57 protein-coding genes (2 of these 57 running past the window's edge) are annotated in these 54346 nt (G+C 64.6%); 21 read left to right on the forward strand and 36 right to left on the reverse strand.

The window, feature by feature from the left end:
* On the forward strand, positions 1-197 hold the end of the coding sequence (locus tag ACZ899_RS18990; RefSeq protein WP_234562778.1) for an ABC-type transport auxiliary lipoprotein family protein. It extends 418 nt beyond the left edge of the window; 197 of the gene's 615 nt are visible here — the last part of the coding sequence; its start codon lies off the left edge, out of view; the stop codon is at positions 195-197.
* Here ACZ899_RS18990 and ACZ899_RS18995 read toward each other — a convergent pair.
* From ACZ899_RS18995 to ACZ899_RS19020, 6 genes are all read right to left on the reverse strand, one after another.
* The gene (locus ACZ899_RS18995; RefSeq protein WP_203649090.1) at positions 179-1408 is read right to left on the reverse strand and encodes a nucleoside recognition domain-containing protein; all 1230 of its coding nucleotides are present in this window, start codon (positions 1406-1408) and stop codon (positions 179-181) included. The two genes, ACZ899_RS18990 and ACZ899_RS18995, sit on opposite strands and share 19 nt — an antisense overlap.
* A 265-nt stretch (positions 1409-1673) precedes the next feature.
* Positions 1674-3008, reverse strand: coding sequence for a glutamate/aspartate:proton symporter GltP (gltP, locus tag ACZ899_RS19000; RefSeq protein ID WP_050703212.1), 1335 nt, complete (start codon positions 3006-3008; stop codon positions 1674-1676).
* A gap of 738 nt (positions 3009-3746) precedes the next feature.
* On the reverse strand, positions 3747-4217 hold the full coding sequence (locus ACZ899_RS19005; protein ID WP_234562777.1) for an inhibitor of vertebrate lysozyme family protein: 471 nt from the start codon (positions 4215-4217) through the stop codon (positions 3747-3749).
* Positions 4218-4222: 5 nt separating this feature from the next.
* Positions 4223-4384 (reverse strand): DUF1328 domain-containing protein, encoded by a 162-nt coding sequence (locus ACZ899_RS19010; RefSeq protein ID WP_008092060.1) that lies wholly within the window; start codon positions 4382-4384, stop codon positions 4223-4225.
* Positions 4385-4423: 39 nt separating this feature from the next.
* Positions 4424-4708 (reverse strand): hypothetical protein, encoded by a 285-nt coding sequence (locus ACZ899_RS19015; RefSeq protein WP_234562776.1) that lies wholly within the window; start codon positions 4706-4708, stop codon positions 4424-4426.
* 174 nt (positions 4709-4882) lie between these two features.
* Positions 4883-5704, reverse strand: a complete 822-nt coding sequence (locus ACZ899_RS19020) for a BON domain-containing protein (protein ID WP_234562775.1) — start codon at positions 5702-5704, stop codon at positions 4883-4885.
* A 210-nt stretch (positions 5705-5914) separates the two neighbouring features.
* On the opposite strand from ACZ899_RS19020, the gene algB reads away from it, so the two are divergent.
* Together algB and ACZ899_RS19030 are read left to right on the forward strand one after the other, a co-directional pair.
* Positions 5915-7261 (forward strand): sigma-54-dependent transcriptional regulator, encoded by a 1347-nt coding sequence (algB, locus tag ACZ899_RS19025; RefSeq protein ID WP_203649096.1) that lies wholly within the window; start codon positions 5915-5917, stop codon positions 7259-7261.
* The gene (locus ACZ899_RS19030) at positions 7258-9036 is read left to right on the forward strand and encodes a KinB sensor domain-containing domain (RefSeq protein WP_234562774.1); all 1779 of its coding nucleotides are present in this window, start codon (positions 7258-7260) and stop codon (positions 9034-9036) included. Before algB ends, ACZ899_RS19030 begins: the two co-directional genes overlap by 4 nt.
* 228 nt (positions 9037-9264) lie before the next feature.
* Here ACZ899_RS19030 and ACZ899_RS19035 read toward each other — a convergent pair whose 3' ends face one another.
* The 7 genes from ACZ899_RS19035 to ACZ899_RS19065 all read right to left on the reverse strand — a co-directional run bounded on the left by ACZ899_RS19035 (position 9265) and on the right by ACZ899_RS19065 (position 16797).
* Entirely contained in the window at positions 9265-10884 is a 1620-nt protein-coding gene (locus ACZ899_RS19035) for an EAL domain-containing protein (RefSeq protein WP_232855477.1), read from the reverse strand.
* Between the two features lie 245 nt (positions 10885-11129).
* Positions 11130-11906 (reverse strand): N-acetylmuramoyl-L-alanine amidase, encoded by a 777-nt coding sequence (locus ACZ899_RS19040; protein ID WP_050703206.1) that lies wholly within the window; start codon positions 11904-11906, stop codon positions 11130-11132.
* An 80-nt stretch (positions 11907-11986) separates the two neighbouring features.
* Positions 11987-14011, reverse strand: coding sequence for a GGDEF domain-containing protein (locus tag ACZ899_RS19045; protein ID WP_234562773.1), 2025 nt, complete (start codon positions 14009-14011; stop codon positions 11987-11989).
* Positions 14012-14107: 96 nt separating this feature from the next.
* On the reverse strand, positions 14108-14959 hold the full coding sequence (locus tag ACZ899_RS19050; RefSeq protein WP_234562772.1) for an endonuclease/exonuclease/phosphatase family protein: 852 nt from the start codon (positions 14957-14959) through the stop codon (positions 14108-14110).
* Between the two features lie 12 nt (positions 14960-14971).
* Entirely contained in the window at positions 14972-15607 is a 636-nt protein-coding gene (gene dsbA / locus ACZ899_RS19055) for a thiol:disulfide interchange protein DsbA (protein WP_023629400.1), read from the reverse strand.
* A gap of 238 nt (positions 15608-15845) precedes the next feature.
* Positions 15846-16463: a c-type cytochrome gene (locus ACZ899_RS19060; protein WP_186712198.1), complete on the reverse strand. Its 618-nt coding sequence runs from the start codon at positions 16461-16463 to the stop codon at positions 15846-15848.
* A gap of 31 nt (positions 16464-16494) precedes the next feature.
* Positions 16495-16797 carry a c-type cytochrome gene (locus ACZ899_RS19065; RefSeq protein WP_050703202.1) on the reverse strand — a complete coding sequence of 101 codons (303 nt, stop codon included), beginning with the start codon at positions 16795-16797 and terminating at the stop codon, positions 16495-16497.
* 208 nt (positions 16798-17005) lie between these two features.
* Here ACZ899_RS19065 and yihA point away from each other — a divergent pair, with 208 nt between their 5' ends.
* Positions 17006-17638, forward strand: coding sequence for a ribosome biogenesis GTP-binding protein YihA/YsxC (gene yihA, locus ACZ899_RS19070; RefSeq protein ID WP_234562771.1), 633 nt, complete (start codon positions 17006-17008; stop codon positions 17636-17638).
* Between the two features lie 401 nt (positions 17639-18039).
* Here the strand turns inward: yihA and polA are convergent, their stop codons facing one another.
* Positions 18040-20787, reverse strand: coding sequence for a DNA polymerase I (gene polA, locus ACZ899_RS19075; RefSeq protein ID WP_234562770.1), 2748 nt, complete (start codon positions 20785-20787; stop codon positions 18040-18042).
* 74 nt (positions 20788-20861) lie between these two features.
* Between polA and ACZ899_RS19080 the strand changes: the two genes are divergently transcribed.
* Positions 20862-21149, forward strand: a complete 288-nt coding sequence (locus ACZ899_RS19080; protein WP_050703199.1) for a DUF2782 domain-containing protein — start codon at positions 20862-20864, stop codon at positions 21147-21149.
* Between the two features lie 71 nt (positions 21150-21220).
* Positions 21221-22171: a homoserine kinase gene (locus ACZ899_RS19085; RefSeq protein WP_203649121.1), complete on the forward strand. Its 951-nt coding sequence runs from the start codon at positions 21221-21223 to the stop codon at positions 22169-22171.
* A gap of 105 nt (positions 22172-22276) precedes the next feature.
* On the opposite strand, the gene ACZ899_RS19090 is transcribed toward ACZ899_RS19085, so the two are convergent.
* Positions 22277-23233 (reverse strand): zinc ABC transporter substrate-binding protein, encoded by a 957-nt coding sequence (locus tag ACZ899_RS19090; protein WP_234563083.1) that lies wholly within the window; start codon positions 23231-23233, stop codon positions 22277-22279.
* Positions 23234-23251: 18 nt separating this feature from the next.
* Here ACZ899_RS19090 and zur point away from each other — a divergent pair, with 18 nt between their 5' ends.
* The 4 genes from zur (at position 23252) to ACZ899_RS19110 (ending at position 26119) form a co-directional block, all read left to right on the forward strand.
* Positions 23252-23737 (forward strand): zinc uptake transcriptional repressor Zur, encoded by a 486-nt coding sequence (gene zur / locus ACZ899_RS19095; protein ID WP_050703196.1) that lies wholly within the window; start codon positions 23252-23254, stop codon positions 23735-23737.
* Positions 23734-24507, forward strand: coding sequence for a zinc ABC transporter ATP-binding protein ZnuC (znuC, locus tag ACZ899_RS19100; protein WP_050703195.1), 774 nt, complete (start codon positions 23734-23736; stop codon positions 24505-24507). The genes zur and znuC overlap by 4 nt, the downstream gene beginning before the upstream one ends.
* Positions 24500-25282: a zinc ABC transporter permease subunit ZnuB gene (gene znuB, locus ACZ899_RS19105; protein WP_203649142.1), complete on the forward strand. Its 783-nt coding sequence runs from the start codon at positions 24500-24502 to the stop codon at positions 25280-25282. The genes znuC and znuB overlap by 8 nt, the downstream gene beginning before the upstream one ends.
* A 129-nt stretch (positions 25283-25411) precedes the next feature.
* Positions 25412-26119 carry a PA5502 family lipoprotein gene (locus ACZ899_RS19110; protein ID WP_203649144.1) on the forward strand — a complete coding sequence of 236 codons (708 nt, stop codon included), beginning with the start codon at positions 25412-25414 and terminating at the stop codon, positions 26117-26119.
* A 189-nt stretch (positions 26120-26308) separates the two neighbouring features.
* On the opposite strand, the gene katE is transcribed toward ACZ899_RS19110, so the two are convergent.
* Positions 26309-28453 carry a catalase HPII gene (gene katE, locus ACZ899_RS19115; protein WP_234563082.1) on the reverse strand — a complete coding sequence of 715 codons (2145 nt, stop codon included), beginning with the start codon at positions 28451-28453 and terminating at the stop codon, positions 26309-26311.
* A gap of 211 nt (positions 28454-28664) precedes the next feature.
* On the opposite strand from katE, the gene ACZ899_RS19120 reads away from it, so the two are divergent.
* The 3 genes from ACZ899_RS19120 (at position 28665) to ACZ899_RS19130 (ending at position 31178) form a co-directional block, all read left to right on the forward strand.
* On the forward strand, positions 28665-29672 hold the full coding sequence (locus tag ACZ899_RS19120) for a methionine ABC transporter ATP-binding protein (RefSeq protein WP_203649148.1): 1008 nt from the start codon (positions 28665-28667) through the stop codon (positions 29670-29672).
* Positions 29672-30343 (forward strand): methionine ABC transporter permease, encoded by a 672-nt coding sequence (locus tag ACZ899_RS19125; RefSeq protein WP_050703190.1) that lies wholly within the window; start codon positions 29672-29674, stop codon positions 30341-30343. The genes ACZ899_RS19120 and ACZ899_RS19125 overlap by 1 nt, the downstream gene beginning before the upstream one ends.
* A 64-nt stretch (positions 30344-30407) precedes the next feature.
* On the forward strand, positions 30408-31178 hold the full coding sequence (locus ACZ899_RS19130) for a MetQ/NlpA family ABC transporter substrate-binding protein (RefSeq protein WP_232855468.1): 771 nt from the start codon (positions 30408-30410) through the stop codon (positions 31176-31178).
* Positions 31179-31385: 207 nt separating this feature from the next.
* Here ACZ899_RS19130 and ACZ899_RS19135 read toward each other — a convergent pair whose 3' ends face one another.
* Genes ACZ899_RS19135 through ACZ899_RS19155 form a run of 5 tightly spaced genes read right to left on the reverse strand, consistent with a single transcriptional unit; the run spans position 31386 to position 35269 of the window.
* A complete protein-coding gene (locus tag ACZ899_RS19135; protein WP_028688687.1) occupies positions 31386-32018 on the reverse strand; it encodes an SCO family protein in 633 nt (210 codons plus the stop codon).
* A complete protein-coding gene (gene cyoE, locus ACZ899_RS19140) occupies positions 32015-32914 on the reverse strand; it encodes a heme o synthase (RefSeq protein WP_110736043.1) in 900 nt (299 codons plus the stop codon). The genes ACZ899_RS19135 and cyoE overlap by 4 nt, the downstream gene beginning before the upstream one ends.
* The gene (locus ACZ899_RS19145; RefSeq protein WP_234560770.1) at positions 32899-33972 is read right to left on the reverse strand and encodes a COX15/CtaA family protein; all 1074 of its coding nucleotides are present in this window, start codon (positions 33970-33972) and stop codon (positions 32899-32901) included. The genes cyoE and ACZ899_RS19145 overlap by 16 nt, the downstream gene beginning before the upstream one ends.
* 9 nt (positions 33973-33981) lie before the next feature.
* Positions 33982-34560 (reverse strand): hypothetical protein, encoded by a 579-nt coding sequence (locus tag ACZ899_RS19150; protein WP_232855464.1) that lies wholly within the window; start codon positions 34558-34560, stop codon positions 33982-33984.
* Positions 34526-35269: an SURF1 family protein gene (locus ACZ899_RS19155; protein WP_234560771.1), complete on the reverse strand. Its 744-nt coding sequence runs from the start codon at positions 35267-35269 to the stop codon at positions 34526-34528. Before ACZ899_RS19155 ends, ACZ899_RS19150 begins: the two co-directional genes overlap by 35 nt.
* A gap of 63 nt (positions 35270-35332) precedes the next feature.
* Here ACZ899_RS19155 and ACZ899_RS19160 point away from each other — a divergent pair, with 63 nt between their 5' ends.
* Positions 35333-35536: a twin transmembrane helix small protein gene (locus ACZ899_RS19160; protein WP_110736050.1), complete on the forward strand. Its 204-nt coding sequence runs from the start codon at positions 35333-35335 to the stop codon at positions 35534-35536.
* A gap of 149 nt (positions 35537-35685) precedes the next feature.
* Here ACZ899_RS19160 and ACZ899_RS19165 read toward each other — a convergent pair whose 3' ends face one another.
* Genes ACZ899_RS19165 through coxB form a run of 4 tightly spaced genes read right to left on the reverse strand, consistent with a single transcriptional unit; the run spans position 35686 to position 39918 of the window.
* Entirely contained in the window at positions 35686-36573 is an 888-nt protein-coding gene (locus ACZ899_RS19165; protein WP_203649157.1) for a cytochrome c oxidase subunit 3, read from the reverse strand.
* A 16-nt stretch (positions 36574-36589) separates the two neighbouring features.
* Positions 36590-37147, reverse strand: a complete 558-nt coding sequence (locus ACZ899_RS19170; protein WP_203649159.1) for a cytochrome c oxidase assembly protein — start codon at positions 37145-37147, stop codon at positions 36590-36592.
* 10 nt (positions 37148-37157) lie between these two features.
* A complete protein-coding gene (gene ctaD, locus ACZ899_RS19175; RefSeq protein WP_203649161.1) occupies positions 37158-38747 on the reverse strand; it encodes a cytochrome c oxidase subunit I in 1590 nt (529 codons plus the stop codon).
* 43 nt (positions 38748-38790) lie between these two features.
* Complete coding sequence (coxB, locus tag ACZ899_RS19180; protein WP_203649163.1) at positions 38791-39918, reverse strand: cytochrome c oxidase subunit II; 1128 nt, start codon at positions 39916-39918, stop codon at positions 38791-38793.
* Between the two features lie 381 nt (positions 39919-40299).
* Here coxB and ACZ899_RS19185 point away from each other — a divergent pair, with 381 nt between their 5' ends.
* Positions 40300-40941, forward strand: a complete 642-nt coding sequence (locus ACZ899_RS19185) for a hypothetical protein (RefSeq protein ID WP_234560772.1) — start codon at positions 40300-40302, stop codon at positions 40939-40941.
* 136 nt (positions 40942-41077) lie between these two features.
* On the opposite strand, the gene ACZ899_RS19190 is transcribed toward ACZ899_RS19185, so the two are convergent.
* The 5 genes from ACZ899_RS19190 to prlC all read right to left on the reverse strand — a co-directional run bounded on the left by ACZ899_RS19190 (position 41078) and on the right by prlC (position 47317).
* Complete coding sequence (locus ACZ899_RS19190) at positions 41078-42613, reverse strand: SulP family inorganic anion transporter (RefSeq protein ID WP_267967089.1); 1536 nt, start codon at positions 42611-42613, stop codon at positions 41078-41080.
* 188 nt (positions 42614-42801) lie between these two features.
* On the reverse strand, positions 42802-43521 hold the full coding sequence (locus ACZ899_RS19195) for a carbonic anhydrase (protein WP_203649169.1): 720 nt from the start codon (positions 43519-43521) through the stop codon (positions 42802-42804).
* Between the two features lie 299 nt (positions 43522-43820).
* Positions 43821-44876: a PA0069 family radical SAM protein gene (locus ACZ899_RS19200; RefSeq protein ID WP_267967090.1), complete on the reverse strand. Its 1056-nt coding sequence runs from the start codon at positions 44874-44876 to the stop codon at positions 43821-43823.
* A 111-nt stretch (positions 44877-44987) separates the two neighbouring features.
* Positions 44988-45269, reverse strand: a complete 282-nt coding sequence (locus ACZ899_RS19205) for a YheV family putative zinc ribbon protein (RefSeq protein ID WP_050703177.1) — start codon at positions 45267-45269, stop codon at positions 44988-44990.
* On the reverse strand, positions 45266-47317 hold the full coding sequence (gene prlC / locus ACZ899_RS19210) for an oligopeptidase A (protein WP_234560773.1): 2052 nt from the start codon (positions 47315-47317) through the stop codon (positions 45266-45268). The genes ACZ899_RS19205 and prlC overlap by 4 nt, the downstream gene beginning before the upstream one ends.
* Positions 47318-47419: 102 nt before the next feature.
* Here prlC and ACZ899_RS19215 point away from each other — a divergent pair, with 102 nt between their 5' ends.
* Positions 47420-47968: a gamma carbonic anhydrase family protein gene (locus tag ACZ899_RS19215; protein ID WP_234560774.1), complete on the forward strand. Its 549-nt coding sequence runs from the start codon at positions 47420-47422 to the stop codon at positions 47966-47968.
* A gap of 103 nt (positions 47969-48071) precedes the next feature.
* Positions 48072-48719: an HAD family hydrolase gene (locus ACZ899_RS19220; protein WP_234560775.1), complete on the forward strand. Its 648-nt coding sequence runs from the start codon at positions 48072-48074 to the stop codon at positions 48717-48719.
* A gap of 57 nt (positions 48720-48776) precedes the next feature.
* Here the strand turns inward: ACZ899_RS19220 and ACZ899_RS19225 are convergent, their stop codons facing one another.
* Positions 48777-49868 (reverse strand): aminopeptidase, encoded by a 1092-nt coding sequence (locus tag ACZ899_RS19225; RefSeq protein ID WP_203649177.1) that lies wholly within the window; start codon positions 49866-49868, stop codon positions 48777-48779.
* An 88-nt stretch (positions 49869-49956) separates the two neighbouring features.
* Between ACZ899_RS19225 and ACZ899_RS19230 the strand changes: the two genes are divergently transcribed.
* Positions 49957-50376 carry a PA0061/PA0062 family lipoprotein gene (locus ACZ899_RS19230; protein ID WP_203649179.1) on the forward strand — a complete coding sequence of 140 codons (420 nt, stop codon included), beginning with the start codon at positions 49957-49959 and terminating at the stop codon, positions 50374-50376.
* 55 nt (positions 50377-50431) lie between these two features.
* On the forward strand, positions 50432-50845 hold the full coding sequence (locus ACZ899_RS19235; RefSeq protein ID WP_203649181.1) for a PA0061/PA0062 family lipoprotein: 414 nt from the start codon (positions 50432-50434) through the stop codon (positions 50843-50845).
* Between the two features lie 137 nt (positions 50846-50982).
* Here the strand turns inward: ACZ899_RS19235 and ACZ899_RS19240 are convergent, their stop codons facing one another.
* Complete coding sequence (locus tag ACZ899_RS19240; protein WP_203649183.1) at positions 50983-51216, reverse strand: DUF1161 domain-containing protein; 234 nt, start codon at positions 51214-51216, stop codon at positions 50983-50985.
* Between the two features lie 75 nt (positions 51217-51291).
* Positions 51292-51717 (reverse strand): OsmC family protein, encoded by a 426-nt coding sequence (locus ACZ899_RS19245; RefSeq protein ID WP_203649185.1) that lies wholly within the window; start codon positions 51715-51717, stop codon positions 51292-51294.
* 152 nt (positions 51718-51869) lie between these two features.
* Here ACZ899_RS19245 and ACZ899_RS19250 point away from each other — a divergent pair, with 152 nt between their 5' ends.
* Positions 51870-52874 (forward strand): LLM class flavin-dependent oxidoreductase, encoded by a 1005-nt coding sequence (locus tag ACZ899_RS19250; RefSeq protein ID WP_203649187.1) that lies wholly within the window; start codon positions 51870-51872, stop codon positions 52872-52874.
* Between the two features lie 99 nt (positions 52875-52973).
* Here ACZ899_RS19250 and ACZ899_RS19255 read toward each other — a convergent pair whose 3' ends face one another.
* Positions 52974-53195: a DUF1161 domain-containing protein gene (locus ACZ899_RS19255; protein WP_110736077.1), complete on the reverse strand. Its 222-nt coding sequence runs from the start codon at positions 53193-53195 to the stop codon at positions 52974-52976.
* A gap of 102 nt (positions 53196-53297) precedes the next feature.
* Positions 53298-53513 carry a dodecin gene (locus tag ACZ899_RS19260; RefSeq protein ID WP_011531496.1) on the reverse strand — a complete coding sequence of 72 codons (216 nt, stop codon included), beginning with the start codon at positions 53511-53513 and terminating at the stop codon, positions 53298-53300.
* 150 nt (positions 53514-53663) lie between these two features.
* Here ACZ899_RS19260 and ACZ899_RS19265 point away from each other — a divergent pair, with 150 nt between their 5' ends.
* Positions 53664-53987 carry an ElaB/YgaM/YqjD family protein gene (locus tag ACZ899_RS19265; RefSeq protein WP_203649189.1) on the forward strand — a complete coding sequence of 108 codons (324 nt, stop codon included), beginning with the start codon at positions 53664-53666 and terminating at the stop codon, positions 53985-53987.
* Here ACZ899_RS19265 and ACZ899_RS19270 read toward each other — a convergent pair.
* A protein-coding gene (locus tag ACZ899_RS19270) for a LysR family transcriptional regulator (RefSeq protein WP_234560776.1) crosses the window boundary here: on the reverse strand, positions 53984-54346 show its 3' end. The gene runs 534 nt beyond the window's last position; only the last 363 of its 897 coding nucleotides appear in the window; the start codon falls outside the window, past its right edge — the gene reads right to left on this strand; the stop codon is at positions 53984-53986. The two genes, ACZ899_RS19265 and ACZ899_RS19270, sit on opposite strands and share 4 nt — an antisense overlap.

The following is a 54346-nucleotide window of genomic DNA, read 5'->3' on the forward strand; positions in this document are numbered from 1 at the left end:
TGGTGATCCGCTACGACGCGCGGCTGGTGCAGGGCCGCAGCCAGCGCATCCTCGCGAGTAAACGCTTCGAGGTGCGCCAGGCGCTGGGTGAACAGCAGGTGCCAGCGGTGGTCGCCGGCTTCGGCGCGGCCAGCGACCAACTGGCGCGCCAGGTGATCGACTGGACCGTCAGCCAGGCTCAGGCGAAGAACCAGTAGCAGACGAAGATCGCCGCGATCACCCCGGCCAGCTCGGCCAGCAGGGCGCAGCCGACGGCGTGGCGCACGCGCTGGATGCCGACCGCGCCGAAGTACACCGCCAGCACGTAGAAGGTGGTCTCGGTGCTGCCCTGGACGGTCGCCGCCACCAGCGCCGGGAAGCTGTCCACGCCCTGGGTCTGCATGGTTTCGATCAGCATGGCCCGCGCCGCGCTGCCGGAGAACGGCTTGACCAGCGCGGTGGGCAGGCCCTCGACGAAGCGGGTGTCCAGGCCCATCCAGGTCACCGCGTGACGGATGCCGTCCAGGGCCAGCTCCAGGGCGCCCGAGGCACGCAGCACGCCGACCGCCACCAGCATCGCCACCAGGTAGGGCAACAGGCTCTTGGCCACGTCGAAGCCCTCCTTGGCGCCCTCGACAAAGGCCTCGTACACCTGAACCCGCCTTAATGCGCCGATCACCAGGAACAGCATGATCACACCGAACAACGTCAGGTTGCCGAGGATCGACGACAGGCTGGCCAACGCGGCTGCCGACAGCGTGCCGAGGAAGGCCATGAAACCACCCAGCAACAGGGCGCCGGGGATCAGGTAGGCGAGCACCACCGGGTCCCACAGGCGCAGGCGCTGCATCACCGCCACCGACAGCAGGCCGACCAGGGTCGAGCAGCTGGTGGCCAGCAGGATCGGCAGGAACACCATGGTCGGATCGGGCGCGCCTTGCTGGGCGCGGTACATGAAGATGGTCACCGGCAGCAGGGTCAGCGACGAGGCGTTGAGCACCAGGAACAGGATCTGCGCATTGCTTGCCGTGGTGCTGCTGGGGTTGAGCTCCTGCAGCGAGCGCATGGCCTTCAGGCCGATGGGCGTGGCGGCGTTGTCCAGGCCCAGGCCGTTGGCGGCGAAGTTCATGGTGATCAGGCCCAGGGCAGGGTGGCCGGGCGGCACTTCCGGCATCAACCGGGCGAACAGCGGGCCGAGGACCTTGGCCAGCCATTCGACGATGCCGGCCTTCTCGGCGATCTTGAGGAAGCCCAGCCACAGGGTCAGGGTGCCGAACAGCAGGACCATGACCTCCACCGACAGCTTGGCCATGGCAAAGATGCTCTCGACCATCGCGGCGAAGATGCCAGCGTTGCCGCCCACCAGCCATTGGGCCAGGGCGGAGATGGCCGCCACCAGGAAAAAACCGAGCCAGAGGCCGTTGAGCATCCGTGTGTTCCCCCGTGAAAAATGCCCGAATGATAGCGCATGCCGGTGCTTGGCTGGAGGCCGTGTACCTGTAGGAGCGGCCTTGCGTCGCGATGGGGCGCGTAGCGGCCCCAGGATCTCAGCGCCAAGGCAGAAATAGCTGGGGCCGCTCTGCGGCCCTTTCCGACCGGTCCGACGCCTCGGCAAGGCCGCTCCTACAGGGGGAGTGATCGCCTATAAAACAAAAAGCCCCGACAAGTCGGGGCTCTTCGCTCAGCTCAGCGGCTTACTGGTTGACGGTCTTGCCCGCCACCACAGCCTCTTTCTTGCCTTTTTCCAGCACCAGCGACTGGTAGTACGCCGCGCCTTTCTCGGCGTCGTACATGCCCTGCCACTTGGCGATGACCACCGCAGCCAGGGCGTTGCCCACCACGTTCAGCGCGGTACGGGCCATGTCCATGATGCGGTCGACACCGGCGATGAAGGCCAGGCCTTCCAGCGGAATACCCACGCTGCCCAGGGTGGCCAGCAGTACCACGAAGGACACGCCCGGCACGCCGGCGATACCCTTGGAGGTGACCATCAGGGTCAGCACCAGCAGCAGCTGCTGGCTCCAGGACAGGTCGATGCCGTACAGCTGGGCGATGAAGATCGCCGCAATGCTCTGGTACAGGGTCGAGCCGTCGAGGTTGAACGAGTAGCCGGTCGGTACCACGAACGAGCAGATCGACTTCGGCGCGCCGTACTTCTCCATCTTCTCGATCACGCGCGGCAGCACGGTCTCGGAGCTGGAGGTGGAGTAGGCGAGGATCAGCTCGTCCTTCATGATGCGCATGATCTTGATGATCGAGAAGCCGAACACGCGCGCCACCAGGCCCAGCACCATGAAGGCGAAGAAGGCGATGGCGAAGTACACCAGCAGCACCAGCTTGGCCAGTGGCAGCAGGGAGGCAAAGCCGAAGTTGGCGACGGTGGCTGCGATCAGGGCGAACACGCCGATCGGGGCGTAGTTCATGATCATGTGGGTGACCTTGAACATGGTCTCCGACACGCCCTGGAAGGTACGTACCAGCGGCTCGCGCAGGTCGGCGTTGAGGCTCGACAGGCCCATGCCGAACATCACTGAGAAGAAGATGATCGGCAGCATCTCGCCACGCATCAGCGCCGCGAAGATGTTCGACGGGATCAGGTTGAGCAGGGTCTCGATGAACGCGTGCTCATGCTGCACCTCGGCCGCGGTGGCCTGGTACTTGGAGATGTCGACGGTGCCCAGGGTGCTCATGTCGATGCCGGCGCCCGGGTGGAACACGTTGGCCAGGACCAGGCCGACGACGATGGCGATGGTGGTCACCACCTCGAAGTAGATGATGGTCTTCAGGCCGATGCTGCCCAGTTTCTTCGCGTCGCCAACCCCGGCGATGCCCACGATCAGCGACGAAATCACGATCGGGACGACGATCATCTTGATCAGGCGAATGAAGATGTCGCCGGCCGGCTGGAGGACGTTGCTGATCCACCATGCCTTTTCTGCACTGAAATGATTCAGTAGCGCGCCGACTGCAACGCCCAGCAACAGACCAATCACGATCTGCCAGGCGAGGCTCAGTTTTGCCTTCTTCATGTCATTACCCTTTGTTGTAGTGGTCACGGGCACCGGCCGAAAAGGCGCATGCCAGAGCGGCTGAAAGCCATTCCGGTAGCGCCGGGTCGGTCCGGCGTCCCACTGTAAGGACACCGCGAGCGAACATTGCTGGCGCTCGGGCCGAGGAAAAAGGCGGCAACTATTGCGACGTGGGGAGGGGCAGTCTAATGCCGGAAACGACTACCCTATGCCGAATCGGCATGAGACCGGAGGCCAAAATCGGGCATCGCCAAGCCCTTGATTTTCAACGTTCGGATTTCCGAACAAGACCAAAGCGCCATTTTTAGGCCGATTTGGCAGTAGGACAGAAAGGTGTGAAGTGGCGTGTTCGACAATCCGAATGGCTGAAATGCCACACGAGCTGACCTGTCGGACAACTGAAAATATTTCGATATACGGTAGCGACAAAATGTGTCTGAAGTAAAAAGTCGCTCGTATTAAAGGAAGGAGTCCTACAGGCGCTTCGGAAGCCAGATCGGTCACGTCGTCCTGTTCGGACCCAACCGACCTGCAACTTCCGATGCCACCCTCTCCTGACCCGGCCCATGACGGAGGCACTCCCTGTACCCCTAGGCCACTGCGACCCTGAAACAGTCAGAGCGGCCCGGCCCCTTGGTCATGCGCCACCCCTCCTCGGGGCGGCGCATCATAGAAGCCTGAAAGATAAAAAGGTTCAGCTTCTATCTAGTGACACTATTTACAGTGCGCGACCGCTGGTCAGTACCAGTTCGGGTCACGCTTGAGCTGCTCCTGCAGCAAGGCCTTCATGCCCTCGTCCGGCTTGCCCAGCCAGCGGTAGACGGCATGGCGGGTGGGCGACTTGTCGGCGGGCAGGCCTTCGGGCACTTCCACGAGCATGCCGTAGGCTTCCTCCTTGTCCCAGCTGAAGGCCACGATCAGGCGCTTGTAGGTGCAGTTGCCTTCGGACTCGCACAACGGCCCGACCAGGTACTGGTCGCCGTCCTCGGTCACCGCCGACATCTGCTGCGCCGAACTGCCGCTCAGGTTGATCACCCACTCGGGCAGACGCTCCTCGTTCTTGAGGGTCTTCTGCCAGGTTTTTTGGTATTCGGGGTCCGAGCCGAGCAACTGGTTGGCCCGGACCTGGCCGTCATTGGCCGCCAGCGCCGTCGCGCCACTGCCCAGCAGCAGCGCGACGACCAGGGCCTTGGGGAGCATCCTGCTCATGGTCATCAACCTCTGCCGCGGCCGAAGAAGAAGGAGGCGACGAACAGCACCAGGAAGACAATGAACAGGATCTTCGCGATACCGGTCGCGGCGCCAGCGATGCCGCCAAAGCCCAGGACTGCGGCGATGATGGCGATGATCAGGAAGGTGATTGCCCAACTAAGCATGATGTTTCTCCTTTTCTTGTGCGAAATCGGTCGATGGCGTCAGAACACCCAACGCTCCTCGGGCTGGACGCGCTCGAGCACGGCAGGCGCGGTGTCGGCACTGGGCAGCGGCTCGGCGGCCTTGACCAGGGTGGTGGCATGGGTTGCCCGCATTTGCGTCAACAGCGCGGTCTGCACCGCCACCTGCTCGGCCAGCCGGGCGGTCTGCCAGCTGTGGTAGAAGAGGCCCGCCGCCAGGGTGAGCAGCAGGGCCATGCCGAGGAACAACAGCTGGTACAGGGGGACTACAGCGCTCTGCGTACGATTGTCTTGGGGGCGATTCATGCCGGCTCCTCCTGCTGTGCTTGTTATCCATTCTGCAAAGGTCATTGCAGCCTGCATGCCAGCCTTAACAAGACAAAAATATCTTTTTAAATCATATAGTTATCTAATTACACGATATTAATTAGGAACGTATCCTGCACGATGCCCCGAAAACGGGTCGTGCGATTTGCACGATCAACCCTCTACCTTGGTCGCGACCTTCAGCAGATCGCCATCCACCCCCCGCACACCAACGATCTGCCTCGCGACCTCCACGGCTATGGTCTTCTGCTCGCTGCTGACCACTTCACCCGATAGCCTGACTATTCCTTTGTCGCTGGACACCTTGATATTCAAACCGTCGAGGTTTCGGCTGAAGCGGTAGCTGGCCTGGATCTTGTCGACGATCCAACTGTCGCCAGGCTGCGGGCCGTCTGGGGCATCAACAGGTTTCTCCCTTGCCTTGGCCAGGGCCGTGCTGTCCAGGCTGACCAGATTGTTGACCATGTGCACACCATCGGTCGTTCGCGCGAGCACTCCAGCGAGGTCCTTGGCCTCAGGGCTGTCGACCTTGCCTCGCAAGGTCACGACACCCTCGCGGCTTTCCACCTCGATTGCAGCTTTTTCCGTTACACGACTCCACAGCAACCGTGCGCGAACCACAGCTGCCAAGGTGACATCCTCCAGGCGCTGCGCATAGGCGCGTAGCTCCAGCGGCCTGTCCACCAACCCAGGCTCCACTTGCAGCTGATTGTCTACCTGCTCGATCCCGCGCGTGGCCAGCGCTAGCTGTTCGGCCAAGGATCGCTCGACCGAATTCTCCACCTCACCCGACAGCCGCGCGCGCTGGCCATCAACCACTACTTTTATAGGGAAGGCGTTGAGCATGGGGTTGAGGGACAGGGCCGTCTGCAGGGCGCCTTCAAGGCGCGCATCCTGTACCGGGTCGGCCAGGGCCGGGGCGATCATCGCCAGTGCACAGGCCGCCAGCACGGCCGCTCGAGGGTATATCGACATCACGAAACCTCCTTTCGCATACCTCAACCGGGGACTCCCGCAACCCTCATGCCAGCCAGTTGCCAACAATCAACTTCAGATTTTTCAGTCACTTAGCCATCATGAAGGCGTACGGCTAGCATGCATGGAGCGGAATCAATCAGAATCGACCATGCAACTTGCCCGATTTTTCCGACACTAATTGAGATCAATCCCAAAGGAGCGCAGGAAATGGAATCAGCCCAGGACAACCAAGGCCGCATTCTGCTGGTGGATGACGAGTCCGCCATCCTGCGTACCTTCCGCTATTGCCTCGAGGACGAGGGCTACAGCGTGGCGACCGCCAACAGCGCCTCCCAGGCTGAGACCCTGTTGCAGCGCCAGGTGTTCGACCTGTGCTTCCTTGACCTGCGCCTGGGCGAGGACAATGGCCTGGACGTGCTGGCGCAGATGCGCATCCAGGCACCGTGGATGCGGGTGGTGATCGTCACCGCCCACTCGGCCATCGACACCGCGGTGGATGCCATCCAGGCCGGCGCCGCCGACTACCTGGTCAAGCCCTGCAGCCCCGACCAGCTGCGCCTGGCCACCGCCAAGCAGCTGGAGGTGCGGCAGCTGTCGGCGCGCCTGGAAGCCCTGGAAGGCGAGGTACGCAAACCCAAGGACGGCCTGGACTCCCATAGCCCGGCGATGATGGCGGTGCTGGAAACCGCGCGCCAGGTGGCGACCACCGACGCCAACATCCTCATCCTCGGCGAGTCGGGCACCGGCAAGGGCGAGCTGGCCCGTGCCATCCATGGCTGGAGCAAGCGGGCGCGCAAGGCCTGCGTGACCATCAACTGCCCCTCGCTGAATGCCGAGCTGATGGAGAGCGAGCTGTTCGGCCACACCCGTGGTGCCTTCACCGGTGCCAGCGAGAGCACCCTGGGGCGGGTCAGCCAGGCCGATGGTGGCACGCTGTTTCTCGACGAAATCGGCGATTTTCCCCTCACGCTGCAACCGAAACTGCTGCGTTTCATCCAGGACAAGGAATACGAGCGGGTCGGCGATCCGGTCACCCGTCGGGCGGACGTGCGGATCCTCGCGGCCACCAACCTCAATCTCGACGAGATGGTCCGCGAGAACCGCTTCCGTGAAGACCTGCTGTACCGGTTGAACGTCATCACCCTGCACCTGCCGCCGCTGCGCGAGCGCAGCGAGGACATCCTGACCCTGGCCGACCGTTTCCTGGCCCGCTTCGTCAAGGAATACTCGCGCCCGGCCCGCGGCTTCAGCGACGAAGCCCGGGCCGCGCTGCTCAACTACCGCTGGCCGGGCAATATTCGCGAACTGCGCAACGTGATCGAACGGGCCAGCATCATCTGCCCACAGGAATGGGTGGAGATCAGCCACCTGGGCATGGCCGAGCAGTCCGTCAGCAACGCACCCAGGGTCGGCGCGGCGCTGAGCCTGGATGAACTGGAACGCGCCCATATCGGCGCGGTGCTGGCCACCAGCGACACCCTCGACCAGGCGGCCAAGACCCTCGGCATCGACGCCTCCACCCTGTACCGCAAGCGCAAGCAGTACAACCTATGAAATGGCCGATGAAGCTGCGCACGCGGCTGTTCCTCAGCATTTCGGCGCTGGTCACGGTAGCCCTGCTGGGGCTGATGCTGGGGCTGTTCAGCGTGCTGCAGATGGCAGCCCTGCAGCAGCGCGTGGTGCAGGACACCACCCACACCCTGGAGCTGGGCCTGAAGCTGCGGCAAAACCTGGGTGAGCAGTTGAACCTGATCCTCGACGAGGACACCGCCCCGGCCAGCCTGGTGACCTTGCAGGACCAATTCCAGGCCCTGCTCAAGCAGGGGCTGGAGCAGGGCGGCGAGCGCACGGGTTTCAGCAAGGCCGCCAGCAACTACCAGGCGTTCGTCCAGGCCTACCGGCAGAGCCCCACACCCGCCCGCAGCATGGGCGTGGACCAACCCCTCGGCGCCGCCTTCAACCAGGTCCGTAGCGACCTGTTGGACTCTCACCGCCAGGCCCTGGAGCACATCGCCCGCAGCGAGGAGAAATCACGCGACCGCGCCCTGCTGATCAGCGGCTTGCTGGGGCTGATGGGCCTCACCGTGCTGGTGCTCGGTTTCATTACCGCGCACAACATCGCCCGCCGCTTCGGCCAGCCGATCGAGGCGCTGGCCAAGGCCGCCGACCAGGTCGGCCAGGGCAATTTCGACGTCACCCTGCCGGTGACCCAGGCCACCGAGCTCAACCAGCTGACCCGCCGCTTCGGCCTGATGGCCGATGCCCTGCGCAAGCACCAGGCCACCAACATCGACGAACTGCAGGCCGGCCAGCAGCGCCTGCAGGCAGTGCTCGACAGCATCGACGACGGCCTGCTGATCATCGATCGCCAGGGCCGCCTGGAACACCTCAACCCGGTGGCCCAGCGCCAGCTCGGCTGGGACCCGAGCCGGCTCGGCGCAAGCCTGGCCGAGGCCCTGCAGCGCCCGGAGCTGGAGAAGCAGCTACGCCAGGTGCTGCGCGGCGGCAGCCTGGACCGCCCGCCGGACGACCTGAGCCTGGAGGTGGATGAGGAAACCCGCCTGCTGACCTACAGCCTGACCCCGGTCAGCCACCCCGAGGGACCGATCCTCGGCGCGGTGATGGTGCTGCACGATGTCACCGAACAGCGTGCCTTCGAGCGGGTACGCAGCGAGTTCGTGCTGCGCGCCTCCCACGAACTGCGCACGCCGGTCACCGGCATGCACATGGCGTTCGGCCTGCTGCGCGAGCGGGTCAGTTTCCCGCCCGAGGCGCGGGAAAACGACCTGCTCGAGACCATCGCCGAGGAGATGCAGCGCCTCACCCAACTGATCAACGACCTGCTCAACTTCTCCCGCTATCAAAGCGGCCTGCAGAAGCTGGAGCTGGCCCCCTGTGCCCTCGACGAACTGTTCGAGCGCGCCCAGGCACGCTTTGCCGAACAGGCCTCGGGCAAGCAGATCGAGCTGGTACGCGAGCTGGAACCGCCGCTGCCGCGTATCCAGGCCGACGTCGCGCAACTCGACCGGGTGCTCGACAACCTGCTGCACAACGCCATCCGCCACACCGGCAGCGGCGGGCGCATCCGCCTGCACGCAAGGCGCCATGCAGAGCGGGTGATCATCAGCGTCGAGGACAATGGCGAAGGTATCGCCTACGGCCAGCAAGGGCGAATCTTCGAGCCGTTCGTGCAGGTCGGGCGCAAAAAGGGCGGGGCCGGCCTGGGCCTGGCGCTGTGCAAGGAGATCGTCCAGCTGCATGGCGGGCGGATGGGGGTGTTCTCACGGCCAGGGCAGGGCACGCAGTTCTATATGGCCTTACCGGTCTGACAGACATTTTCGGTGGGAGCGGGTTTATCGGACCGCCGCACCGCCGCGAACACCGGCGAAGCCGGTGCCAGGCACCGCGCTGGATTCTTCGCGGGTAAACCCGCTCCCACAGGTATCGCGCCAGATTCTAAAAGTTGAGCAAGACATTTGCTCCAACAGGGGCAAGCTAAATCACTGAGCTGTGTGTTGGGCTTGCGCAGCGATGAGGCTGGCGCAGGCAGTCCAGCCTCAAGGCTCATCATCGATCCGCCGCCCCGCCACCCGCCGCCCCCGGGTAATCAGCTCGGCAAACTGGCGCGCGTTCAGCGGATGGGCGAACAACCAGCCCTGGCCATAGTTGACCCCCTCGCTGTTGAGCAGCACCGCCTGGTCCTCGGACTCGATGCCCTCGGCGATCACCCGCAGGTGCAGGTCGTGGGCCATGCGGATGATGTGCGGCGCCACGCCGCTGCTGGCGGCGTCATGGCCGAGGGCGTCGATGAACGACTTGTCGATCTTCAGGCAGTCCACGGGCAATGTCTGCAAGTAGGCCAGGCTGCAATAGCCGGTGCCGAAGTCATCGATCAACACCTGGTGCCCCACGTCGCGCAGGGCCTGCAGGTTGTCCCGCGCCACCACCACGTCGATCAGCCCGCGTTCGGTCACCTCGAAGGCAATCTGCCGGGGCGCCACCCGATGATGGGCCAACAGCCGCGCCGCCACCCGGCCGATACGCGGCGCCATGACATCGCAGGCCGCCAGGTTAACCGAGATGTACAGCTGGCGGTTGGCCCGCAACAACTGCCCCAGTTGCTCGAGCACCCGCTGCAGGACGAAATCGGTTATCTGGCGAATCTGCCCGGTGTTCTCCGCCAGGGGAATGAACAGCTCCGGGCTGGTCAGGCTGCCGTCCGGGCGGCGCCAGCGCACCAGCGCCTCGGCCCCGACGCAGCGGCGGCTGTCCAGCTCGAAGATCGGCTGGTACAGCACCTGCAGTTCGCCCCGGCGCAAGGCCTGCTGCAGCTCCGAGCTCATCGAGCGGCGCTGCAGGATCAGTTGCAGCACCAGCCAGCCGATGCACGCCGCCAGCACCAGGCTGCCGGGGAACAGCAACCAGAGCAGGCCGTTGAGCTTCAGGGGCAGGCTGGCACGAGGGGCGATCAGCACCAGCTGGTAGTCCGGCGACTTGGTGGACATGCGATAGACCAGACGGTCGGGCAGTTCGATCAGCGACTTGCCCTGCGGCGGCGGCCAATCGGCGATCGGTGGCCAGGGTTGCGCCGGCCCCAGCACCGGAATGGCCCGCGTGCCCCGGTCCAGCACCACCAGCAGGCTGCCGCCCGGGGGCAGGTCGACCACGTCGGTGAGATGGCCACGGGAGGTCGACACCACGAAGCGGCCCCGGCCCAGCATCAGCGCCGCGAGGTTCTCGTTGGGCTCGGTGGTGGTGTTGAGCCAGTAGCTGTAGGTCGGGCCCTGGATATCAGGGCTGCGCAAAGGTTCGATAGTCCGCTGGCCGCCGCGGTTCGAACAGGCCAGCGAGCCTTCCACATAGGACGCCTCGTAGATGAACCGCGACTTCAGCGCCACCTGCTGCAGTTGCGCCAGCATCTGCGGGTCACAGCCACGCAGGGGTTGCGCCTGAAGCTGGTCCACGCCCTCGCGCAACTGACCGAACACCTGCTCCAGGCGCTCCAGGAAACGCTCACCCTGGGCGTTCATCTGCGCGCTTTCACTCTGCTTCATCTGCTGCAAGGCGACGTTGACGCTGATCGCCAGCAACAGCACGGCACTGGCCAACGCCGCGAGCGCGGCCAACAGCCAGGGTCGGTGGAAAAATTGACGCACCGAAGCGAGGAGGTCAAACATGCGTGGCATCCAGTTGAATACCAAAGGTATAGCAACTGAATCGGAGCTTGGCGCGGCCGCTGGGCGAGTGGAGGGACCCTGTCGAAGATCGCCCAGCGATTTATGTTGCGCTGTTACACAGGAAGAAAAGGTGCAGGCACTACCAGCGTGGGAGCGGGCTTGCCCCGCGATCACCGGCGAAGCCGGTGCCATGCATCGCATCGCGGGGCAAGCCCGCTCCCACGCTGAACGTTCAAAAAATCGTATTAGCGTTTGCGGTTGAGCACCTGCAACATCGCCGCAGTCTGCGCATCCGGCACACCGTCGAAGCGCTGCGGGCGGAAGCGCATCTGGAAGGCGGCGATCACATGCCGGGTGGAAACATCCAGCTCGCCAGTCTGGTCGATGGCGTAGCCGAAGCGCGCCAGCTGCTGCTGGTACCAGGTGACGCTCGGTGGATTGACCTCGAAATAGGCCTGCTGCCGCGCCACCGAAGCGGCGTCCGGCCAGATGCCCAGCCCAGCGTCGGCCAGGCGCTTCCAGGGGAACAGCGGGCCGGGATCGAGCTTGCGCAACGGCGCGATGTCGCTGTGGCCGATGATGTGGCGCGGATCGATGTTGTTGCGCTTGACGATATCCTTGAGCAGCGCGATCAGCGCCTGCACCTGCGCTTCGCTGTACGGATGCCAGACCCGCCCGGTCGGCGTGTCGGTATACCCCTCGTTGACGATCTCGATGCCAATGGAGCTGGAATTGAGCCAGGTGCGACCCTGCCACTGGCTGTCCCCGGCGTGCCAGGCGCGGCGGTTCTCGTCCACCAGCTGATACACCGTGGCCGGGCCGTCACCGATCAGGTAGTGGCTGCTGACTTCGCCATGGGTCAACAGGGCGAGGGAACGCTCCAGCGAGGCATTGGTGTAATGCAGCACGACAAACTGGATACGGCTGTCCTGGTTGGCCGAGGGGTGGCTGCGGTCGATGCGCAGGCCACTGGAACAACCTGCCAGGGCCAGCAGGAGCAGGGCGGTGAAGAGTCTTTTCATTGCAAGGGGCACGTGATGGAGTCAGCGGCGACAATGCTACAGTATAACGTGCCCGACACGTTTGCTCACCCTGATCCCGTCTAACCCTGCTCCACCCGATTGCGCCCCTGCTCCTTGGCCCGATACAACGCCTCGTCAGCGCGCTTGAGCACCTGGTCGCCACGCTCGCCGGAGCGGAAGGCACTGATGCCGATGGAGGTGGTGATGACCACCCGCTCGCCCTTGAAGTGGAACGGGCAGGCCTCGATGGCCGCCCGCAGCGCTTCGGCCACCTGCGCCGCAGCCGGCGGTGAAGTCTGCGGCAACAGCAGGACGAACTCCTCGCCGCCGAAGCGGGCGATGAAGTCGCGCCCGCGCAGGCGCTTGCGCAACTGCTCGGCAACGATCTTCAGCACCTTGTCGCCCGCCAGGTGACCATAGCCGTCGTTGATGCGCTTGAAATGGTCGAGGTCGAGGATGGCCATGGCCAGGTGACCGCCGTTCTCCTGCCAGTCGAGTACCTCGCGTTCGACCTGTTCACTCCAGGCTGCACGGTTGGGCAGGCCGGTAAGCGGATCAATCATGGCTTTCTGGCGCTGCTCCTCCAGGTGCTCGCGGTAACCGAGGGCCTCCTGCTCCATGCTCGCCACGCGTTCGGCCAGGCCTTGCAGGCGGCTGGCCAGCTCGTGCTCGCGGCGGTCGCGCTCATGCTGGTGATCGTCCATGGTCACCAGCAGGCCCTCGAGACGGTTCTCCAGGATGTGCTTGAGGCTGTCGACATCGACGGCGCCCTGCACGCTGCTTTGCAGGCCATCGACCTGCTCGCGCAACTGGCTGTCCAGCTCGCGGGCGGCGGAGCTGTTGTCGGCATGGCCGGCGCTGGCTTCGTGCAGATGGCTCTGGAAGGTCTCCAGGCGCTCGTTGAGCTGTTGCAGGTAGGCTTCGAACTCATGCTGGCCACTGTCGGTGATCGCCAGCATGAGCACGGCCAGGTCATCCAGGACCGGAATCAGCTCGTACCAGTTCAGCCCCCGTGAAACCCGCTCGCGCATCTCCTGGGCCTGGGCCTTGTGGCGCTCCGGCAGGCTGAGGTCATCGAGCAGGCCGATCAGGGTCTGCTCGATATGGGCGGCGACCTGGCTGTACGGTGGCTCGACCGCGTCGGGGAGAGCATAAGGGCCGTCTTCGCCGATAACCTCATCTGCCGCAGGTTCCAGCTCATCCGATACGGGTTGCACGTCCTCGACAAGCGCCACGGGCTCAGCAACCGCTACGTCAACGGGCTCCACCTCGGCTTGAGGTTCGGCTTTCGATTCGACAACGGGCACTGGCGTGGTTTCAACCAACGCTGGACCGGGCAGTTCAATTTCCGGCTCGGGTTCCGGTTCGGGCAATTCGGCAGGCGCGGTGTGCTCCTGCTCAGGCTCAGGCGTGACAGGCGGCACAGGTGGCACAGGTGGCACAGGTGGCACAGGTGCCAGAGCATGCAGTTCATCGGCATCCCTGGCCTGCGCCTCAGGCGCGATGACGGGAGACTCCTGCGCCGCAGGCACAGGTATTTCGACGGCCACAGGCGCAGGCACCAGCTCGCCCGGGGCCTCGTCACGGCCACCGAACAGGCGTTGCAGGAAACCCGGGCGGGCTTCGTCCTCGGGCTTTTGCACCGCGCTCAGGGCGCGCCCCTGCAAGCCGCTGAGCTCACCCAGCAAGGGCGGCAGTTCGCGGGACTGGCTGACCCCACCGTCGAGCTTCTTCGCCAGTTTTTTCAGCGGCCGCGACACCTCGCCCGGCAGCGGCAGGGTCTGCAGCTGGGTAACCAGTGCAGTCAGCGCCTCGCTGACCTGGTTCATGCGGGTCTCACGGCGCTGCTCGGAGTCGAGCACGGCTTTTTCCAGGCGTGGAATCAGCCCGGCGAGGCCGGCATCCATGTTGTCGCTGCGGATGACCTCGCGCATTTCCTTCATGCACTGGTCAACGGTCTTGTCGCTACCTTCAGCCGCCAGGGTGCTGCGCACCAGGCCACGACGCAGCAGGTCGAGACGGGCTTCCCAGCGCCGCTCGAGCTTTTCCTGCTGCTCGATGCTCTTGAGGTATTTTTCTTTCCAGCGCTCGGCTTCTTCGGTCATGCCTGGATCCGCAACGGGTAGTGGCATCTAGTCCTGCAATCACTGGATTTCGGCGGAAAAGCCCAACACTTGAGTGCTGGATTCGCCCAGGCAGGACTAACTCAGGACCGGCAGCGTATCCACAGTCAGGGCATCAGGCAATCGGATCTCGACGGCAACCGGGAGGTGGTCGGAAATGGGCTGCGCCAACACCTCGACTCGCTCGAGTGTCAGGCTCGGGCTGAGCAGGATATGGTCCAGGCAACGCTGGGGGCGCCAACTGGGGAAGGTGGCCTCGACCTGGGGCGCGATCAGGCCCAGGTCACGCAGTGGTGAGTGCTCGATCAGGTCGTTGGCATGGGTGTTCATGTCACCCATGAGGATCTGGTGGCGATAGCCACCAATCAGCTCGCGGATGTAGGCCAGCTGACGGGCGCGGGTCTTGGCGCCAAGGGCCAGGTGCATCATCACCACGATCAGCGCATCCTCGCCCTCGCCGAAGCGCACCAGTATCGCCCCGCGGCCGGACGGGCCGGGCAAGGGGTGGTCTTCCAGGTGCTGGGGCTTGAGGCGGCTGAGCACGCCGTTGCTGTGCTGGGCGAAACGCCCGAGGTTGCGGTTGAGCTGCTGGTACCAGTAGGGGAAGGCGCCCAACTGGGCAAGGTGCTCGACCTGGTTGACAAAGCCGGAGCGCAGGCTGCCGCCGTCGGCTTCCTGCAGGGCCACCAGGTCGAAGTCGCCGAGCAGGTCGCCGATCTTCTGCAGGTTGCCGGCGCGCCCGTTGTGCGGCAGCAGGTGCTGCCAGCTGCGGGTGACATAGTGCCGATAACGCTCGGTGCTGATGCCGACCTGGATATTGAAGCTGAGCAGCCGCAGGCGACCATCCTCCGGCAGGCCAGAGGCCCGCAGGTGATGCTCGTTGACCTGCGGCTGGGGCAGGCCGATGCCTCGCGTGGCACGCAAGCGCATGGCAATCGCCGCTTACTTAGCGGCGCGCTCCTTGGCGATCAGCTGGTCGGCAACGTTCAGCACGCCTTCTGGACCACCGGCAGTGCCCAGGTCGAAGCGGTACTTGCCGTTGACGACCATGCTCGGCACGCCGGTGATTTCGTACTTCTTGGCCAGCTCCTTGGCCTGGTTGACCTGGCCCTTGATGGCAAAGGAGTTGAAGGTGGCCAGGAACTTGTCCTTGTCCACGCCCTGGGTGGCCAGGAAGTCGGCCATGTCGTTCGGGTCGGTCAGGCGCTTGCGCTGATTCTGGATGGCGTCGAATACCGCGGCGTGAACCTTGTGCTCCACGCCCATGGCTTCGAGGGTCAGGAACATCTGGCCATGGGCATCCCATGGGCCGCCGAACATGGCCGGGATGCGTTTGAAGTTGACGTCCTTCGGAAGTTTTTCAGCCCAGGGGTTGATGACCGGTTCGAAGTGGTAGCAGTGCGGGCAGCCGTACCAGAACAGCTCGACGACTTCGATCTTGCCAGGCACCGACACCTGAACGGGGTTGCTCAGCTCGATATATTCCTTGCCGGCGGTGGCAGGCTCCGCGGCCTGCACGGCGGCCATACCGAATACGCTGGCGGCGACCAGCGCGGCGCTGAGAATCAGTTTACGCATGCTTTACTCCTGAGCAGTCTTTGGTCGCCTCGACGCGACCTGTGTAGGACAGGCCGGGAAGGGCTTGAGTTCTGTAGTGTACGGCCATGGGCAGAAAAAAGGGCAGCCTGGGCTGCCCTTTTCATCTTTAGCGCTGATGCATTAACCGAGTGTTAACGCGGGTTAATGCGATGATCACGCGGCCCAGATCGCGGGGCAAGCCCGCTCCCACACAATCCTCAATCCCAGGGCAACTGGATCAGTGCAAGCCCTGAATGTAGCTGGACAGCGCTTCGATGTCCTTGTTGCTCAGCTTGCCGGCGATGGTGCGCATGGTCATGGCGTCGCCGTCGTTGGTGCGGTTGCCTTCGCGGAAGTCGGTCAGCTGCTTGCCGACGTACTGCGCGTGCTGGCCGCTCAGGTGCGGGAATTTCGCCAGGGCGATGCCCGCGCCGTTAGGCGAGTGACAACCGGTGCAGGCAGGCATGCCTTTCTCGAGGTTGCCGCCATTGAACAGGGCACGGCCGCGCTCGACCAGTTTCGGGTCGGCGGCGCCCACGCTGCCTTTCTGGCTGGCGAAGTAGGCGGCGATATCGGCCAGGTCCTGGTCGTTGAAGTTGGCCAGCATGCCGGTCATCTCCAGCACGGTACGCTTGCCGTCCTTGATGTCATGCAGCTGCTTGTTCAGGTAGGGCTCACCTTGGCCGGCGAGTTTCGGGAAGTTCGGTGCCAGGCTGTTGCCGTCAGGGTTGTGGCAGGCCCCACAGACAGCTGTTTTGGCCTGACCGGCAGCAGCATCGCCTTTGATGGGTCCCGCAGCAGTTGCCGCACCTGCGACCCCCATGGTCAACAGCAGACTCACGAATAGTTTGTTCATCAGCTAATCCAACACGGCTAAGGGTGAAATGTTATGTATCGGGACTGCCGCTCATCCAAAGGATGACCAAACGGTAGTCCTCGGCACTGCAGTCCATGCACAATCCACGCGGCGGCATAGCCTTGAAACCCTGTGTAACATGCACCACCAGTTGCTCCATGCCTCGCGCCAGCCTTGGCTCCCAGGCCGCCCGGTCACCGCTTTTGGGTGCCTGGGGCAGTTGTCCGGCGTGACAGGCCGCGCACGTGCGGTTGTACAACGCCTCGGGATCCTGTGTAGCCTGTGCGCTGAAAAACGGCAGGAACATACCGACAGCAAGCAGCCATTTCGCCATGCGAAACGACCTGACAGGGTTGGGGGCCGCGCTGCGTTCTGTTGCGCGAGCTATTGTTCGACACCCCATGCTCAATTGCCTTCGCTGGGCGAATGAGCACACAAAAACTGGGGCATTATATACTTCCGCCAGCCAAACGGAAACGACACCGCTTGCCAGGCCTGGTCCTACGCCTCCAGCGCTGGGCAACACCCACATCGGAAATCCCATGCAAGTCAAGAACCCCATCCTCGGCCTCTGCCAGAAAGCCAAATTCGCCCTCAGCGCCGCCAAGGTCGAACAATGCCCCGAAGACCAGGGTTACGAGGTGGCTTTCGCCGGCCGTTCCAACGCCGGTAAATCCAGCGCCCTCAACACCCTGACCCACGCCAGCCTGGCGCGCACCTCGAAGACCCCCGGGCGCACCCAGCTGCTGAATTTCTTCAGTCTGGACGATGAACGGCGTTTGGTCGACCTGCCGGGCTACGGTTATGCAAAAGTGCCGATTCCGCTCAAGCAGCACTGGCAGAAACACCTGGAAGCCTACCTGGGCAGCCGCGAGTGCCTGCGCGGGGTGATCCTGATGATGGACACCCGCCACCCGATGACCGACTTCGACAAGATGATGCTCGACTGGGCCAAGGCCAGCGGCATGCCCATGCACATCCTGCTGACCAAGGCCGACAAGCTCACCCACGGCGCCGGCAAGAACACCCTGCTCAAGGTGCAGGCGGAAATCCGCAAGGGCTGGGGCGATACGGCGACCATCCAGCTGTTCTCGGCGCCCAAGCGCCTGGGGCTGGAGGAGGCCTACGGGGTGCTGGCGGACTGGATGGAGCTGGAAGACAAGCCGGTGGCTTGAAGGCTGGTACAACTTCTGAGGGAGCGGGTTTACCCGCGAATGCGATGCTGGGTTCACCGCCGCATTCGCGGGTAAACCCGCTCCCACAGGGTCTGCATCCAGCCAAAACGCCGAATTCCGGGCAAAAAAAACCCCGGACTTCGTATGGGGAGGGGGAAGTTCGGGGTCCAAGTCCGGACCGCTAGGGCGGGGTCCAGATATCTGCCAACACTTAACACAACATAGGAGCATCGAAAGGCTTCACCAGCCATTCAGTACCTCTGAGTGGCGGTTCACCGGTTTAGTTCCAAGCCCCTCGAAACTATTTGCGATAGTTTCATGAAACTCCCGATCTAAGGCCCGAGGCCAGCACCGGATCCGCGACACTACGCCGCAGATCCTACACAGCTTTCACGCAGCGTTTAGTGAGCTTCGTCCCAATTCGCGCCAACGCCTACTTCCACCAGCAGCGGTACATCCAGCTGCGCCGCGCCACTCATGTGGACACGGATTTCATCTTTCACCCGTTCGACCAGGTCCTCGCGCACCTCCAGCACCAGTTCGTCGTGCACCTGCAGGATAACGCGCGCATCCAGCTTGCTGTCGGCCAGCCAGTTGTCCACCGCCACCATGGCGCGCTTGATGATGTCCGCCGCGGTCCCCTGCATCGGGGCGTTGATCGCGGTGCGCTCGGCGCCTTTGCGCAGGGCCGGGTTCTTGGCGTTGATGTCCGGCAGGTACAGGCGACGGCCGAACAGGGTTTCGACGAAGCCCTGCTCGGCGGCCTGGGCGCGGGTGCGCTCCATGTAGGCCAGCACGCCGGGGTAACGGGCGAAGTAGCGGTCGATGTAGTCCTGGGACTGCTTGCGGTCGACGCCGATCTGCTTGGCCAGGCCGAACGCGCTCATGCCGTAGATCAGGCCGAAGTTGATCGCCTTAGCGCTGCGGCGCTGGTCGTTGGTGACATTCTCGAGGGCGACGCCGAACACTTCGGCGGCGGTGGCGCGGTGCACATCCAGGTCATTGCGGAAGGCATGCAGCAGGCCCTCGTCCTTGGCCAGGTGGGCCATGATGCGCAACTCGATCTGCGAGTAGTCCGCCGCCAGCAGGCGGTAGCCGGGGCTGGCGACGAAAGCCTGGCGAATGCGCCGACCTTCGGCGGTACGGATCGGGATGTTCTGCAGGTTCGGGTCGTTGGACGACAGGCGCCCGGTGGCGGCCACGGCCTGCTGGTAGGAGGTGTGGATGCGTCCGGTGCGCGGGTTGATCTGCTCGGGCAGCTTGTCGGTGTAAGTGTTCTTGAGCTTGCTCAGGCTGCGGTACTGCATCAGCACCTTGGGCAGCGGGTAGCCTTGCTCGGCCAGCTCATCGAGCACCGCCTCGGCGGTGGACGGCTGGCCCTTGGCGGTCTTGCTCAGCACCGGCATGCCCAGCTTGTCGTAGAGGATCCCCCCCAGCTGCTTGGGCGAGCCCAGGTTGAACGTCTCGCCCGCCAGCTCGAACGCCTCGCGTTCCAGCTCGACCATCTTTGCTCCCAGCTCGCCGCTCTGCACCTTGAGCAGCGCGGCATCCACCAGTGCGCCCTGGCGCTCGATGCGGGCCAGCACCGGTACCAGCGGCATCTCGATGTCCATCAACACCGGCTGCACGCTGGGTGTCTCGGCCAGGCGCGCCTGCAGCGCGTGGTGCAGGCGCAGGGTGATGTCGGCGTCCTCGGCGGCATAGGGGCCGGCCTTGTCCAGATGAATCTGGTTGAAGGTCAGCTGTTTGGCGCCCTTGCCGGCGATATCCTCGAAAGCGATGGTGGAGTGGTCCAGGTACTTCTGCGCCAGGCTGTCCATGTCGTGGCGAGTGGCGGTGGAGTTGAACACGTAGGACTCGAGCATGGTGTCGTAGGCCACGCCGCGCATCAGGATGGCCGGGCTGCCGTTGGCCAGGATATTGATGTCGTACTTGGCGTTCTGGCCGATCTTGCCCTTGGCCGGGTCTTCCAGCAGGGGCTTGAGGGCCAGCAGCACGGCGTCACGGTCGAGCTGGGCGGGGGCGCCTTCGTAATCGTGGGCCAGCGGCACATAGGCGGCCTCGTGGGGCTCGACGGCGAACGACAGGCCAACGAGTTGCGCCTGCTGCGCGTCGAGGCCGGTGGTCTCGGTGTCGAAGGCGAACAGCGGCGCCTGGCGCAGCTTCTCAAGCCAGGCGTCGAAACGCGCCTGGTCGAGGATGGTCTCGTACTTCGGCTCGACCTTCTCGGCCACAGGCTCAACGTCGGCAGCAACGCTGTCACCGGCCTTGGGCGCGCTGCGCTGGACTTCGGCCACCCAGCTCTTGAACTCCATCTCGGTGTACAGCGCCAGCAGCGCCTCGCGGTCCGGCTCGCCGCAGACCAGGGCGTCCACTTCGACATCCAGCTCGACATCGCACTTGATGGTCGCCAGCTCGTAGGACAGGAAGGCCGCGTCGCGGTGCTCCTCGAGCTTGGCCGGCAGGGTCTTGGCGCCACGGATGGCCAGGGCCGGCACCTTGTCGAGGTTGTCGTACAGGTCGCGCAGGCCACCGCCGATACCGGTCAGCAGGCCGACCGCGGTCTTCTCGCCAACGCCCGGCACGCCGGGGATGTTGTCGACCTTGTCGCCCATCAGGGCGAGGAAGTCGATGATGTGCTCGGGACCTACGCCGAACTTCTCGTGCACGCCGGCGATGTCCAGCACGCTGCCGGTCATGGTGTTGACCAGGGTGACGTGACCGTCCACCAACTGGGCCATGTCCTTGTCGCCGGTCGAGATGATCACCGGGCGGCCGGCGGCGCTGCTGCGCGCCAGGGTGCCGATGACGTCGTCGGCCTCCACGCCTTCGACGCACAGCAGCGGGTAGCCGAGGGCGCGGACGCTGGCGTGCAGCGGCTCGACCTGCACCCGCAGGTCGTCGGGCATGCTCGGGCGGTTAGCCTTGTACTCGGCGAACATGGCGTCGCGGAAGGTCCCGCCCTTGGCGTCGAAAACCACCGCGAACAGGCTGTCCGGGTACTGCTTGCGCAGGCTCTTGAGCATGTTCAGCACGCCCTTGACCGCGCCGGTGGGCATGCCCTTGGAGGTGGTCAGCGGCGGCAGCGCGTGAAAGGCGCGGTAGAGGTAGGACGAACCGTCCACCAGGACGAGGGGCGCTTGGCTCATGAGGAGAATCAACCTTTTCGACGGGTCCGGCGCTAGAATAGCCGGATCAATGACGACAAAAGGACTAGGTTATCATGCGCACACCCATTCGCCTGTTACTGCTCGGTCTGCTGGCCACCATGCCGGTCGTCACCCTGGCGGCGGACGAAGCCCCATCGGCCGATCCCGATGTAACCATTCGCACGGAAGGCGACAAGACCATCCAGGAGTACCGTCAAAACGGCTTCCTGTATGCGATCAAGGTCACGCCGAAGAACGGCAAGCCTTATTTCCTGGTACGCGCCGATGGCTCCGAAGGCAATTTCATTCGTTCCGACCAGCCGGACATGCTGATTCCGTCCTGGAAGATCTTCGAGTGGTAAGCTAGTAACGCGTATCGTTCTTATCAACCAGGCACTTCCGGCGGAAGTGCCCGCATGGGCAATTCTTCAACATGTCAGTCTTCACCCCTGTGTCCCGGCCTGAGCTGGAAACCTTTCTGGCGCCGTACGAGCTGGGTCGCCTGCTCGACTTCCAGGGCATCGCCGCCGGTACCGAGAACAGCAATTTCTTCGTCAGCCTGGAAAAGGGGGAGTTCGTCCTCACACTGATCGAGCGCGGGCCGGCTGAAGACATGCCGTTCTTCATCGAACTGCTCGACGTGCTGCACGCTGCCGACATGCCGGTGCCCTACGCCGTGCGCGACCGCGACGGCAACGGCCTGCGCGAACTGTGCGGCAAGCCGGCTCTTCTGCAGCCACGGCTTTCGGGCAAGCACATCAAGGCTCCGAACAACCAGCACTGCGCCCAGGTCGGCGAGCTGTTGGCGCATATCCACCTGGCTACCCGCGAGCACATCATCGAGCGCCGCACCGACCGTGGCCTGGACTGGATGCTGGAATCTGGCGCCGAGCTGCTGCCGGGCCTGAACCGGGAACAGACAGGGCTGTTGCAGCCGGCACTGGCGGAAATCACCGCGCACAAGGCGCAGATCCTCGCCCTGCCCAAGGCCAACCTGCACGCCGACCTGTTCCGCGACAACGTGATGTTCGAAGGCACCCACCTGACCGGGCTCATCGACTTCTACAACGCCTGCTCCGGGCCGATGCTGTATGACATCGCCATCACCGTGAACGACTGGTGCCTGGACGAGCAGGGCGGCATCGACCTGCCGCGCGCCCAGGCCCTGCTGGGCGCCTATGCGGCGCTGCGGCCGTTCACCGCCGCCGAGGCCGAGCTGTGGCCGGTGATGCTGCGGGTGGCTTGCGTGCGCTTCTGGCTGTCGCGCCTGATCGCGGCGCAGGCGTTCGCCGGGATGGACGTGATGATCCATGACCCGAGCGAGTTCGAAGTGCGCCTGGCGCAGCGCCAGCAGGTGGCGCTGCACCTGCCGTTCGCGCTCTGATTAGGCAATAGCGGCATTTGTGGGAGCGGGCTTGCCCCGCGATAGCGCCGGGCCTGCCAACGCTATCGCGGGGCAAGCCCGCTCCCACCTGATCTGCCTACAACCTCAGAGCTGTTCCAGGCAGCCGGTCAGGTCGTTGCCCAGCTTCTCCAGCAAACGCTCATAGCCCCTGGCATCCACCGCATCGCTGCCCCCCAGCGCATCCAGCTCCGCCAGGCGCACCGGCAACCCGGCCGTCAGCGTCTCGGCCAGGCGTGGGCGCAGCGGCGGCTCGCTGAACACACAGGTCTTGCCCACCGCCTGCAGGCGCTTGCGCATGGCCGCGACGTGCTGCGCGCCCGGCTGCACTTCCGAGGCGACGCTGAACACACCGGCGTGCTTCAGGCCATAAGCGGCCTCGAAGTAGTCGAAGGCCTCGTGGAACACGAAGTACGGCTTGCCGGCGATCCCCACCACCCGCTGCTTGATCCGCCCATCCAGGGCATCCATGCGCTCGACGAACAGCTTGAGGTTGGCCTGGTAGCGCGGCGCATTGGCCGGATCCGCTGTCGCCAGGTCGCCGGCCATCTTCGTCGCGATCACCCGGGCATTCACTGACGACAACCACAGGTGCGCGTCAAGGCTGCCCGGACGGTGGTCATGGTCGTGATCGTCGTGGTCTTCCTCGTCGTGGGAGTGGCTGTCCTCGCCGAAATGGCGCAGTTGCAGGCCTGACAGCGACTGTACGGCCACGGTCGACTTGGCGCGGCTCTTCAGCACACGGGGCAGGAAGCCTTCCATGTCCGGGCCGATCCAGTACAACAGGTCGGCATCGGCGACCTTGCGCACGTCGGAGGGGCGCAGCGCGTAGTTGTGCGGGGAAGCCCCCGGCGGCAGCAGCACGTCTGGGCTGCCGACACCGTCCTGGACGGCTGCGGCGATCTGCTGCAGAGGCTTGATGCTGGTCAGCACGCGCACGTCGGCGTGGGCCGAAAAAGAGATGAAAGCGACAAACAGGGCAAGGAATCGGGACACGGTGGATACTCGGGTCGTCAGAAACAGGTAACATAATAACGTCTCCATCCTGAACCGTCGCTGCCCATGTCCATCACGCCGCTGGCCCACCGTCCCCACGATCACTCCCACTGCGTCCACAGTGCGCTGGCCGAGGCCGACGCGTTGTGCAACCGTCAGGGCCTGCGCCTGACCGCCCTGCGCCGCCGCGTGCTGGAGCTGGTGTGGCAGAGCCACAAGCCGCTGGGCGCCTACGACATCCTCGCCGTGCTCAGCGAGCAGGACGGCCGCCGCGCCGCGCCGCCCACCGTCTATCGGGCGCTGGACTTCCTGCTGGAGAACGGCTTGGTGCACCGCATCGCCTCCCTCAATGCCTTCATCGGCTGCAGTCATCCCGAGCATGCGCACCAGGGCCAGTTCCTGATCTGCCGCGAATGCCATGTGGCCATCGAGCTCGAGCAGAACAGCATCAGCGACGCCATCGTCAGCAGCGCCAAGGCCGTGGGCTTCGCCGTCGAGACGCAGACGGTCGAAGTGGTCGGCCTGTGCGGCAACTGCCGGGGCAAGGCATGAGCGACGCCCTGATCCGACTCGAGCAGGTCGGCGTCAGCTTCGGTGGCGAGGCGGTGCTCGACAGCATCGACCTGGCCGTCGCGCCCGGGCAGATCGTCACCCTGATCGGCCCCAACGGCGCCGGCAAGACCACCCTGGTGCGCGCCGTGCTCGGCCTGCTCAAGCCGCACCGCGGCAAGGTGTGGCGCAAGCCGAAACTGCGTATCGGCTACATGCCGCAGAAGATCCAGGTAGACGCCACGCTGCCGCTGTCGGTGCTGCGCTTCCTGCGCCTGGTGCCCGGGGTAGACCGCGCGGCAGCCTTGGCGGCGCTGCAGGAAGTCGGCGCCGAGCAGGTGATCGACAGCCCGATCCAGACCATCTCCGGCGGCGAAATGCAGCGCGTGCTGCTGGCCCGCGCCCTGCTGCGCGAACCCGAACTGCTGGTACTGGACGAACCGGTGCAGGGCGTCGACGTGGTCGGCCAGACCGAGCTGTACAACCTGATCACCCGCCTGCGCGACCGCCATGGCTGCGGCGTGCTGATGGTCTCCCACGACCTGCACCTGGTGATGAGCGCCACCGACCAGGTGGTCTGCCTCAACCGCCATGTGTGCTGCTCCGGCCACCCGGAGCAGGTCAGCAACGACCCGGCCTTCGTCGAGCTGTTCGGCCAGAACGCACCGAGCCTGGCCATCTACCACCACCATCACGATCACAGCCACGACCTGCACGGCTCGGTGATCGCCCCCGGCGCCCATGTCCACGGAGAGCACTGCAAGCATGGCTGATTTTCTTCTCTACGCCCTGCTTGCCGGCCTGTCGCTGGCACTTGTCGCCGGCCCCCTGGGCTCCTTCGTGGTCTGGCGGCGCATGGCCTACTTCGGCGACACCCTGTCCCACGCCGCGCTGCTCGGCGTGGCGCTGGGTTTCGCCCTGGACGTCAGCCCGGCGCTGGCGGTGACGGTCGGCTGCCTGTTGCTGGCGATCCTGCTGGTGACCCTGCAACAGCGCCAGCCACTGGCCTCGGACACCCTGCTCGGCATCCTCGCCCCCAGCACCCTGTCGCTGGGCCTGGTGGTGCTGAGCTTCATGCACGATGTGCGCATCGACCTGATGGCCTACCTGTTCGGCGACCTGCTGGCGATCAGCACCACCGACCTGGCCTGGATCCTCGGTGGCAGCGCGCTGGTGCTGGTACTGCTGGCGATGTTCTGGCGGCCGCTGCTGGCGGTCACCGTGCACGAGGAGCTGGCGAGGGTCGAGGGCCTTCCCGTGGCCGGCCTGCGCCTGGCGCTGATGCTGCTGATCGCCGTGGTGATCGCGGTGGCAATGAAGATCGTCGGCGTGCTGCTGATCACCTCGCTGCTGATCATCCCGGCCGCCGCGGCACAGCGTCACGCCCGCTCGCCAGAGCAGATGGCCGTGGGCGCCAGCCTGCTGGGGGTTACCGCGGTCTGTGGCGGCCTGGCGCTGTCCTGGTTCAAGGACACCCCGGCCGGGCCTTCGATCGTGGTCTGTGCGGCAGTGCTATTCTTGCTGAGCCTGGCGTTGCCGAAACGCTGAGATTCCAGGGCGCCTGCTGACGCGCCCTGCAACCTTTTCATCGCTTGCAGGTCTGACAAGACCAGTTTTCGAGCGTGCGCACCTGGGTGTAGACTTGCTCGCTTTTTGCGCAAATAGAGAGTCGCAGGAATGAAGCCGTTCGCCTCACGTTATCTGCTTGTTGCCGCGTTTTCCCTGTTCCTGGCCGCCTGCTCCAGCAAGCCGGCCGAGCAGCCGGTCGCGCCTGCCCAGCCGGATGCCTGGCAGCAGCTGGAACAGAGCATCGCCAGCAACGAACTGGCCACCGCCGAGGACCAGCTGGCCGCGCTGCAGGCCCAGGCACCAGGCGATGCGCGCCTCGAGCCGCACCAGCGCCAGCTGGCCGAGGCCTACCTGCAACGCAGCCGCATCGTCCTGCAAAAGGGCGATGTGAATGCCGCCGCCACCGCGCTGGCCCGCGCCCGGGCGCTGATGCCCCAGGCACCAGCCCTGACTGGCGGCGATGCCATGGCCCAGGCGCGCAAGGCCGAGCTGGAAAAGGCCGAGGCGGCGCTGAAGGCGGCCGAGTCCAAGCCCAAGGCCCGGGTCATCGACCCGACCGCGCCCAGCACCGTCGTGGCGTTGAAGACCACCGACAGCCGGGCGATGCGCCGCCAGTTGGATGACATCGCCGCCGATGTGGTGAATTACCAGTGCGAGGTGGTGTTCCAGGTCCCGCGCACCCAGGACGCGCCGTGGCTCAAGACCCTGCTGGAGAAGCGCGTGCGCAAGCTCGACAGTGGTTTCGAGCTTGAGCAGAAACATGAGATCCAGCGCTCGCTGCCGGCGCAGGTGGTCTTGATCCCTCATCAGCAGTGATCAATCGCGGGGCAAGCCCGCTCCAATTCAAGATTGCCGGGGCTGCTTTGCAGCCCTTTCGCGACACAAGGCCGCTCCTACAGGGATCGCATAACTCCTGTAGGAGCGGCCTTGTGTCGCGAAAGGGTCGCAAAGCGACCCCGGCAATTCCAAGCCGAGCACCAATATCGACACTGAAAGGGCTGATTCCTACGCTGGTATCGCCTCGGCAGCCGCCTCCCGCGCCCACACCCGGTGCCCTTCGAGCGCCTTGAAGAACCCATCGAACGCCTTCTGCCCATCCCCCAGCAACAGCCCCGCATCCTCCTTCAGCCCCAGCTTGTTCAGCAACAGCTTGCCCTCGCTGGTCACCCCAATGGGCTTGAGGTGCTTGTAGGCCTCCAGCAGGAAATGCCTGGCCACGCCGCTTTTCTCCAGCGCCTCCAGCGAAGCCTTGCCCGCCGGCACCCACACGCCATCGAACATCACCGACGGCATGCCTTCCATGGAGGCATCCGCCGGCAGTGGCGTGCCATCGGCAGCCTTGACCGGTGCCGAGGTCGGGCCCAACAGCACGGGGCGGGCGCTCTTGGCCTCCAGCGCCTTCACAACCTTGTCGACGCTGCCAGCATCCACGCCATCGGCAACCAGAATGGCGACCTTGCGCCCACTGATGCCGATCCCACCGGGATGGCTCATCTGGCTCAAGGCCTTTGACTGCGAGGGCTTGCTGCCTTTCACCTTGACCGTGCCGGCCTTCGGCGCCGGCAACCCGAGGTTGGCCGCCACCGCCGCCGCCAGCTTGAGGTCGATGTTGGCAAGGATCTCGTTCACTTCCCGGGCGCGAATCGCCTCACGCTCCACCTTGCCCAGCTCGAAGCTGTAAGCCTTGATGATGTGCTGCTGCTCCGTCGGGCTCATGCTCTGGAAGAACAATCGGGCCTGGGAAAAATGATCGCCGAACGACGCGCTGCGCTGGCGGATCTTGTGGGCATCGATACGCTCCCCATAGCTCTCGAAGCCACCGTCCCGCGCGGCGGGTGGCGTCTCTTGCGGCCAGCCGCCATCGATCGAGTTGGGCTCGTAGGCGGCGCGCCCCTTGTCGAGAGTCATGCGGTGCATGGCATCACGCTGGCTGCTGTGGTTGGGGGCGATGGGGCGGTTGATCGGGATTTCATGGAAGTTCGGCCCGCCCAGGCGGCTGATCTGGGTATCGGTGTAGGAGAACAGCCTGCCCTGCAGCAGCGGGTCGTTGCTGAAGTCGATGCCAGGGACGATATGCCCCGGACAGAAGGCGATCTGCTCCACCTCGGCGAAGAAGTTGTCGGGGTTGCGATCGAGCACCATCCTGCCCAACGGTGTCACCGGAACGAGTTCTTCGGGGATGAGCTTGGTCGGGTCGAGCAGGTCGAAGTCGAACTTGTGCTCATCGGCTTCGGGGACGATCTGCACGCCCAACTCCCATTCCGGGTAATGCCCGGTCTCGATGGCCTCCCACAGGTCGCGGCGGTGGTAGTCGGTGTCCTTGCCCGCCAGCTTCTGCGCCTCGTCCCACAGCACCGAGTGCACGCCCTGGCGCGGTTTCCAGTGGAACTTGACGAAACTGGCCACGCCCTCGGCGTTGACCAGGCGGAAGGTATGCACGCCAAAGCCTTCCATCATCCGCAGGCTGCGTGGGATGGCGCGGTCGGACATGGCCCACATGACCATGTGCGCCGACTCCGGCACCAGCGAGACGAAGTCCCAGAAGGTGTCGTGGGCCGAACCGCCGGTGGGCATCTCGTTGTGCGGCTCGGGTTTCACCGCGTGGACGAAGTCGGGAAACTTGATCGCGTCCTGGATGAAGAACACCGGCATGTTGTTGCCGACCAGGTCGAAGTTACCCTCGTCGGTGTAGAACTTCACCGCGAAGCCCCGCACGTCACGCACCGTGTCGCCCGAGCCGCGTGGCCCCTGCACGGTGGAAAAACGCACGAACACCGGGGTGATCTTCTCGGGATCCTGCAGGAAACCGGCCTTGGTCAGTTCGCCATGGCAGCCGTAGCTCTGGAAATAGCCGTGGGCGCCACAGCCCCGGGCATGGACGATGCGTTCCGGTATGCGCTCATGGTCGAAGTGGGTGATCTTCTCGCGCATGATGAAGTCTTCGAGCAGCGAAGGCCCACGGGCGCCGGCCTTGAGGCTGTTCTGGTTGTCGGCGACCCTCACGCCCTGGTTGGTGCGCAGCGCCTGGCCGCTGGCATCGCTGCGAAAGGCTTCCAGGCTCTGCAACTTGGCGTTGGTGTTGGCCTTGTCGGGGGTTTCGGTGCCCGCGACCGGGCTCGGCTGCGGCGCCTGGGGCTTCTTGCTGGGCATCTTCGGCTCTCCTCATCAGTACTCGGGCTTGTTCAAGTAGATGACTGGAAGGCCGTCGGATGCGTTCAATCGGATTGCCGACCGTCGCGATATGCCGATTGGATTGGAGCATTGCGAAATTAATGCTAAGAACAGGCAGGGGAAAAGGCTAAAATGCGCGACCCCGGCTAACCGCTGACCCAAATTCCATGCGCCCCACAAGGTTCGCTCAGTGATCGAGTTTCAAAATGTCCACAAGACCTACCGCGTCGCCGGTAGGGATATCCCGGCCCTGAACCCGACCAGCCTGACCATCGAAGATGGCCAGGTGTTCGGCCTGATCGGCCACTCCGGTGCCGGCAAGAGCACCATGCTGCGTCTGATCAACCGCCTCGAGGAGCCGTCCGGCGGCAAGATCGTGGTTGACGGCGAGGACGTCACCGCCTTCGACGCCAACCAGCTGCGCCGCTTCCGCCAGCAGGTCGGGATGATCTTCCAGCACTTCAACCTGCTGGCGTCCAAGACCGTCGCCGACAACGTCGCCCTGCCGCTGGTGCTGGCCGGCGAGTTGCCGCGTGGCGAGATCGACAAGCGCGTCACCGAGCTGCTGGCCCGCGTCGGCCTGTCCGAGCACGCGAAGAAGTATCCGGCACAGCTGTCGGGCGGACAGAAGCAGCGCGTCGGCATCGCCCGCGCCTTGTCCACCAACCCGAAGATCCTGCTGTGCGACGAGGCCACCAGCGCCCTCGACCCGCAGACCACCGCCTCGGTGCTGCAACTGCTGGCCGAGATCAACCGCGAGCTGAAGCTGACCATCGTGCTGATCACCCACGAGATGGACGTGATCCGCCGGGTCTGCGACCGCGTGGCGGTGATGGACGCCGGGCAGATCGTCGAGGCCGGCCCGGTGGCCGACGTGTTCCTGCACCCGCAGCACGCCACCACCCGGCGCTTCGTCCAGGAGGACGAGCAGGTCGACGAGAACGAGCAACGCGACGACTTCGCCCATGTGCCGGGCCGCATCGTGCGCCTGACGTTCCAGGGTTGCGCCACCTACGCGCCGCTGCTGGGCACCGTGGCCCGCGAGACTGGTGTCGACTACAGCATCCTGGCCGGACGCATCGACCGCATCAAGGACATTCCCTATGGCCAGCTGACCCTCGCCCTGATCGGCGGAGACATGGACGCGGCATTCGCCCGCTTCACTGCAGCTGACGTACATATGGAGGTACTGCGTTGATGGACGCCCTGAATTTCTTCGCCAACGTCGACTGGGCCGAAATCTGGCTGGCCAGCATCGACACCATGATCATGCTGTTCGGCTCGCTGTTCTTCACCGTGCTGCTGGGCCTGCCGCTGGGCGTGCTGCTGTTCCTCTGCGGGCCGCGGCAGATGTTCGAGCAGAAGGGCGTCTACGCGCTGCTGTCGCTGGTGGTGAACATCCTGCGCTCGCTGCCGTTCATCATCCTGCTGATCGTGATGATCCCGATCACCGTGCTGATCACCGGCACCTCGCTGGGTGTTGCGGGGGCGATTCCTCCGCTGGTGGTGGGGGCCACGCCGTTCTTCGCGCGTCTGGTGGAAACCGCCCTGCGCGAGGTGGATCGCGGCATCATCGAAGCCACCCAGTCGATGGGCGCCACCACCCGCCAGATCATCACCAACGCCTTGCTGCCTGAGGCCCGTCCGGGCATCTTCGCGGCGATCACCGTCACCGCCATCACCCTGGTCTCGTACACCGCCATGGCCGGTGTGGTGGGCGCGGGCGGCCTGGGTGACCTGGCCATCCGCTTCGGCTACCAGCGTTTCCAGACCGACGTGATGGTGGTCACCGTGGTCCTGCTGCTGATCCTGGTGCAGGTGCTGCAGAGCGTCGGTGACAAGCTGGTCGTGCATTTTTCCCGTAAATAACCCCAATGGGGTCGGCCTGGCCGACCCGTTCGGGGGCCGTCGCGGCCCTCACAAGGAGTGATCAATGAAGAAGCTGCTTGCTGTTGTCGCCGCCGTCGCGGCCTTCTCGGCCCACGCCGAGACCCTGACCGTCGCCGCCACCCCGGTGCCGCACGCCGAGATCCTCAAGTTCGTCCAGCCGCAGCTGGCGAAGGAGGGCGTGGAGCTGAAGGTCAAGGAGTTCACCGACTACATCCAGCCGAACGTGCAGGTGGCCGAAAAACGTCTGGACGCCAACTTCTTCCAGCACCAGCCGTACCTGGATGAGTTCAACAAGGCCAAGGGCACCCAGCTGGTCAGCGTTGCCGGCGTGCACCTGGAGCCGCTGGGCGCCTACTCGAGCAAGTACAAGAAGCTCGACGAACTGCCATCCGGCGCCACCGTGGTCATCCCCAACGACGCCACCAACGGCGGCCGTGCCCTGCTGCTGCTGGACAAGGCTGGCGTGATCAAGCTCAAGGACAGCAACAACATCCTGTCGACCGTGAAGGACATCACCGGCAACGACAAGAAGCTGAAATTCCGCGAGCTGGAAGCGGCCACCATTCCACGCGTGCTGACCCAGGTCGACCTGGCGCTGATCAACACCAACTATGCGCTGGAAGCCAAGCTGAACCCGGAGAAGGACGCCCTGGTGATCGAAGGCAGCGATTCGCCCTACGTGAACATCCTGGTGGCGCGTCCGGACAACAAGGACGCCGATGCCATGAAGAAGCTGGCCGCGGCCCTGCACTCGCCTGAGGTGAAGCAGTTCATCACCGAGAAGTACAAGGGCGCGGTGATTCCGGCGTTCTGATCTGACATCCCTGGGGCCGCTCTACGGCCCATCGCGGCACAAGGCTGCTCCTACAGAGGAATGCAATCTCTTGTAGGAGCGGCCTTGTGCCGCGACGGCCTGCGCAGCAGGCCCGAGGATCGAATGCCAATCGCGGGGCCAGCCCGCTCCCACGCCAGAACCCAATCTGGCGTGGGAGCGGGCTGGCCCCGCGACTCATTTCAACGGTCAGTCGCGCTTCACAAGCCCCGGCAACTGCGCCACCAGCTTCTGGTTGTTGAACGGCGCACGGATGAACCCACGCTGGCGCCCGTCCGGGCCGACCACCGCCAGGTTGCCGCTGTGATCCACGGTGTAGCCCGGCTTGCTGGTATCGGCCGGAATGAACGGAATGCTCAAGGCATTGGCCAGCTTCTGGGTATCCTCGATCGACCCCGCCACCCCGACGAAATCCTTGTCGAAGTAGCCCAGGTACTGCTTGAGCTGGTTCGGCGTGTCGCGGTTCGGGTCGACGCTCACCAGCACCACCTGCAAACGCTCCAGCGCCTCCTTGGGCAGCTCGCTCTTCACCTGGCGCAGCTGGGCCAGGGTGGTCGGGCAGATGTCCGGGCAGTAGGTGTAGCCGAAGAACAGCAACGACCACTTGCCCTTGAGCTGGTCCAGCACCAGCGGCTGGCCGTTCTGGTCGGTCATGGTCACGTCGGGCACGGTGCGGCTCTGCGGCAGCAGGATGATGCCGGCGTCGATCAGTTCGGTGGGGTTCAACTGACCACGGTCGTTGAGCACCTTGTTGACGGTCAGGCCCATGATCAGCGCGACCAGGGCAACGAGGATGAAGACGGTTTTCTGGGTTCGGGTCATAGGTTCAGCAACAGGTAATGGTCTACGAGCAACGCGATGAACAGGGCGAACAGGTAGCCGATAGAGTACTTGAACGTCTTGATCGCCGCGTGCGGCCGGGTGCCACGGTACAACACCCAGGCCCAGTGCAGGAAGCGCAGCCCCAGCCCCAGGGCACAGGCCAGGTACAGTGGTCCGCTCATGTGGATGGCATAGGGCAACAGGCTCACCGCCAGCAATATCAAGGTGTAGAGCAGGATATGCAGGGCCGTGTAGCGCTCGCCGTGGGTAACGGGGAGCATGGGAATATCAGCTTTTGCGTACTCCTCCTTGCGATGAATCGCCAAGGCCCAGAAGTGCGGCGGCGTCCAGGCGAAGATGATCAGCACCAGCAGCAGCGGTTCGGCGCCCAGGTGCCCACTGACCGCCACCCAGCCCAGCAACGGCGGGGCTGCCCCGGCCAGGCCGCCGATCACGATGTTCTGCGGCGTGGCGCGCTTGAGAAAGCCGGTGTAGAGCACCGCATAACCCAGCAGCGAGGCCAGGGTAAGCCAGGCGGTGAGGGGGTTGGTGAACGCCAGCAGCAGGGCCATCCCCGCAACGGCCAGCAGCAAGGCAAATAGCAGCGCCGGCACGGGCGCCACCCGACCCTGGGCCAGCGGGCGCTTGTGGGTGCGGGCCATGAGCGCATCGACGCGGCGGTCGACCACGTGGTTGACCGCCGCCGCGGCCCCCGCGCACAAGCCTATCCCCAGGTTGCCGAACAGCAGGACGCTCCAGGCCACCCCCGCGCGGGTGGCGAGAAACATGCCCACCAGCGAGGTGATCAGCATCAGCACCACCACCTTCGGCTTGGTCAGCTCCATGTAGTCGCGCCATCCGGCGCGCTGGCGTTCCGTGCTCAGAAGCGTCGCCACGAATCGTTCCTCATGTGATGGGAAAGGTGCACGCCGGTCACCGGCGTCAGACGCCAGCCGTGGCCCACACGGACCTTGTCGACCACGCGGATGCGGTAGTTGACCAGCACCATGCACAGCAGCAGCAGGGCGCCGCCAGCGTTGTGCGCGACGGCCACGCCCAGGGGCAGGTGCAACAGCACGTTGCTGATGCCCAGGCCCAGTTGCAGCGCCAGCGCCAGCAACACCAGGCGGGCCAGGCCGCCCAGGCCGTGGCGGTGCAGCTTCCAGCTCAGGGTCAGCAACACCAGCATGACCAGCAGCGCGCCCAGGCGATGACTGATATGAATCGCGGTGCGTGCGTCACTGTCCAGCTGCCCGCCGAGGTAATTGGGGCCGACATGCTGGGTCAGGTGGAAGCCGTTGCTGAAGTCCACCGCTGGCCACCACTGGCCGTGGCAGGTGGGCAGGTCGATGCAGGCCACCGCCGCGTAGTTGGCGCTGACCCAGCCCCCCAGGGCGATTTGGCCGATGACCACCAACAGCGCCAGCGCGGCGATCCGCCTTAGGCTCAGCGGCAGTTTCGGCAATGGCGCAAAGGCCCGGGATAGACGCAGGGACAGCAGGAAAAGCAGGCTCACCGTGGTGAACCCGCCGAGCAGGTGCGCGGTCACTACTTGCGGCCACAGTTTCAGCGTCACGGTCCACATACCGAACGCCGCCTGGGCCAGTACCACTGCCAGCAGCAACACCGGCAGGCGATAGGGCTGGCCATCACGGGCATGCCGGCGCACGGCCTGGAAGGCGAGCAGGGCGATCACCAGCGCCAGGGTGCCGGCGAAATAGCGATGGACCATCTCGGCCCAGCCCTTGGCTTCTTCCACCGGGTGCTCGGGGAAGTGCAGCTCGGCATGGGCCAGCTGGGCATCGGTCTTGGGCACGCTGATGAAGCCGTAGCACCCCGGCCAGTCGGGACAGCCAAGGCCGGCATGGGTCAGCCGGGTATAGGCACCGAGCAGCACGACCAGCAACGCCAGCAGGGTGGCGAACACAGCGAGACGGTATCCGGGTCTGGCCATGGCGGCCTCCTAGCCGATGTTGGACAGCTTGAGCAGGTGGCGCAGGTCGTCCAGCACATGCTTGCCGTTGACCTTGGCGTCGTAGCGCAGCACCAGGTTGCCGTGAGGGTCGACGATCCACAGCTGCGGGCCCGCTTCGCCGACCTTCTGCACATAGCGCTGGGCGTCCAGCGGGTAGCGCTGCAACTGCGGGTATTCGCGGCCCAACTGCGCCTGGTAGTCGGCGGCCAGTGGCTGGGCCGCCGCCAGGGCATGGCTGGCACGGCTGGCGTCGCGGCCCAGGCCAACCTGGATCTGCCGGGCCAGGTACACCAGTTGCCGACACTCCTCAGCACAGGCCTCGGGGGTGCTGACCAGCAACTGCCAACGCTCGTCCCGGGCATCGATGCCGATATCTACGCGGCCCTCGCCATTGCCGATCATCACGCCGTGATAGCTGCGCCCCTCCGGCACCCAGAACTTGAGCTTGTACATGAAGGTGGCGAGGATCATCGGCCCGAGCACGACGAACAGGATCAGCAACAGTTGCAGACGTCCCCTCGGCTTGCGGCGATCAGGCGCGTCCAGTGGACTCGTGGCGGCGGCCATGGCGGTTCTCCTTGTCGTTGTGATGCCAGCCGAAATACAGGTAGAGCAACACCAGCGTGGTGGCCAGGGCGAACCACTGCACGGCGTAGCCCTGGTGCTTTTCCGGGCCCATGGCGACCACCGGCCAGTCCAGGCGGTAGGCACCCGGGCCGGCCTGCAGGCGCAGCTCATGGGTGAAACCTTCACGGCCAAGCTGCTGCCAGAGCCCACCCGGGTCGATTGCCGTCAGCAGTTGCGGCCAGCGGCCGTCCGGGTTGTCCGGGTGCAGCTGGAAGGTCTTGCCCGGCGCCACGTAGATCGTGGCGTCCAGCGCCAGGGCCTGGTCCGGGGTGTCGAAACGCACCGGCACCCGGCGATCGGGCCAGGGCAGCCAGCCGCGGTTGACCAGCAGCCACAGCCCGCTGGCCTGATCGTGGAAGGGTTGCAGCAGCTCGACGCCGGCCTTGCCGTCGCGCATCTGGTTGTCCAGCAACAGGCTGTGCGCGGCGTCAAAGCGGCCATACAGGTGCACGGGGTAGAACGCCGGGTCCGGCAGCTGGCGCAGCTGTTCGACAGCGACCGGCGCCTCGATCTGGCGCTCGGTGTACGCGGCGAGCAGGTCGCGCTTCTCATCGGCGCGGCGCAGCTGCCAGCAGCCGAGCGCGATCAGTCCCGGCAGCAGCGCAAGCACCACCAGGGTCGGCAGCAGCCCGGGGCGAAACGGCTTCACCAGGGCCTCGTCAGGTCGAGCGCTATACTTGTACCCATCACCGCATCCCCCTGGAGTTACGCCATGCTCAAGGCCGCGATAGTCCTGATGCTACTGGCCACCATCGCCAGCCTGTTCAGTGGCCTGGTGTTCCTGGTCAAGGACGACGACCAGTCGACCCGCCTGCTCAAGGCCCTTACCGTGCGTGTCGCCCTCGCTACCCTGACCATCGGGCTGGTGGCCTGGGGCTTCATCAGTGGCCAGTTGGTCTCCCACGCGCCGTTCTGAATTGTCTCGGTCCCTGTAGGAGCGGCCTTGTGCCGCGAAAGGGCTGCGCAGCGGCCCCAGGATCTTGGCATCATGCAAGATCGCCGGGGCTGCTTCGCAGCCCTTTCGCGGCACGAGGCCGCTCCTACAACAGGGGACCGCGCCACCCGTCAAAGCACGTACACAAAGATGAACAACCCCACCCACACCACATCCACGAAGTGCCAGTACCAGCTCGCCGCCTCAAAACCAAAGTGCTTGTCCGGCTCGAAATGCCCGCGCATCACCCGGCAGAACATCACAAACAGGATCAACGTCCCCAGCGTCACGTGAGCGCCGTGAAAGCCCGTGAGCATGAAGAACGTCGCACCGTAGATCCCCGAGCCCAGGGTCAGCCCCAGCTTGTTGTAGGCCTCGTGGTACTCGTAGGCCTGCAGCGCGAGAAACCCAAGCCCCAGCAGGATGGTCAGCCCCAGCCACAGCTTCAGCGTGCCGCGATGGCCCTTGCGCAGGGCATGGTGGGCAATGGTCACGGTCACGCTGGAGCTCACCAGCAGGATGGTGTTGATCAGCGGCAGGTGCCACGGGTCGATCACTTCCTTCGGCGGCGGGAACAGTTTCGGATCCGGCGTGTGCAGCAGCGGCCAGACGAACTCGAAGTTGGGCCAGAGCATGTGCGCCACGCCCTTGTCTCCCTCACCGCCCAGCCATGGCCCGGCCAGCACCCGCACGTAGAACAGCGCGCCGAAGAAGGCCAGGAAGAACATCACCTCGGAGAAGATGAACCAGCTCATGCCCCAGCGGAACGAGCGGTCCATCTGCGCGCTGTAAAGCCCTGCGTGGCTCTCCTTGATCACCGCGCCGAACCAGCCGAACAGCATGTACGCCAGGAACAACCCACCGACGAAGAAGATCAGCGGCCCGTGGGATTCCGGGTGGCCGGCCTTTAGGTCGTTGAACCAGGTGCCCAGGCCGAACACGGTGATGAACATGCCGATCGTGGCGATGATCGGCCACTTGCTCTGCGCCGGGACGTAGTAATGCTCGTGGCTTGCCATGCTTGATCTCCTTCCCTCAACGGGCGGCCTCGGTCGCGGTTTGTGCGACCGGCGGGTGGCGAGCGGTGATGTCGAACAGGGTGTAGGCCAGTGTCAGGTGCTTCACCGACTCCGGCAGGTCACGGTCGACGATGAAGCGCACCGGCATCTCGATGCGCTCTCCCGGCTGCAGCACCTGCTGGGTGAAGCAGAAGCATTCGGTCTTGTGGAAGTACGCCGCGGCCTCGGCCGGGGTGATGCTGGGGATGGCCTGGGCACTCATCGGCTGGTTGGTCGGGTTGCGGGCGATGAAGATCATCTGGTTCACCGCCCCCGGGTTGACCTCGATCTGGTCGGCGGTGGAGTGGAACTCCCAGCTCATGTCACCGGCGTTGGTGGACATGAACTGCACCCGCACCGAGCGCGACGGGTCGCTGACCTGGGTGCCCGCGTACTGCCCGCCGGTCTTGCCGTTGATGCCGAAGGCCTTGCACATCACGTCATAGATCGGCACCAGGGCGAAGCCGAAGGCGAACATCACCACGGTCAGCATCAGCAGGCGGGTGACCAGGCGTTTGAGCGACAGGCCGTCCATGGGCGGGCTCCTACTTCACTTCCGGTGGGGTCTGGAAGGTGTGGTAGGGCGCCGGCGACGGGATCGACCACTCCAGGCCCTCGGCGCCGTCCCAGGGCTTGGCCGCTGCCGGCGCGCCGCCGCGGATGCACTTGATGACGATGAACAGGAAGAAGATCTGCGTGGCGCCAAACATGAAGGCACCGACCGACGAGACCATGTTGAAGTCGGCGAACTGCAGGTTGTAGTCCGGGATCCGCCGCGGCATGCCTGCCAGGCCGACGAAGTGCATGGGGAAGAAGGCCAGGTTCATGCCGACGAACGACAGCCAGAAGTGCAGCTTGCCGAGGGTTTCGTCATACATGTGGCCGGTCCATTTCGGCAGCCAGTAGTAGGCCGAGGCAAAGATGCCGAAGATCGCCCCGGGCACCAGCACGTAGTGGAAGTGGGCGACCACGAAGTAGGTGTCGTGGTACTGGAAGTCCGCAGGCGCAATGGCCAGCATCAGGCCGGAGAAGCCACCGATGGTGAACAGGATGACGAAGGCGATGGCGAACAGCATCGGTGTCTCGAAGGTCAGCGAGCCTTCCCACATGGTGCTGACCCAGTTGAACACCTTCACCCCGGTGGGCACGGCGATCAGCATGGTCGCGTACATGAAGAACAGCTCGCCCACCACCGGGATGCCGACCACGAACATGTGGTGGGCCCAGACGATAAATGACAGGAAGGCGATCGCCCCGGTGGCGTAGACCATCGAGGTGTAGCCGAACAGCGGCTTGCGCGAGAACGCCGGGATGATCGAGCTGACCGCGCCGAAGGCCGGCAGGATCATGATGTACACCTCGGGGTGGCCGAAGAACCAGAACACGTGCTGGAACAAGACCGGGTCGCCACCGCCGGCGGCGCTGAAAAAGCTGGTGCCGAAGTGGATGTCCATCAGCATCATGGTCACCACGCCGGCCAGCACCGGCATCACCGCGATCAGCAGGAACGCGGTGATCAGCCAGGTCCAGACGAACAGCGGCATCTTCATCAGGGTCATGCCCGGGGCGCGCAGGTTGAGGATGGTGGCGATCACGTTGATCGCGCCCATGATCGAGCTGATGCCCATCAGGTGGATGGCGAAAATGAAGAAGGTCACGCTGGCCGGGGCGTAGGTGGTCGACAGCGGGGCGTAGAAGGTCCAGCCGAAGTTCGGCCCGCCGCCGGGGCTGAACAGGGTCGAGACCAGCAGCAGGAACGCCGCCGGCAGCAGCCAGAAGCTGAAGTTGTTCATCCGCGGCAGGGCCATGTCCGGCGCGCCGATCATCAGCGGGATCATCCAGTTGGCCAGGCCGACGAAGGCCGGCATCACCGCGCCGAACACCATGATCAGCCCGTGCATGGTGGTCATCTGGTTGAAGAACGCCGGCTCCACGATCTGCAGGCCGGGCTGGAACAGCTCGGCGCGGATCACCATGGCGAACGAGCCACCGAGCAGGAACATGCTGAAGGCGAACCACAGGTACATCGTGCCGATGTCCTTGTGGTTGGTGGTCAGCACCCAGCGCATCAGGCCCTTGGCCGGGCCGTGGGCGTGTTCATGACCGTGGGCGTGGTCGTCGATCACTGCACTCATGTCCTGTCTCCTGCAATCCACTGACTGCCGTGTCTAGCCCGGCTCATTGCGCTTCGGCCTGCTTGAGCGCCAGCACGTCCTTCGGCGTGACCATGTCGCCCTTGTTGTTGCCCCAGGCATTGCGCTCGTAGGTGACCACGGCGGCGATATCGACTTCCGAAAGCTGCTTGCCGAACGCCGCCATGGCGGTGCCGGGCTTGCCGTGGAAGACGATTCCCAGGTGGGCGTCCTTGGGCCCGGTGGCGATCTTCGAGCCCTTGAGCGCCGGGAACATCGGCGGCAGGCCCTGGCCTTCGGCCTGGTGACAGGCCACGCAGGTGGTGTGGTAGACCTTGTCGCCGCGGGCGACCAGCTCTTCGAGGGTCCATTCCTTGCTGGTCAGTTCCTTGAGCTTGGCCGCCTCGGCCTTGCGCTCGCCGAGCCAGGTGTCGTAGTCGGCCTTGGACTTCACCTCGACCACCACCGGCATGAAACCGTGGTCCTTGCCGCACAGCTCGGTGCACTGACCACGGTAGATGCCCGGCTTCTCGACCCGGGTCCAGGCCTCGTTGACGAAGCCGGGGATAGCGTCGCGCTTGACCGCGAAGGCCGGTACCCACCAGGAATGGATGACGTCGGCGGCGGTCACCAGGAAGCGCACCTTGGCGCCCACCGGCAACACCAGCGGCTGGTCGACCTCGAGCAGGTAGTGCTCGTCCTTCGGCGACTTGTTGTGGATCTGTTCGGCGGGGGTGGCCAGGTTGCTGAAGAACTCGACGTCCTGGCCCAGGTACTTGTAGTGCCACTTCCACTGGTAGCCGGTGACCTGGATGTCGATGTCGGACTCGCTGGCGTCGTAGATGTCGATCAGGGTCTTGGTGGCCGGGATGGCCATCACCACCAGGATCAGGAAAGGGACCACGGTCCAGAGGATCTCGACCCAGGTGTGCTCATGGAAGTGCGCAGCCTTTTGCCCGGTCGAGCGGCGGTGGATGACCATCGACCAGAACATCGCGCCGAACACCACGATGCCGATGATCACGCAGATCCAGAAGATGGTCATGTGCAGGTCGAACACTGCGTGGGAGACTTCCGTCGCCCCGGGCGCCATGTTCACCGTCCATGCTGCCTGTGCCTGACCGAAAACCGACCACAGCAACAGGCCCATCCAGACATGTGGATGTCGCATCATTGCGGGTTCCCCTTATCGTTCTTGTAGTCCCGGAGGCATGGACGACCTGCTACGACAAAGGGGGGAACGGTGGCCAAGACTGCCTGGCTTCGACGACCGAGCCCCCTGCTTAAGGCAGTCGGGCCTCATCAACGAATCACGTTTCACCCGGAGTATAGACACCGACCAATGGTGCGCAACGCAGCACTTGAAATGATCTTCACTCAACCAAACGTTTGCGCTGAAAGCCGCATGAATGCTGGGCCGGGGCACAATAATGGCACATTGATATAGCCAATTTCCTACACGTGCCTCAGAGATATAACAAATGCGTCTTAGCCATTCTCGTAAGCAAGCTAACTTAGTGTCTTCCGTTTGTAACGCCATGCCCCTGGAGTTGTCATGAACATCGCTGCTGTACGCGAGCAGATCGAAAACGCCCATCAACATGAGAGCCGCACAGGCCAACTGAAAGCCCGCCTCGAACTGCAACTGCCACACCTGCATCCATCGATCCAACTACCCCAGCAGGATGCCCAGGGTACCTTGGCGCGCTTCGTCGGCGCCTACATCAACGAGGTTCCGGAACTGCTCGAGGCCGCGCACAACGTGGCGCTCGAAGCAGGCATCGAGACGCAGATCAAACCGGTACTGAAGATTGCCGAGGCCTACTTCCTGCAGCCGCCGAGCGTGATGGCGGGGCAGGTCGGGCTGGATTGCCTGCTGGACGAGGCCTACCTGGCTCATCGTCTGGTCGAGGAGGTCAACGACCTGTACATCCGCCACTTCCAGCAGCCGCTGATTCCGGTGGATACCACGGTCGCCAACCTGATCGCCCATCAGCTGATCGGCGAGACGTTTGCCAACCAGCTGGATGAGGTGGTGCACCATTCGGTGGACAAGATGCTCGATGAGGAGAGCTTCGCCGTGGAATCGGTGGAGGTCTACCGCGACAAGCTGTCGAGCCCGGAAACCGGCAACGCGTGGAAACGCTGGCCGTGCCTGTCGCGCCAGCTTGGTGTGGAGTTGGGGCAATCGGCCTGAGCAACGTTCGAAATCGCCGGGGCTGCTGCGCAGCCCTTTCGCGGCACAAGGCCGCTCCTACAAGGGAACGCGATCTCTTGTAGGAGCGGCCTTGTGCCGCGAAAGGGCCGCAAAGCGGCCCCTGCAATCTGACAGACTAAACCCCAACCCCCGCCGTAGTCCGCAACCGTCCCTCGACCCGCCGCTTCAGCCGCCGCTGCTCCAGCACCAGCCGCGAGCCCTTGGCCGCGCCACTGCGCCCCCAGTCCTCGAGCAACTCCAGGCAGGAATGGTCGATATAGCTCAGGTTGCCCAGCGGCACATGCAATGTCGTCCCCTCCGGCACGGTATCAAGCACCTGGGTCAGCGCCGGCACCTTGAGGAAGGTCGCCGCCCCACTCAGGCGCAGTTCCATGTGCCCCGGCGTACCCAACGCCACCAGGTTAATCTTCAACCGCGCCGCCTTCAGTGCCAGCTTCAGCAGGGTCAGGGCAAAGCCCAGCAATACGCCGGTCAACAGGTCGGTAAAGATGATCGCCAGTGCCGTCGCCGCATAGGTGAACATCGGCATCCGCCCATAGCGGCCCAGGCCACGGAACGCCTTGAAGTCCACCAGCTTCACGCCGGTATAGACCAGCACCCCAGCCAGGCTGGCCACCGGGATCTGCTGCAGCAAGCTACTCAGCGCCACCACGAAGGCCAGCAGCCAGAGCCCATGGAATATCGCCGAGGCCCGAGTCTGGGCGCCGGCCTGGACGTTGGCCGAGCTGCGCACGATCACCCCGGTCATCGGCAGCGCACCCAGCACCCCGCAGAGCATGTTGCCAATGCCCTGCGCCGACAGCTCACGGTCGAAGTCCGAACGCTGGCCGCTGTGCATGCGGTCGACGGCGGCGGCGGACAGCAAGGTCTCGGCGCTGGCGATGAAGGCCAGGGCGAAGGCCGCCACCAGCAGGGTCGGGTCGGCGAGCTTGAGCAGGTCATCCGGACGCAGCCAGTCGATGGCTTCGGACAGATCGGCCGGCACCTGCACACGGTTGACCGGCAGCGCCAGCCACAGGCTGACGGCGGTCATTGCCGCCACCCCGAGCAGGGCTCCGGGAATGAAGCGCAGGCGCTGCGGGCGCAGACGCTCCCAGCCCCACATGATGGCGATAGTACCCAGCCCAAGCGCACCGGCCTGCCAACCATTGCCCGCGCTTTCCAGCGGCAGGGCCGAAGCCAGCGTCGCCGGGAAGCCCAGCAGGTTATCCACACCCGAGGGCTGAGGCGCCGTATCGAACATCACATGCACCTGGGACAGCACGATCAGCACGCCGATCCCGGCCAACATACCGTACACCACCGCCGGCGCCGTGACCCGGAACCAGCAACCCAGGCGCAGGCGCCCGGCCAGCAGCTGCAGCAATCCGGCCAGCAACAGGATCGGCCCGAGCATGGCCACGCCATGTTGGCGCACCAGTTCGAACACCAGCACCGCCAGGCCGGCCGCCGGGCCGCTGACCTGCAACGGCGAGCCGGCGAGAAAGCCCACCACGATACCGCCGATGATCCCGGTGATCAGTCCTTTGGCCGGTGGCATGCCCGAGGCAATGGCAATGCCCATGCACAATGGCAGGGCGACCAGGAAGACCACCACCGAAGCCAGCAACTCGCGCGGCAGGGCCGCCTTTATCTGTGTCATGTTCACCATGTAGCTCCTTTCTAGATTCACGGCCATTCCGCTGGCCGCTAGCACGGGGAACCCTGAATGACGCGCAGGCGCGGGCCGCCAGCGGGTGTGCCGGCAAGGTATTCAGGGAGATTCAAGGCAGGCGAAGGCCGCGCCGCACCCATCGGGTGCAGCCGGCAATCAAGGCTTGTTCAGCGTGTTCGGGTCGCTTAGTAGCGGCCTCTCGGTGTGGCAGAGGGGATCGGCTCACCTGCGGTCAGCGGCAGGAAGCGATCGCTGGCGGCATCGTAGGCTTCGATCTGGCTGGTTTCGATGTCGTAGATCCAGCCGTGGATATGCAGCTGTCCGGCGGCCAGGCGCGAAGCGACCGACGGATGGGTACGCAGGTGGTGCAACTGGGCGATGACGTTTTCCTTGGTCACCAGTTGCATGCTCTCGTGCTCGCTGCCGCAGGAGCAGTTGTCCTCGATCACGGTCCGCGCTACCTCGGCGTGACGCAGCCAGGCGGAAACGGTCGGCATCTTGGCCAGCGACTGCGGGTTGAGCACCGCGCGCATGGCGCCGCAGTCGGAGTGGCCGCAGACGATGATGTGGTGCACGCCCAGCGCCAGCACCGCGTATTCGATGGCACTCGACACACCACCGTTCATCTGGCCATACGGTGGCACGACGTTGCCGACGTTACGGGTGACGAACAGGTCGCCCGGCGAGCTCTGGGTGATCAGCTCAGGCACGATGCGCGAGTCAGCGCAGGTGATGAACATGGCGCGCGGCTTCTGCGCGGTGGCCAGTTTCTTGAACAGCTCTTGCTGTTCGGGGAAGACTTCGGTGTGGAACCGCAGGAAGCCGTCGACGATATGCTTGAGGGCGGCATCGGCGCTTTCGGCGGGTGCGGCCGGGACAACCTTGGATGGGTCCTTGACGGGCATGATTCATCCTCTTGACGGTTTGAAAGTGAATTCCATGTTACCGGGGAAAGATTGGGGGGACGCGGGGATTTAGATGACGCGCACGGGTAAATAATCACAGTCACTGCTGACTCATGACTCACGCTAGCGTAGGAAACTTAACTGAAACTTAATTGCGCTGGCTCTAGAACGGGCGTTCTGGATTGGCGAGGGGAGCACTGGATAATAGCAAAAAAAAGCATCAGATGCCAAGCTTCATGAGTGAAATTGTTGGGTTGTCTTAGTTGTACTTATAGCTCCTGATCCGAGAAATTACGCTGCTAGAACAACGCCATCTGTGCGTCCGGGACGCAGAAGGCGGTGCAATCGAGCTGCAGTTCCTCACGCCCCTCGAACCCCAGCCGCCTGGCCGCCTTGCGAAAGCGCTGGGCCAACAGCTCGGCGAACACTCCCTCGCCGCGCATCCGGGCGCCGAAACGGCTGTCATACAACTCGCCCCCCCGGCTCTGGCGGATCAGGCTCAGCACATGCGCGGCCCGCTGCGGGTAGTGATCCTGCAGCCACTGCTCGAACAACGGCGCCACCTCCAGCGGCAGGCGCAGCATCATGTACGCCGCGCTCTGCGCGCCGGCCTCCTGCGCCGCCTCCAGCAGGTGCTCCAGCTCGCTGTCGTTGATCATCGGGATCATCGGCGAACACAGCACGCCCACAGGAACGCCGGCCTCGCGCAGCACGCGGATCGCCCGCAAACGCGCCTTGGGGGCGGCCGCGCGGGGTTCGAGGGTGCGCTTGAGCTCATCGTCGAGGGTGGTGAGGCTGATCATTACCCGCACCAGGCGCTGGCTGGCCAGTTCGCTGATCAGATCAAGGTCGCGCAGTATCAGCGAGCCCTTGGTGACGATGGTCACCGGGTGGCGGTAGCGCAGTAGCACTTCGAGCAGGCGTCGGGTGAGCTGGTGCTCACGCTCGATGGGTTGGTAGGGGTCGGTGTTGGAACCCAGATTGATTGGCGCACAGACGTAACCGGGCTTGCTCAATTGCTGTTCAAGTACCTCGGCGGCATTGGTCTTGGCGATCAGCCTGGTTTCGAAATCGAGGCCGGGAGAGAGGTCCCAGTAGGCGTGGCTGGGGCGGGCATAGCAATAGATGCAGCCGTGCTCGCAACCGCGGTAGGGGTTGATGGAACGGTCGAAGGGCAGGTCGGGGGAGGTGTTGCGGGCGATGATGGTCTTGGCCGTCTCGATCCGCACCTCGGTGCCCTGGGTGAGTGGGACTTCCTGGTACCAGCCATCGTCCTCGGCTACTGAAACGCTCGGGGCGAAGCGGTTGTGGGGATTGTCGGCGGTGCCGCGGCCACGAATGGGGACTGGTTTCATGATGAGAACCCGGATTACTGTATTTATATACAGTAATCCGGGTTCAGCTGGATAGCTACAACCGATTATCGCGGGGCAAGCCCGCTCCCACGCATGCCGCGTGATCCACCTTCAATCCTGCGGCTTCTTCAGCTTCGGATTGGGGAAGAACTGCACGGTCTGCACCTTGGCCGGCGCCGCCTTGGGCGCCAGGTGGTTGACCCGGGTGCCCAGCTCCGAGGGTACCGACAGGCCCTGTTCGTTCAGGGTGTCGGTGAACCCGCAGGCCACGCACTCGCGGTGCGGCACGCCGTCCTCGTTCCACATCATCAGCTTGTCCATCTCACTGCACGCCGGGCATACCGCCCCGGCGATGAAACGTCGCTTGCTCTTGCTCACGGCTACCTCGCTCATGCCGCCGCGTCCTCGGTGAGGCCACTGTGGCGCAGCAATGCATCGATGGAAGGCACACGGCCCCGGAAGTCGACGAACAGCACCATCGGCTCGCGGGAACCGCCACGGGCCAGGATGGCTTCGCGGAAGGCACGGCCGGTCTCGGCGTTCAGCACGCCTTCTTCCTCGAAGCGCGAGAAGGCGTCGGCCGACAGCACTTCGGCCCACTTGTAACTGTAGTAACCCGCCGCGTAACCGCCGGCGAAGATGTGCGCGAAGCTGTTGGGGAAGCGGTTGTAGGCCGGCGGGCGCATCACCGAGACCTCGTCGCGCACGCCTTCGAGCACCTGCAGCACGCCGCGGCCGTCGCCGTGGGTGGCGTGCAGCTCGAAGTCGAACAGCGAGAACTCCAGCTGGCGCACCATCATCATGCCGGACTGGAAGTTCTTCGCCGCCAGCATCTTGTCCAGCAGGTCCTGGGGCAGTGGTTCGCCGGTCTCGTAGTGGCCGGAAATCAGCGCCAGGCCCTCGGGCTCCCAGCACCAGTTCTCCATGAACTGGCTCGGCAGCTCCACCGCGTCCCAGGCCACGCCGTTGATGCCGGACACGCCGGCATGCTCGATGCGGGTCAGCAGGTGGTGCAGGCCGTGGCCGAACTCGTGGAACAGGGTGGTGACTTCGTCGTGGGTCAGCAGCGCCGGTTTGCCGGGCGTGGCCGGAGTGAAGTTGCACACCAGGTTGGCCACCGGGCTCTGCAGTTGGCCGGCAGCGGTGCGGCGGTGATCGCGGGCGCCGTCCATCCAGGCGCCGCCACGCTTGTTGGCGCGGGCATAGAGGTCGAAGAAGAAGCGCCCGACGTGCTGGCCGTTTTCCTTGATCTCGAACAGGCGCACGTCCGGGTGCCAGCTGTCGAAGCCCTTGAGCTCGGCGATCTCGATGCCGTACAGGCGCTGGACGATGGCGAACAGGCCGGTCAGCACCTTGTCGATCGGGAAGTAGGCGCGCAGGGCTTCCTGCGACACGCTGTAGCGCTGCTCGCGCAGCTTCTCGCCGAAGTAGCCGGCGTCCCAGCTGGCCAGCTCAGGGGTACCCTGCTCGGCGGCGTAGGCCTTGAGCTGTTCCAGGTCCTGGGCGGCGAACGGCTTGGAACGCTTGGCCAGGTCACTCAGGAAGCTCAGCACCTGGTCGCTGGACTCGGCCATCTTGGTGGCCAGGCTCAGCTCGGCGAAGTTCGGGTAGCCCAGCAGCTTGGCCAGCTCCTGACGCAGGTCGAGGATCTCTTCCATTACCGGGCCATTGTCGAACTGGCCGGCGTTCGGCCCCTGGTCGGAGGCGCGGGTGCAGTAGGCGGCATACAGCTCTTCGCGCAGGGCGCGGTCGTCGGCGTAGGTCATCACCGCGTAATAGCTGGGGAATTCCAGGGTGATCAGCCAGCCGTCGAGGCCCTTGGCCTGGGCGGCGGCGGCCATCTGCGCCTTGGCCGAGTCGGTCAGGCCGGCGAGGGCGGCCTCGTCGGTGACGTGCTTGGTCCAGGCCTGGGTGGCATCGAGCAGCTGGTTGGAGAAGCGGCTGCCCAGCTCGCTGAGCTTGCTCTGCACTTCGGCGTAGCGCTGCTGCTGGTCGGCCGGCAGGTCGATGCCCGACAGGCGGAAGTCGCGCAGGGCGTGGTCGATGATGGTCTTCTGCGCCACGTCGAAGCCGGCGGCCTCGGGGCTGGCGGCCAGGGCTTCATAGGCTTCGAACAGGGCGCGATTCTGGCCAAGTTCGGTGGAATAGGCGCTCAGGGCCGGCAGGCACGACTCGTAGGCCTCGCGCAGCTCCTGGCTGTTGCACACCGCATTGAGGTGGCTGACCGGGCTCCAGGCGGCGCCCAGGCGGTCGTTGAGCTCGTCCATCGCCAGCACCAGGCCGGCCCAGGTCGGGTTCTTGCCCTGCTTTTCGAGGATCTCGGCGATGGCCTTGCGGTTGTCGGCGAGGATCTGCTCGATCGCCGGCAGCACATGCTCGGCGCGGATCGCCGAGAAGGGCGGCAGATCATGGGACTGCAGCAGCGGGTTGTTCGCACTCACGGTTCGGGTACCTTGGCAGGAGAAACACGGGACCATCTTAATTACAATCGACGCCGACCGCAGCAGGCAGCCTGCCTATCGGCATTGCAGAGGAACACTATCATGGCCCTCCGGACCTTCCAGCAACACACGCCGAAAGTGGGAGCACGGGCCTTCGTCGACCGCTCGGCGGTGGTCATCGGCGACGTCGAGATCGGCGAGGACAGCTCGATCTGGCCGCTGACCGTGGTGCGCGGCGACATGCACCGCATCCGCATCGGCGCGCGCACCAGCGTGCAGGACGGCAGCGTGCTGCACATCACCCACGCCGGGCCGTTCAACCCCGACGGCTTTCCGCTGATCATCGGCGACGAGGTGACCATCGGTCACAAAGTCATGCTGCATGGCTGTACCCTGGGCAACCGCATCCTGGTTGGCATGGGCAGCACCATCATGGACGGCGCCATCGTCGAGGACGAGGTGATCATCGGCGCCGGTAGCCTGGTACCGCCGGGCAAGCGCCTGGTCAGCGGCTACCTGTACATGGGCAGCCCGGTGAAGCAGGTGCGCCTGCTGAGCGAGCAGGAACACGCGTTCTTCCCCTACAGCGCCGGCAACTACGTGAAGCTCAAGGACGAGCACCTGGCCGAAGGCTACGACCAACCGCAATGACGCCATCGCGGGGCAAGCCCACTCCCACAGATCCTGCACACAGCCTGTGGGAGCGGGTTTACCCGCGAAGCAGTCGACCCAGAATTCGAGCGGAATCCATTACATGCACCAGCAGAACATCCTTTTCGACCTCGACGGCACCCTGACCGACCCGCGCTCAGGGATCACCCGCTCGATCCAGTACGCCCTGGCCAAGCTGGGCATCGACGAGCCGGACCTGACCCGCCTCGAGCACTTCATCGGCCCACCCCTGTTGCAGGCCTTCATGCAGTTCTATGGCTTCGACGAGGCCAAGGCCTGGGACGCGGTGAACTTCTACCGCGAGCGCTTCAAGGTCACCGGGCTGTACGAGAACCTGGTGTTCGACGGCGTACCCGAGCTGCTGCAGGCGCTAAACGGCCAAGGCCGCACCCTGTATATCGCCACCTCCAAGCCGTGGGTGTATGCCCGCGAGATCGCCCGGCATTTCGAGTTCGACCACCACTTCAAGGTGATCTACGGCAGCGAGCTGGACGGCACCCGCACCAACAAGGTCGAGCTGATTCGCCACCTGCTGGACGAAGAAGGGCTCGACCCGGCGCAGACCCTGATGATCGGCGACCGCAAGCATGACCTGATCGGTGCGCGCAGCAATGGCTTGCAGGCCGTGGCGGTGGGCTATGGGTTCGGCAGCCGGGAGGAACTGGAGGCCGAGGCGCCTGCGTTCCATTTCGAGACGCTGGCTGAGTTGCACCAGGCCTTTACGCGCTGACCTCTTCGCGGGGCAAGCCCGCTCCCACGCTGTCCTCTGTCCCACGCTGGCAGCTGATCATGGCGTGGGAGCGGGCTTGCCCCGCGATGGCATCAGACGCTCCAACTGTGCCTTGCGCCTATCAATGGGCATCCGACCCAATTCTTCGACTCGCTGGTAAAACCGCAGCCAATCCCCACCAACATCCTTGAACAGCTGCGAAAACGCCGGAACCCACTGGTCATAAAGCCCAAAAGGCAACAACTTGGCATTGTTCAATGGCGCAAAGATCCAGGCATCGAACCGCCGATCCCCGCCCCAATCCCGATCCCGCACCTCGCGGTATTCCCGGCGCAACCGCTCGAACTCAGCCTGCTTGGCCGCCCGTTTGCTCGCCTCATCCAACGGCCCGGCATAGATCGCCTGCAACCGCTCGCGGCTGGCCAGCACCAGCCGGGTGAACTGCTCGCGCTGCCGGGCGCCAGCCTCGTCGATGGCTGCCAAGCCACGTGCCGCGCGCCATTGCCGGGTGCCCTCCTGTTCGACGAACGAGGCGAACGACTCGTTGAACTCGGTATCGTCCTGCACGTAGAAGCGCTGGTGCGCCAGCTCATGGAAGATCACCGTGGCCAGGCGCTCATCCCCCCAGCCGGCCATGGTCGACAGGATCGGGTCATCGAACCATCCCAGGGTGGAGTAAGCCTCCACGCCTCCCACATAGACATCCAGGCCTTCCTGGCGCATCAACGCCGCCGCGCCGCGGGCCGCGCCCTGCCGGTAATACCCTCGATAAGCCACGCAGCCGGCGATGGGGAAGCAATGGGTCACCGGCTGCAACGACAGCTCAGGTGTCGCGAACACATTCCACACCACATACGGTCGCCCCAAATCGGCGTAGACCCGGTAACTGCCGTTGTCCGGCAACTTCAACTGCGAGCTGGCAAACGCCCGGGCCTTTTCGGCAAACGACAGGCGCTGGCGCAGCACCGGGCTGGTGGCCGGATCCTCGATCACCCGATCCAGCGGCTGGCGCGCCCGCAACAACTGCCACTGGCCCTCGGCCAACTGGCCGTAATAGCCCACGCTGGAGCAACCGCTCAGCAGGACGCCCAGCGCCACGGGAACCAACCGGGTGAAAACGCGGTCCAGAGCCCGACGGCTGCAGCGCATGAAAAGAAAAAGTCCAAACATCGAGGCTGTCTATCTCGCTCGTCGGCCGAATGCGACCAAGACTATCTCGCCAAGGGGAAGCTTCGCCATGCGTACTCTGCTGTTTGCCGCCGGCACGCTCGTGCTGCTGTCCGGTTGTGCCTCATTCCTGCCGCGCGCCGACCCGAACCAGGCCTGGATCGACCTCGCCGCGGGTGACAACGACTCGCTGCACGCCCTGCAGGTCGATGAGCGCGACTGGGCCGACACCCGCTATTTCCAGGTGCAGCCCGGCAATCATGAGCTGACCGTGCGCTACCAGTTCACCGTGACGCCCAGCAACATCGGCCCGGTGGACGAGCCGCTGTGGCGCGACTGCCAGCTCAATCTCAGCTACAAGGACTTCACCGCCGGGCAACGCTACCAGATGCAGGCGGGCAGCATCGGTTTCCGCCCCTGGATCAAGCTCTACGACCAGCAGCAGAAACTGATCGGCCAAGGTGAGCCGGCAGGCTGCCAGCGCACCTGAACCCTGCGAACGGCGCTATGCTTGTAACCTGTGAACCGCGAGCGGGAGTTTCACCATGCGCCAGCCCATGATGCTGATGGCCCTCAGTGCACTGGGGGCATGCGCCAGCCCCTTGCCGCCCGTAGACCCAGGCAAGGCCTGGGTCGATCTCTACACCATCACCCCCGGCAGGACCATCATGGCCGACCGCCTCGACGGCCAGCGCCTGGATGACGGTCGCTACTTCCAGGTGACGCCGGGCAAGCACGAACTGGTGGTGCGCTTTGACTACGAGATCCATTCCGGCGGCTTCAGCACCGACCCCACCGAGCGAACCTGCTATCTCACCGTGCGCTACAACGACTTCAAGGCCGGCCAGCGTTATCGCCTGGAGGCACGGGCCCCGGCGATGCAACCGCAGGTGCTGCTGTACGACGCCAACCGCAAGGTGGTGGTCAACGAGCCGAGCAACGTGACCTGTATTCCCTAGGACTCACAGCCATTCGCCTGGAGCGGCCTTGTGTCGCGATAGGGACGCCAGGATTTCAGCATCAAACAAAAATCACCGGTGCTGCTGCGCAGCCCCATCGCGGCACAAGGCCGCTCCTACAGAGGTGGAAGCCGGCCTTACCTATCGTTCTTCTGGTAGATGATCTTCTTCGTGCCGCCATCGCAGCTGCCCACGATCATGTTCTGATCGCGGACTTCGCTGTTAGGCACGATCTCCAGCGTGTAGGAGGTCACCCCGCGCGCCTGGATCTTCGCTTCGATCTCGGCCTTCAGTTCCTCGCACGGCTTGGGCGCGGCCAGTGCGACCGTGGCGAGCAGGGAAGCCAGCACACCAATTGCTACGCGGATCATGGAACGGCTCCTGAGACAGGGCAGACGAGCTGCCAACGCTGTTTAGACTACAGGAAACCGCCGCCGTTGCGCCGCCTAGGAAAGCAGGGTGGCGTCCAGGCTGATAGTCGCGTTCAGTACCTTGGAGACCGGGCAACCCGCCTTGGCCTTGTTGGCGATCTCCTTGAATTGCGCTTCGCTGGCACCCGGCACTGTTGCCTTGAGCGTGAGGTGCACGGCGGTAATGGCAAAGCCGTCGGCCTGCTTGTCGAGACTCACTTCGGCAACGGTATCGATACGTTCCGGGGTGAAACCCGCCTCGCCCAGCATCATCGACAGCGCCATCGAGAAGCACCCGGCATGGGCGGCGCCGATCAGCTCCTCCGGGTTGGTCCCGGGGCTGCCCTCGAAGCGGGTGTTGAAGCCGTAGGGCGCCTGCTTGAGCGCGCCGCTTTCAGTGGAAATCTGGCCTTTGCCGTCCTTCAGACCACCTTGCCAGACCGCCGATGCTGTCTTTTTCATGCTGCCTCCCGGACATGGGTTGGGTATGTACAGTTCTGAGGACTGGGCCTGCGCCAAGTTCAGATCAATCTGCAGGCAGGCATTGAATCCGCCGAATATGCCCATACAGAGTTCACAAGGCCCTTGGCCAATCACCTGAAGCGGAGGCTCCAATGACGCACCTGCGAGACCTGAAGATATCCACCCTCGACCTGGTGCCCGTGCGCGCCGATGGCAGCCCGGCGCAATCGCTGCACAACTCGCTGGACCTGGCCCGGCACGCCGAACGCTTTGGCTACAACCGCTTCTGGGTCGCCGAACACCACAACATGGACGGCATCGCCAGTTCGGCCACCGCCGTGCTGATCGGCTACCTGGCCGGTGGCACCTCGACCATCCGCATCGGTTCCGGCGGGGTGATGCTGCCCAACCATGCGCCGCTGGTGATTGCCGAGCAGTTCGGTACCCTGGCCAGCCTGTACCCTGGCCGTATCGACCTGGGCCTGGGCCGCGCCCCGGGTTCCGACCAGATGACCGCCCGCGCCCTGCGGCGTGAACGCTCCGGCAGTGCCGACGACTTCCCCGACGATGTCGAGGAACTGTCACGCTACCTCGGCCCGCGTACCGATGATCAAAAAGTGATCGCCGTGCCCGGTCACGACACCGAGGTGCCGATGTGGCTGCTCGGCTCCAGCCTGTTCAGCGCCCAACTGGCCGGCATGCGCGGCATGCCCTATGCCTTCGCCTCGCACTTCGCGCCACGCTACATGCACGAGGCGATCCGCATCTACCGTGACCATTTCAAGCCGTCCACCACGCTGGACAAGCCTTACGTGATGCTCGGCATCCCGATGGTGGTGGCCGAGACCGACGAAAAGGCCGAGTACCTGGCGACGTCGGTGTACCAGCGCATCCTTGCGCTGATCCGTGGCCAGAGCCTGATGCAGCGCCCGCCGGTCGAAAGCATGAATGGACTATGGCTGCCCCATGAGCGCGATGCGGTGAGCAGCTTCCTGGGCCTGGCGATGATCGGCAGCCCGCAGAAGGTGCGGGCGAAGGTGGAGGTGCTGCTGGAACAGACCGGGGCGGATGAGCTGATCTTTACCAGTGATCTTTATGAGCATGCCGACCGGATCAGGTCCTATGAGCTGATGGCGCAGGCCCTCAAGACCGAGTGATCTTCTTCGCGGGTAAACCCGCTCCCACAGGTACCTCACTGACCTTGATAACAGTGGAATACCTGTGGGAGCGGGCTTGCCCGCGAAGAATCCAGCGCATCAGCCACGGCGGTAGACAATCTCCTTGGTCCCACCCTCGCAGGTGCCGACCACCTTGCCCGCCGGATCGCCCTTGTTGACGATCTCCAGCGTATAGCCCTTCACCCCCTTGGCATCCAGCTTCGCCGCAATCTCCGCCTTGAGCTCCTCGCACGGCTTGCCCGCCGCCAGCGCGCCGCCGGCCAATGCCATCAGCCCCACGGCCAGAATCAACTTCTTCATCGATCGCTTTCCTTGTACAGATCAAAGACGAAAAGGGCGCGAAGCTCGCGCCCTGCAACCTTATTACCCGATCAGGCCGGGCAAGCCTAGCCCAGCTTCGTTTCAGCTGTTGGCGATGCGAAAGCCCACCTTCAGCGTCACCTGGAAGTGCGCGGCCTTGTTGTCGCGGATATGCCCGCGGGTATCGACCACCTCGAACCACTCCAGGTGCTTGATGCTCTTGCCGGCCTCGGCCAGGGCATTGTTGATCGCTTCTTCGATGCTGGTGGGGGAGGATCCGACCAGCTCGATCTTCTTGTAGGTGTGATGATCCGACATGAGTGCTCTCCTTGGTTGGGTAGTCCGTTGAGCCTAGCAGCGCAGGCCCGGTTTACCTGCGAGCGATCGCCGCAGGAGAAAGTTCGACTGCACTTTCCCACTGCCGCGCAGTCGCACTCCTTACAGCCCATACCGCGAAGGAGAGTCAACATGCCACGCAATTCCCTGCGCCAAGCCTCCCTGGAAAGCATGGAAGCCGAGATCGAAAGCCTGCTCAAGACACTGGAGCACCTCAAGCACGATGCCTCGGAGGAGTCGCACAAGACCATGAAGGCGCTGCGCGGCAATGCCGAAAACGCCCTCAAGCATTCACGCAGCCTGCTCGGTGACGCCTACGAGGAAGTGAAGACCCGCACCCGCCAGACCGGTGTCGCCACCCGCGACTATGCCCAGGAACACCCTTGGACCACCGCCGGTGTGGCAGTCGGCGCCCTCGGCCTGCTGGCCGCCTACCTGATGTGCCGGCGCAGCTAGCCGGCCTGCTGTTGCAGCTCCCGGCGCAGCCATTGCGCCAGCTGCTCGGCGCGCCCGTCCGCGGCGCGCCGGGGCACCCACAGGGCCAACGCGGCGCGGGTCGGTGAGAAGCCCCATGGCGCAGCCAGCCGCCCGGCCTTCAGGTCGTCCGCCACCAGTGGTTGTGGCGCGATGGCCACGCCAAGCCCTGCCACCGCCGCCTCCAGCAGGTAGTACAAGTGCTCGAATGCCTGGCCGTAACTCAGCGCGCCGGGCTCGATGTCATGCTGCTGCGCCCAAGTCGGCCAGGCCTGTGGCCGCGAGGTCGTGTGCAACACCGCCTCTCGTTGCAAAGCCACGGCTGGCGCGGCTTTCAAACG

It is taken from the genome of Pseudomonas sp. TE31087 (genome assembly GCF_057284075.1).

Excerpts from the sequence above, each read along its gene's own strand:
- ACZ899_RS18995 (WP_203649090.1), bottom strand. The coding sequence starts at position 1,408 with ATGCTCAACGGCCTCTGGCTCGGTTTTTTCCTGGTGGCGGCCATCTCC.
- gltP (WP_050703212.1), bottom strand. The coding sequence starts at position 3,008 with ATGAAGAAGGCAAAACTGAGCCTCGCCTGGCAGATCGTGATTGGTCTG.
- ACZ899_RS19005 (WP_234562777.1), bottom strand. The coding sequence starts at position 4,217 with ATGAGCAGGATGCTCCCCAAGGCCCTGGTCGTCGCGCTGCTGCTGGGC.
- ACZ899_RS19010 (WP_008092060.1), bottom strand. The coding sequence starts at position 4,384 with ATGCTTAGTTGGGCAATCACCTTCCTGATCATCGCCATCATCGCCGCA.
- ACZ899_RS19015 (WP_234562776.1), bottom strand. The coding sequence starts at position 4,708 with ATGAATCGCCCCCAAGACAATCGTACGCAGAGCGCTGTAGTCCCCCTG.
- ACZ899_RS19020 (WP_234562775.1), bottom strand. The coding sequence starts at position 5,704 with ATGTCGATATACCCTCGAGCGGCCGTGCTGGCGGCCTGTGCACTGGCG.
- algB (WP_203649096.1), top strand. The coding sequence starts at position 5,915 with ATGGAATCAGCCCAGGACAACCAAGGCCGCATTCTGCTGGTGGATGAC.
- ACZ899_RS19030 (WP_234562774.1), top strand. The coding sequence starts at position 7,258 with ATGAAATGGCCGATGAAGCTGCGCACGCGGCTGTTCCTCAGCATTTCG.
- ACZ899_RS19035 (WP_232855477.1), bottom strand. The coding sequence starts at position 10,884 with ATGTTTGACCTCCTCGCTTCGGTGCGTCAATTTTTCCACCGACCCTGG.
- ACZ899_RS19040 (WP_050703206.1), bottom strand. The coding sequence starts at position 11,906 with ATGAAAAGACTCTTCACCGCCCTGCTCCTGCTGGCCCTGGCAGGTTGT.
- ACZ899_RS19045 (WP_234562773.1), bottom strand. The coding sequence starts at position 14,011 with ATGACCGAAGAAGCCGAGCGCTGGAAAGAAAAATACCTCAAGAGCATC.
- ACZ899_RS19050 (WP_234562772.1), bottom strand. The coding sequence starts at position 14,959 with ATGCGCTTGCGTGCCACGCGAGGCATCGGCCTGCCCCAGCCGCAGGTC.
- dsbA (WP_023629400.1), bottom strand. The coding sequence starts at position 15,607 with ATGCGTAAACTGATTCTCAGCGCCGCGCTGGTCGCCGCCAGCGTATTC.
- ACZ899_RS19060 (WP_186712198.1), bottom strand. The coding sequence starts at position 16,463 with ATGAACAAACTATTCGTGAGTCTGCTGTTGACCATGGGGGTCGCAGGT.
- ACZ899_RS19065 (WP_050703202.1), bottom strand. The coding sequence starts at position 16,797 with ATGGCGAAATGGCTGCTTGCTGTCGGTATGTTCCTGCCGTTTTTCAGC.
- yihA (WP_234562771.1), top strand. The coding sequence starts at position 17,006 with ATGCAAGTCAAGAACCCCATCCTCGGCCTCTGCCAGAAAGCCAAATTC.
- polA (WP_234562770.1), bottom strand. The coding sequence starts at position 20,787 with ATGAGCCAAGCGCCCCTCGTCCTGGTGGACGGTTCGTCCTACCTCTAC.
- ACZ899_RS19080 (WP_050703199.1), top strand. The coding sequence starts at position 20,862 with ATGCGCACACCCATTCGCCTGTTACTGCTCGGTCTGCTGGCCACCATG.
- ACZ899_RS19085 (WP_203649121.1), top strand. The coding sequence starts at position 21,221 with ATGTCAGTCTTCACCCCTGTGTCCCGGCCTGAGCTGGAAACCTTTCTG.
- ACZ899_RS19090 (WP_234563083.1), bottom strand. The coding sequence starts at position 23,233 with ATGGAGACGTTATTATGTTACCTGTTTCTGACGACCCGAGTATCCACC.
- zur (WP_050703196.1), top strand. The coding sequence starts at position 23,252 with ATGTCCATCACGCCGCTGGCCCACCGTCCCCACGATCACTCCCACTGC.
- znuC (WP_050703195.1), top strand. The coding sequence starts at position 23,734 with ATGAGCGACGCCCTGATCCGACTCGAGCAGGTCGGCGTCAGCTTCGGT.
- znuB (WP_203649142.1), top strand. The coding sequence starts at position 24,500 with ATGGCTGATTTTCTTCTCTACGCCCTGCTTGCCGGCCTGTCGCTGGCA.
- ACZ899_RS19110 (WP_203649144.1), top strand. The coding sequence starts at position 25,412 with ATGAAGCCGTTCGCCTCACGTTATCTGCTTGTTGCCGCGTTTTCCCTG.
- katE (WP_234563082.1), bottom strand. The coding sequence starts at position 28,453 with ATGCCCAGCAAGAAGCCCCAGGCGCCGCAGCCGAGCCCGGTCGCGGGC.
- ACZ899_RS19125 (WP_050703190.1), top strand. The coding sequence starts at position 29,672 with ATGGACGCCCTGAATTTCTTCGCCAACGTCGACTGGGCCGAAATCTGG.
- ACZ899_RS19130 (WP_232855468.1), top strand. The coding sequence starts at position 30,408 with ATGAAGAAGCTGCTTGCTGTTGTCGCCGCCGTCGCGGCCTTCTCGGCC.
- ACZ899_RS19135 (WP_028688687.1), bottom strand. The coding sequence starts at position 32,018 with ATGACCCGAACCCAGAAAACCGTCTTCATCCTCGTTGCCCTGGTCGCG.
- ACZ899_RS19145 (WP_234560770.1), bottom strand. The coding sequence starts at position 33,972 with ATGGCCAGACCCGGATACCGTCTCGCTGTGTTCGCCACCCTGCTGGCG.
- ACZ899_RS19150 (WP_232855464.1), bottom strand. The coding sequence starts at position 34,560 with ATGGCCGCCGCCACGAGTCCACTGGACGCGCCTGATCGCCGCAAGCCG.
- ACZ899_RS19160 (WP_110736050.1), top strand. The coding sequence starts at position 35,333 with ATGCTCAAGGCCGCGATAGTCCTGATGCTACTGGCCACCATCGCCAGC.
- ACZ899_RS19165 (WP_203649157.1), bottom strand. The coding sequence starts at position 36,573 with ATGGCAAGCCACGAGCATTACTACGTCCCGGCGCAGAGCAAGTGGCCG.
- ACZ899_RS19170 (WP_203649159.1), bottom strand. The coding sequence starts at position 37,147 with ATGGACGGCCTGTCGCTCAAACGCCTGGTCACCCGCCTGCTGATGCTG.
- ctaD (WP_203649161.1), bottom strand. The coding sequence starts at position 38,747 with ATGAGTGCAGTGATCGACGACCACGCCCACGGTCATGAACACGCCCAC.
- coxB (WP_203649163.1), bottom strand. The coding sequence starts at position 39,918 with ATGATGCGACATCCACATGTCTGGATGGGCCTGTTGCTGTGGTCGGTT.
- ACZ899_RS19185 (WP_234560772.1), top strand. The coding sequence starts at position 40,300 with ATGAACATCGCTGCTGTACGCGAGCAGATCGAAAACGCCCATCAACAT.
- ACZ899_RS19190 (WP_267967089.1), bottom strand. The coding sequence starts at position 42,613 with ATGGTGAACATGACACAGATAAAGGCGGCCCTGCCGCGCGAGTTGCTG.
- ACZ899_RS19195 (WP_203649169.1), bottom strand. The coding sequence starts at position 43,521 with ATGCCCGTCAAGGACCCATCCAAGGTTGTCCCGGCCGCACCCGCCGAA.
- ACZ899_RS19200 (WP_267967090.1), bottom strand. The coding sequence starts at position 44,876 with ATGAAACCAGTCCCCATTCGTGGCCGCGGCACCGCCGACAATCCCCAC.
- ACZ899_RS19205 (WP_050703177.1), bottom strand. The coding sequence starts at position 45,269 with ATGAGCGAGGTAGCCGTGAGCAAGAGCAAGCGACGTTTCATCGCCGGG.
- ACZ899_RS19215 (WP_234560774.1), top strand. The coding sequence starts at position 47,420 with ATGGCCCTCCGGACCTTCCAGCAACACACGCCGAAAGTGGGAGCACGG.
- ACZ899_RS19220 (WP_234560775.1), top strand. The coding sequence starts at position 48,072 with ATGCACCAGCAGAACATCCTTTTCGACCTCGACGGCACCCTGACCGAC.
- ACZ899_RS19225 (WP_203649177.1), bottom strand. The coding sequence starts at position 49,868 with ATGCGCTGCAGCCGTCGGGCTCTGGACCGCGTTTTCACCCGGTTGGTT.
- ACZ899_RS19230 (WP_203649179.1), top strand. The coding sequence starts at position 49,957 with ATGCGTACTCTGCTGTTTGCCGCCGGCACGCTCGTGCTGCTGTCCGGT.
- ACZ899_RS19235 (WP_203649181.1), top strand. The coding sequence starts at position 50,432 with ATGCGCCAGCCCATGATGCTGATGGCCCTCAGTGCACTGGGGGCATGC.
- ACZ899_RS19240 (WP_203649183.1), bottom strand. The coding sequence starts at position 51,216 with ATGATCCGCGTAGCAATTGGTGTGCTGGCTTCCCTGCTCGCCACGGTC.
- ACZ899_RS19245 (WP_203649185.1), bottom strand. The coding sequence starts at position 51,717 with ATGAAAAAGACAGCATCGGCGGTCTGGCAAGGTGGTCTGAAGGACGGC.
- ACZ899_RS19250 (WP_203649187.1), top strand. The coding sequence starts at position 51,870 with ATGACGCACCTGCGAGACCTGAAGATATCCACCCTCGACCTGGTGCCC.
- ACZ899_RS19255 (WP_110736077.1), bottom strand. The coding sequence starts at position 53,195 with ATGAAGAAGTTGATTCTGGCCGTGGGGCTGATGGCATTGGCCGGCGGC.
- ACZ899_RS19260 (WP_011531496.1), bottom strand. The coding sequence starts at position 53,513 with ATGTCGGATCATCACACCTACAAGAAGATCGAGCTGGTCGGATCCTCC.
- ACZ899_RS19265 (WP_203649189.1), top strand. The coding sequence starts at position 53,664 with ATGCCACGCAATTCCCTGCGCCAAGCCTCCCTGGAAAGCATGGAAGCC.